Origin of the sequence: Brevundimonas sp. Leaf363 (assembly GCF_001424025.1) — a bacterium.
Lineage (GTDB): Bacteria > Pseudomonadota > Alphaproteobacteria > Caulobacterales > Caulobacteraceae > Brevundimonas.
The window spans coordinates 613,141-668,423 of the sequence record NZ_LMPZ01000002.1; the positions used below are offsets into that span (position 1 = coordinate 613,141).

The 55,283-nt window shown below is 68.7% G+C and carries 57 protein-coding genes (2 of these 57 only partly in view); 15 read left to right on the forward strand and 42 right to left on the reverse strand.

Features of this window, described 5'->3' with window-relative positions:
* Window positions 1–117 carry the 3' portion of a bifunctional riboflavin kinase/FAD synthetase gene (locus ASG17_RS05965; protein ID WP_056100503.1) on the forward strand. 828 nt of this gene lie to the left of the window's left edge, so only the last 117 of its 945 coding nucleotides appear in the window; its start codon lies beyond the left edge, outside the window; the stop codon is at window positions 115–117.
* Here the strand turns inward: ASG17_RS05965 and ASG17_RS05970 are convergent.
* Entirely contained in the window at window positions 110–637 is a 528-nt protein-coding gene (locus ASG17_RS05970) for a DUF3828 domain-containing protein (RefSeq protein ID WP_056100506.1), read from the reverse strand. The two genes, ASG17_RS05965 and ASG17_RS05970, sit on opposite strands and share 8 nt — an antisense overlap.
* A 26-nt stretch (window positions 638–663) precedes the next feature.
* Window positions 664–1,203: a gamma carbonic anhydrase family protein gene (locus ASG17_RS05975; RefSeq protein ID WP_056100509.1), complete on the reverse strand. Its 540-nt coding sequence runs from the start codon at window positions 1,201–1,203 to the stop codon at window positions 664–666.
* Between the two features lie 282 nt (window positions 1,204–1,485).
* On the opposite strand from ASG17_RS05975, the gene ASG17_RS05980 reads away from it, so the two are divergent.
* Window positions 1,486–2,274 (forward strand): PhoH family protein, encoded by a 789-nt coding sequence (locus ASG17_RS05980; protein WP_156367822.1) that lies wholly within the window; start codon window positions 1,486–1,488, stop codon window positions 2,272–2,274.
* A gap of 160 nt (window positions 2,275–2,434) precedes the next feature.
* Here the strand turns inward: ASG17_RS05980 and ASG17_RS05985 are convergent, their stop codons facing one another.
* Window positions 2,435–3,712, reverse strand: a complete 1,278-nt coding sequence (locus ASG17_RS05985; protein WP_056100514.1) for a cation:proton antiporter — start codon at window positions 3,710–3,712, stop codon at window positions 2,435–2,437.
* A gap of 165 nt (window positions 3,713–3,877) precedes the next feature.
* Window positions 3,878–5,152, reverse strand: coding sequence for an EAL domain-containing protein (locus ASG17_RS05990; RefSeq protein ID WP_056100517.1), 1,275 nt, complete (start codon window positions 5,150–5,152; stop codon window positions 3,878–3,880).
* A gap of 96 nt (window positions 5,153–5,248) precedes the next feature.
* Between ASG17_RS05990 and ASG17_RS05995 the strand changes: the two genes are divergently transcribed.
* Together ASG17_RS05995 and ASG17_RS06000 are read left to right on the forward strand one after the other, a co-directional pair.
* The gene (locus tag ASG17_RS05995; RefSeq protein ID WP_056100519.1) at window positions 5,249–6,019 is read left to right on the forward strand and encodes an SDR family NAD(P)-dependent oxidoreductase; all 771 of its coding nucleotides are present in this window, start codon (window positions 5,249–5,251) and stop codon (window positions 6,017–6,019) included.
* Window positions 6,009–6,935 carry a lysophospholipid acyltransferase family protein gene (locus tag ASG17_RS06000; protein WP_369796665.1) on the forward strand — a complete coding sequence of 309 codons (927 nt, stop codon included), beginning with the start codon at window positions 6,009–6,011 and terminating at the stop codon, window positions 6,933–6,935. The genes ASG17_RS05995 and ASG17_RS06000 overlap by 11 nt, the downstream gene beginning before the upstream one ends.
* On the opposite strand, the gene ASG17_RS06005 is transcribed toward ASG17_RS06000, so the two are convergent.
* The 4 genes from ASG17_RS06005 to xseA form a co-directional block, all read right to left on the reverse strand.
* Window positions 6,905–7,417, reverse strand: coding sequence for a response regulator (locus ASG17_RS06005; protein WP_056100522.1), 513 nt, complete (start codon window positions 7,415–7,417; stop codon window positions 6,905–6,907). The two genes, ASG17_RS06000 and ASG17_RS06005, sit on opposite strands and share 31 nt — an antisense overlap.
* 101 nt (window positions 7,418–7,518) lie before the next feature.
* The gene (locus ASG17_RS06010; RefSeq protein WP_082496138.1) at window positions 7,519–8,358 is read right to left on the reverse strand and encodes a M23 family metallopeptidase; all 840 of its coding nucleotides are present in this window, start codon (window positions 8,356–8,358) and stop codon (window positions 7,519–7,521) included.
* Entirely contained in the window at window positions 8,355–8,555 is a 201-nt protein-coding gene (locus ASG17_RS06015; protein WP_056100525.1) for a DUF2093 domain-containing protein, read from the reverse strand. The genes ASG17_RS06010 and ASG17_RS06015 overlap by 4 nt, the downstream gene beginning before the upstream one ends.
* A 228-nt stretch (window positions 8,556–8,783) precedes the next feature.
* The gene (xseA, locus tag ASG17_RS06020) at window positions 8,784–10,373 is read right to left on the reverse strand and encodes an exodeoxyribonuclease VII large subunit (protein ID WP_056103174.1); all 1,590 of its coding nucleotides are present in this window, start codon (window positions 10,371–10,373) and stop codon (window positions 8,784–8,786) included.
* A gap of 64 nt (window positions 10,374–10,437) precedes the next feature.
* On the opposite strand from xseA, the gene ASG17_RS15660 reads away from it, so the two are divergent.
* Entirely contained in the window at window positions 10,438–10,584 is a 147-nt protein-coding gene (locus ASG17_RS15660; protein WP_200935034.1) for a hypothetical protein, read from the forward strand.
* Window positions 10,585–10,635: 51 nt separating this feature from the next.
* Window positions 10,636–11,913 carry a phosphoribosylamine--glycine ligase gene (gene purD, locus ASG17_RS06025; protein WP_056100528.1) on the forward strand — a complete coding sequence of 426 codons (1,278 nt, stop codon included), beginning with the start codon at window positions 10,636–10,638 and terminating at the stop codon, window positions 11,911–11,913.
* Between the two features lie 489 nt (window positions 11,914–12,402).
* Here purD and ASG17_RS06035 read toward each other — a convergent pair whose 3' ends face one another.
* Window positions 12,403–13,095 (reverse strand): murein L,D-transpeptidase catalytic domain-containing protein, encoded by a 693-nt coding sequence (locus ASG17_RS06035; protein ID WP_056100535.1) that lies wholly within the window; start codon window positions 13,093–13,095, stop codon window positions 12,403–12,405.
* A gap of 125 nt (window positions 13,096–13,220) precedes the next feature.
* Here ASG17_RS06035 and ASG17_RS06040 point away from each other — a divergent pair, with 125 nt between their 5' ends.
* Window positions 13,221–14,537 (forward strand): amidohydrolase family protein, encoded by a 1,317-nt coding sequence (locus ASG17_RS06040; protein ID WP_056100537.1) that lies wholly within the window; start codon window positions 13,221–13,223, stop codon window positions 14,535–14,537.
* Between the two features lie 142 nt (window positions 14,538–14,679).
* Window positions 14,680–15,150, forward strand: coding sequence for a hypothetical protein (locus ASG17_RS15415; protein ID WP_156367742.1), 471 nt, complete (start codon window positions 14,680–14,682; stop codon window positions 15,148–15,150).
* Window positions 15,151–15,221: 71 nt separating this feature from the next.
* Here ASG17_RS15415 and ASG17_RS06045 read toward each other — a convergent pair whose 3' ends face one another.
* From ASG17_RS06045 to ASG17_RS06065, 5 genes are read right to left on the reverse strand one after another with little or no spacing between them, the layout of a single operon-like run.
* Window positions 15,222–15,563: a hypothetical protein gene (locus tag ASG17_RS06045; RefSeq protein ID WP_156367743.1), complete on the reverse strand. Its 342-nt coding sequence runs from the start codon at window positions 15,561–15,563 to the stop codon at window positions 15,222–15,224.
* 13 nt (window positions 15,564–15,576) lie between these two features.
* The gene (gene lpxK / locus ASG17_RS06050) at window positions 15,577–16,611 is read right to left on the reverse strand and encodes a tetraacyldisaccharide 4'-kinase (protein ID WP_056100544.1); all 1,035 of its coding nucleotides are present in this window, start codon (window positions 16,609–16,611) and stop codon (window positions 15,577–15,579) included.
* Window positions 16,608–17,891: a 3-deoxy-D-manno-octulosonic acid transferase gene (locus ASG17_RS06055; RefSeq protein WP_056100547.1), complete on the reverse strand. Its 1,284-nt coding sequence runs from the start codon at window positions 17,889–17,891 to the stop codon at window positions 16,608–16,610. The genes lpxK and ASG17_RS06055 overlap by 4 nt, the downstream gene beginning before the upstream one ends.
* Entirely contained in the window at window positions 17,888–18,574 is a 687-nt protein-coding gene (locus tag ASG17_RS06060; RefSeq protein ID WP_056100550.1) for a lysophospholipid acyltransferase family protein, read from the reverse strand. Before ASG17_RS06060 ends, ASG17_RS06055 begins: the two co-directional genes overlap by 4 nt.
* The gene (locus ASG17_RS06065; protein WP_056103177.1) at window positions 18,571–20,409 is read right to left on the reverse strand and encodes an ABC transporter ATP-binding protein; all 1,839 of its coding nucleotides are present in this window, start codon (window positions 20,407–20,409) and stop codon (window positions 18,571–18,573) included. Before ASG17_RS06065 ends, ASG17_RS06060 begins: the two co-directional genes overlap by 4 nt.
* A 574-nt stretch (window positions 20,410–20,983) precedes the next feature.
* Here ASG17_RS06065 and ASG17_RS06070 point away from each other — a divergent pair.
* Complete coding sequence (locus ASG17_RS06070) at window positions 20,984–21,649, forward strand: beta-lactamase hydrolase domain-containing protein (RefSeq protein ID WP_056100553.1); 666 nt, start codon at window positions 20,984–20,986, stop codon at window positions 21,647–21,649.
* A gap of 65 nt (window positions 21,650–21,714) precedes the next feature.
* Here ASG17_RS06070 and ASG17_RS06075 read toward each other — a convergent pair whose 3' ends face one another.
* The 15 genes from ASG17_RS06075 to ASG17_RS06140 all read right to left on the reverse strand — a co-directional run bounded on the left by ASG17_RS06075 (window position 21,715) and on the right by ASG17_RS06140 (window position 32,200).
* Complete coding sequence (locus ASG17_RS06075; protein WP_056100556.1) at window positions 21,715–21,927, reverse strand: hypothetical protein; 213 nt, start codon at window positions 21,925–21,927, stop codon at window positions 21,715–21,717.
* Window positions 21,924–22,076 (reverse strand): hypothetical protein, encoded by a 153-nt coding sequence (locus tag ASG17_RS15420; RefSeq protein ID WP_156367744.1) that lies wholly within the window; start codon window positions 22,074–22,076, stop codon window positions 21,924–21,926. Before ASG17_RS15420 ends, ASG17_RS06075 begins: the two co-directional genes overlap by 4 nt.
* A gap of 58 nt (window positions 22,077–22,134) precedes the next feature.
* On the reverse strand, window positions 22,135–22,374 hold the full coding sequence (locus ASG17_RS06080) for a DUF4170 domain-containing protein (protein ID WP_056100559.1): 240 nt from the start codon (window positions 22,372–22,374) through the stop codon (window positions 22,135–22,137).
* 76 nt (window positions 22,375–22,450) lie between these two features.
* Window positions 22,451–23,242 carry a 3'(2'),5'-bisphosphate nucleotidase CysQ gene (locus ASG17_RS06085; RefSeq protein ID WP_056100563.1) on the reverse strand — a complete coding sequence of 264 codons (792 nt, stop codon included), beginning with the start codon at window positions 23,240–23,242 and terminating at the stop codon, window positions 22,451–22,453.
* Complete coding sequence (locus tag ASG17_RS06090) at window positions 23,239–24,585, reverse strand: TldD/PmbA family protein (protein WP_156367745.1); 1,347 nt, start codon at window positions 24,583–24,585, stop codon at window positions 23,239–23,241. The genes ASG17_RS06085 and ASG17_RS06090 overlap by 4 nt, the downstream gene beginning before the upstream one ends.
* Before the next feature lie 43 nt (window positions 24,586–24,628).
* Entirely contained in the window at window positions 24,629–25,021 is a 393-nt protein-coding gene (locus ASG17_RS06095; RefSeq protein ID WP_056100566.1) for an MAPEG family protein, read from the reverse strand.
* Window positions 25,022–25,046: 25 nt separating this feature from the next.
* The gene (locus ASG17_RS06100; protein ID WP_056100568.1) at window positions 25,047–26,885 is read right to left on the reverse strand and encodes a M14 family metallopeptidase; all 1,839 of its coding nucleotides are present in this window, start codon (window positions 26,883–26,885) and stop codon (window positions 25,047–25,049) included.
* A gap of 41 nt (window positions 26,886–26,926) precedes the next feature.
* Window positions 26,927–27,556 carry a hypothetical protein gene (locus ASG17_RS06105; protein ID WP_056100571.1) on the reverse strand — a complete coding sequence of 210 codons (630 nt, stop codon included), beginning with the start codon at window positions 27,554–27,556 and terminating at the stop codon, window positions 26,927–26,929.
* 1 nt (window position 27,557) lies between these two features.
* Window positions 27,558–28,181: a hypothetical protein gene (locus tag ASG17_RS06110; RefSeq protein ID WP_056100574.1), complete on the reverse strand. Its 624-nt coding sequence runs from the start codon at window positions 28,179–28,181 to the stop codon at window positions 27,558–27,560.
* Between the two features lie 31 nt (window positions 28,182–28,212).
* On the reverse strand, window positions 28,213–29,742 hold the full coding sequence (locus ASG17_RS06115; RefSeq protein WP_056100577.1) for a UbiD family decarboxylase: 1,530 nt from the start codon (window positions 29,740–29,742) through the stop codon (window positions 28,213–28,215).
* A gap of 10 nt (window positions 29,743–29,752) precedes the next feature.
* A complete protein-coding gene (locus ASG17_RS06120) occupies window positions 29,753–30,400 on the reverse strand; it encodes a Pr6Pr family membrane protein (protein ID WP_056100580.1) in 648 nt (215 codons plus the stop codon).
* Complete coding sequence (locus ASG17_RS06125) at window positions 30,400–30,648, reverse strand: helix-turn-helix domain-containing protein (RefSeq protein ID WP_056100583.1); 249 nt, start codon at window positions 30,646–30,648, stop codon at window positions 30,400–30,402. Before ASG17_RS06125 ends, ASG17_RS06120 begins: the two co-directional genes overlap by 1 nt.
* 39 nt (window positions 30,649–30,687) lie before the next feature.
* On the reverse strand, window positions 30,688–31,527 hold the full coding sequence (locus ASG17_RS06130) for an aldo/keto reductase (RefSeq protein WP_056100585.1): 840 nt from the start codon (window positions 31,525–31,527) through the stop codon (window positions 30,688–30,690).
* Window positions 31,528–31,755: 228 nt separating this feature from the next.
* Window positions 31,756–31,965 carry a hypothetical protein gene (locus ASG17_RS06135; RefSeq protein ID WP_156367746.1) on the reverse strand — a complete coding sequence of 70 codons (210 nt, stop codon included), beginning with the start codon at window positions 31,963–31,965 and terminating at the stop codon, window positions 31,756–31,758.
* Between the two features lie 7 nt (window positions 31,966–31,972).
* Window positions 31,973–32,200 carry a hypothetical protein gene (locus tag ASG17_RS06140; RefSeq protein ID WP_056100590.1) on the reverse strand — a complete coding sequence of 76 codons (228 nt, stop codon included), beginning with the start codon at window positions 32,198–32,200 and terminating at the stop codon, window positions 31,973–31,975.
* A 76-nt stretch (window positions 32,201–32,276) separates the two neighbouring features.
* Here ASG17_RS06140 and ASG17_RS06145 point away from each other — a divergent pair, with 76 nt between their 5' ends.
* From ASG17_RS06145 to ASG17_RS06155, 3 genes are all read left to right on the forward strand, one after another.
* Window positions 32,277–33,272, forward strand: a complete 996-nt coding sequence (locus ASG17_RS06145; RefSeq protein WP_056100592.1) for a YafY family protein — start codon at window positions 32,277–32,279, stop codon at window positions 33,270–33,272.
* A gap of 69 nt (window positions 33,273–33,341) precedes the next feature.
* The gene (locus ASG17_RS06150; RefSeq protein ID WP_056100595.1) at window positions 33,342–34,778 is read left to right on the forward strand and encodes a hypothetical protein; all 1,437 of its coding nucleotides are present in this window, start codon (window positions 33,342–33,344) and stop codon (window positions 34,776–34,778) included.
* Window positions 34,779–34,833: 55 nt separating this feature from the next.
* Window positions 34,834–36,285 (forward strand): glycoside hydrolase family 125 protein, encoded by a 1,452-nt coding sequence (locus ASG17_RS06155; protein ID WP_056100600.1) that lies wholly within the window; start codon window positions 34,834–34,836, stop codon window positions 36,283–36,285.
* Between the two features lie 212 nt (window positions 36,286–36,497).
* On the opposite strand, the gene serA is transcribed toward ASG17_RS06155, so the two are convergent.
* Window positions 36,498–38,390, reverse strand: coding sequence for a phosphoglycerate dehydrogenase (gene serA / locus ASG17_RS15920; RefSeq protein WP_056100603.1), 1,893 nt, complete (start codon window positions 38,388–38,390; stop codon window positions 36,498–36,500).
* Window positions 38,391–38,469: 79 nt separating this feature from the next.
* On the reverse strand, window positions 38,470–39,945 hold the full coding sequence (locus ASG17_RS06165) for an SDR family oxidoreductase (RefSeq protein ID WP_056103183.1): 1,476 nt from the start codon (window positions 39,943–39,945) through the stop codon (window positions 38,470–38,472).
* 124 nt (window positions 39,946–40,069) lie between these two features.
* On the opposite strand from ASG17_RS06165, the gene ASG17_RS06170 reads away from it, so the two are divergent.
* The gene (locus tag ASG17_RS06170) at window positions 40,070–40,981 is read left to right on the forward strand and encodes an Hsp33 family molecular chaperone (protein WP_056100606.1); all 912 of its coding nucleotides are present in this window, start codon (window positions 40,070–40,072) and stop codon (window positions 40,979–40,981) included.
* 118 nt (window positions 40,982–41,099) lie between these two features.
* Window positions 41,100–41,969 carry a hypothetical protein gene (locus ASG17_RS06175; RefSeq protein WP_156367747.1) on the forward strand — a complete coding sequence of 290 codons (870 nt, stop codon included), beginning with the start codon at window positions 41,100–41,102 and terminating at the stop codon, window positions 41,967–41,969.
* Here ASG17_RS06175 and ASG17_RS06180 read toward each other — a convergent pair.
* The 7 genes from ASG17_RS06180 to ASG17_RS06210 form a co-directional block, all read right to left on the reverse strand.
* Window positions 41,966–42,700, reverse strand: a complete 735-nt coding sequence (locus tag ASG17_RS06180) for an SPFH domain-containing protein (protein ID WP_056100611.1) — start codon at window positions 42,698–42,700, stop codon at window positions 41,966–41,968. The two genes, ASG17_RS06175 and ASG17_RS06180, sit on opposite strands and share 4 nt — an antisense overlap.
* A 247-nt stretch (window positions 42,701–42,947) precedes the next feature.
* Complete coding sequence (phoB, locus tag ASG17_RS06185) at window positions 42,948–43,643, reverse strand: phosphate regulon transcriptional regulator PhoB (RefSeq protein WP_056100614.1); 696 nt, start codon at window positions 43,641–43,643, stop codon at window positions 42,948–42,950.
* Window positions 43,644–43,658: 15 nt separating this feature from the next.
* Window positions 43,659–44,372, reverse strand: a complete 714-nt coding sequence (gene phoU, locus ASG17_RS06190; RefSeq protein WP_056100616.1) for a phosphate signaling complex protein PhoU — start codon at window positions 44,370–44,372, stop codon at window positions 43,659–43,661.
* 11 nt (window positions 44,373–44,383) lie between these two features.
* The gene (gene pstB, locus ASG17_RS06195; RefSeq protein ID WP_056100619.1) at window positions 44,384–45,364 is read right to left on the reverse strand and encodes a phosphate ABC transporter ATP-binding protein PstB; all 981 of its coding nucleotides are present in this window, start codon (window positions 45,362–45,364) and stop codon (window positions 44,384–44,386) included.
* A gap of 4 nt (window positions 45,365–45,368) precedes the next feature.
* Window positions 45,369–46,670: a phosphate ABC transporter permease PstA gene (pstA, locus tag ASG17_RS06200; protein WP_056100621.1), complete on the reverse strand. Its 1,302-nt coding sequence runs from the start codon at window positions 46,668–46,670 to the stop codon at window positions 45,369–45,371.
* Window positions 46,663–48,093 (reverse strand): phosphate ABC transporter permease subunit PstC, encoded by a 1,431-nt coding sequence (gene pstC, locus ASG17_RS06205; RefSeq protein ID WP_056100624.1) that lies wholly within the window; start codon window positions 48,091–48,093, stop codon window positions 46,663–46,665. Before pstC ends, pstA begins: the two co-directional genes overlap by 8 nt.
* A gap of 101 nt (window positions 48,094–48,194) precedes the next feature.
* Complete coding sequence (locus tag ASG17_RS06210; RefSeq protein ID WP_056100627.1) at window positions 48,195–49,574, reverse strand: ATP-binding protein; 1,380 nt, start codon at window positions 49,572–49,574, stop codon at window positions 48,195–48,197.
* A 138-nt stretch (window positions 49,575–49,712) separates the two neighbouring features.
* Between ASG17_RS06210 and ASG17_RS06215 the strand changes: the two genes are divergently transcribed.
* A complete protein-coding gene (locus ASG17_RS06215) occupies window positions 49,713–51,986 on the forward strand; it encodes an ATP-binding protein (protein ID WP_156367749.1) in 2,274 nt (757 codons plus the stop codon).
* 25 nt (window positions 51,987–52,011) lie between these two features.
* On the opposite strand, the gene ASG17_RS06220 is transcribed toward ASG17_RS06215, so the two are convergent.
* The 4 genes from ASG17_RS06220 to ASG17_RS06235 form a co-directional block, all read right to left on the reverse strand.
* Window positions 52,012–53,412, reverse strand: coding sequence for an ABC transporter permease (locus ASG17_RS06220; protein WP_056100629.1), 1,401 nt, complete (start codon window positions 53,410–53,412; stop codon window positions 52,012–52,014).
* The gene (locus tag ASG17_RS06225; RefSeq protein WP_056100632.1) at window positions 53,409–54,359 is read right to left on the reverse strand and encodes an ABC transporter ATP-binding protein; all 951 of its coding nucleotides are present in this window, start codon (window positions 54,357–54,359) and stop codon (window positions 53,409–53,411) included. The genes ASG17_RS06220 and ASG17_RS06225 overlap by 4 nt, the downstream gene beginning before the upstream one ends.
* 78 nt (window positions 54,360–54,437) lie before the next feature.
* A complete protein-coding gene (locus tag ASG17_RS06230; RefSeq protein ID WP_056100636.1) occupies window positions 54,438–55,037 on the reverse strand; it encodes a M23 family metallopeptidase in 600 nt (199 codons plus the stop codon).
* Between the two features lie 216 nt (window positions 55,038–55,253).
* Window positions 55,254–55,283: the end of a hypothetical protein gene (locus ASG17_RS06235; RefSeq protein WP_056100639.1), read on the reverse strand. 240 nt of this gene lie beyond the right edge of the window; 30 of the gene's 270 nt are visible here — the last part of the coding sequence; the start codon falls outside the window, past its right edge; the stop codon is at window positions 55,254–55,256.

Consider the following 55,283-nt stretch of genomic DNA (forward strand, 5'->3'; position numbering starts at 1 on the left):
ATCGAGACCGAGTTGATCGCCTGGCTGCGCGGCGAAGAAACCTTCGACGGCCTCGGCGCCCTGAAGGCCCAAATCGACCGCGACGCCGCCGAGGCCAAACGGATCCTGGCTAGCTGATCGCCGCCAGCAACTGGTTCGTCAGCGGCTTCCGACCCGGCACGAGGATGTCGGCGATCTTCCAGAAGCGGCCGCCTTCCTTCTCCAGTTTCAGCGTCTGCGTCTTGGCCTCGCCTTCGACGGTGAAGGCGACCACCGCGTCGGCCGTACCTTCGCCGGTCGGGGTCAGGGTCACGGTCTGCAGCGCCAGCGTCCCGTCCTGGCAGTCGCAGATCGGATTGTAGTTCAGCGTCGGGACCTCGTTGCCCGCCTTGCGGAAGTAATCGCCGATCAGGGCGTTCAGGGTGCGGTCGTAGATCGGATCGCGTCCGGGCGGCGGCGGCGCGGTGTCGCCCGCTGCCGTCAGCTCATAGACCGCTCGCACGAAGGGCTCCGGCCCCTCGGTCTGGGCCTGATAGACGGCCGGACGTCCCGGCGGCAGGGCGGCGGCGGGTGGCTCGGTTGGCGCTTTCTCTTCCGGCGCCGGCTGCGAGCAGGCGGCCAGCACGGCGGCGAAGCCGAGGATCAGAATGGGACGCATGAGTTCCTCCTGTCGTTGGCGGGAGGCTAGGCCGGACCGTCCACCGGCTTCAACCCCGCAGCATAGCGCTTCCAGTTCTGGACGTAGTGCGCCGCTGAGGCCTTCAGAGCCTCGATCTGACCGGGCAGAAGCTCGCGCACCACCTTGCCCGGCTGGCCCATGACCAGCGAACCGTCGGGGATCACCTTGCCCTCGGTGATCAGGGCGTTGGCTCCGATCAGGCAGTTCTTCCCGATCACGGCCCGTCCCAGCACTACCGCTCCAATGCCGATCAGGCTGTTGTCGCCGATGGTGCAGCCGTGGAGCATGGCCAGGTGGCCGACGGTGACCCCTTCGCCGATGACCAGCGGCTCGCCGGGGTCGGTGTGCAGCACGCTGCCGTCCTGAATGTTGCTGTTTGGACCCACTGTGATGGGATCATTGTCGCCGCGCAGTACGGCGCCGAACCAGACACTGGCGCCGGATTTCAGAATCACATCTCCTGCCACCGCTGCATTAGGCGCGATCCAGTATTCGTCCGCGGGCGGAAGCTGCGGAGACTTGTCGCCCAATGCGTAAACACTCATCCGCACACCTCTCATCTTCTTGAAAACAGGGCTTTAAGACCCTGTAAACCACGTTAGGCTCATTGTGTTGATGCGATTCGAGACCTGCGGGTTTCGAGCCGCGAAACCGGATCATACCCGGTCCGGTCCCAGGCTGGAGTCTCGCGTGTCCCAGTTCTTGCGGCGGGTTCGCCCGCTCGAAGATGGACCTTCCGTCGATCCCGGCGGCGCGTGCGCACCGGCTGTTTCCTCCCCACACTTCGTCCAAGGCGGCGCCATTTCGGCTCCGCCTTTTTTCATGCCCTGGAGGCGTTGATGACCAAACGTGCGACCGCCAAGCGTCAGTCCCGTGAGTTCGGGGTTCTCGATTCGCATCAGTTCATCGAGGATTCGAAAGTCCGGCGCCTGCCCCAGCAGTCCGGTCAGGGCGGCTGGTCGCCCCATCCGTCCAACGACGACCGCGACCAGGGATACCTGAAGACGCTGAAGCCCAAGTCGGACGGCCAGGCCGAGCTGATGACGGCCATCGACGAGCACAACCTGGTCATGGCCCTGGGTCCAGCCGGGACCGGCAAGACCTATCTGGCGGTGGCCAAGGCGGTCGAGGCTCTGGAGGCGGGCCGCGTCGGCCGCATCGTCCTCAGCCGTCCGGCGGTCGAGGCGGGCGAATCCATCGGCTTCCTGCCCGGCGACATGGAGGACAAGCTGGCCCCCTATCTGCGGCCCCTCTACGACGCCCTGTCGGACCGTCTGTCGATGAAGCGGGTCAAGGCGCTGATGGCCGAGGGCCTGATCGAGATCGCCCCTATCGGCTATATGCGCGGCCGCACGCTGAACAACGCCTTCATCGTCGTCGATGAGGCCCAGAACTGCACCTATGTGCAGCTCAAGATGCTGCTGACCCGCCTGGGCTGGCACTCGACCATGGTAGTGACGGGCGACCCGCAGCAGTCCGACCTGCTGCCGGGCATCTCGGGCTTGTCCGATATCTCGGCGCGGCTGGAGGCGGTGCCGGACATCGCCGTCGTCCGCCTGGCCGAACAGGACATCGTCCGTCACCCGCTGGTGGCGAGCATGATCGGGGTGCTGTGACCGCTTTCCTCCCAATCGCTTTGATGGGGAGGGGGACCACGAAGTGGTGGAGGGGCGATTACACGCGCGGCGCTTGAACGACCCCTCCGTTACGCCGGCTTCGCCGCCGCGCCACCTCCCCATTCACCTCCGCGATCAGGAGGAGAAGGGGGGCGCGTGGCTAAACCCCGTCGATCTGCGCCTGGGTAGGGGTGGAGTTGGGGGTGGCCGTGCTGTCCGCCTGCCGTGCGGCTTCCGCCTTGGCGATGCGGCGCGGGTCGGGCGCGGCGCCCATCCGGTCGATCAGCTTGAACACGAACGGGTTCAGAGAGATCGAGAGCAGGGCCCCGGCCAGGATCAGGGCGTAGGTCTCCTGGGTCAGGGCGCCCATCTGCAGACCGATAGCCGCCAGGATGAACGAGAACTCGCCGATCTGAGCCAGGGAGGCCGCGACCGTCAGGCTGGTCTTGCGGTCCAGCTTAAACATCGTGGTGATGGCCAGTGCGGCGATCGACTTGCCCACGATGATGATGGCCAGGACGCCCAGCACCGACAGGGGCTCGCGCCACAGGATGGTCGGATCGAACAGCATGCCGACAGAGACGAAGAACAGCACGGCGAAGGCGTCGCGCAGGGGCAGGGACCGTTCGGCGGCGTTGTGGCCCAGCGGCGTGCCGTTCAGCACCAGACCGGCGACGAAGGCGCCCAGGGCGAACGAGGCGCCGAAGACCTCATAAGCGAGCCAGGCGATGCCGAGCGCGATGGCCAGCACACCCAGGGTGAACAACTCGCGCGATTTGGTGTGGGCGATCCTGACCAGCAGCCAGGGCAGGACTCGGCCGCCCACGACCAGCATCAGGCCGACGAAGACAGCGACCTTCAGCAAGGTCCAGCCTATGCCGGTGGCGAGCGCGGCGGCGTTGATTTCGGCGCCCGCAGGGACCAGCACCAGCGGCAGCAAAACAAGGGCGATGACGATCACCAGATCCTCGACGATCAGCCAGCCGACAGCGATCCGGCCGATGTCGCCCTTCGCCTGCCTGCGTTCCTCCAGCGCGCGGATCAGCACCACCGTCGATGCGACGGACAGGGCGAACCCCATCAGCAGGGCCTGGGCGTCGGTCATACCCAGCGCGAAACGGCCGAGAGCCCAGCCCAGCCCGGTGGCGACGCCGATCTGGACCAGGGCGCCCGGGATGGCGATCTTGCGCACCTTCATCAGGTCGGCGGGCGAGAAGTGCAGCCCGACTCCGAACATCAGCAGGATGACGCCGATCTCGGCCAGCTGCGGCGCCAAATGCGTGTCCGCTGTCCAGCCGGCGGTGTAGGGGCCGACGATGACACCGGCGACCAGATAGCCGACGAGAGGCGACAGCTTCAGCCGATTGGCGAGCATCCCGAAGATGAAGGCGAGGACGAAACCGCCGACCAGGGTGAGAATCAGGCTGTCGGCGTGCATCGGCGCTCCTCGCGTCGGCGGATAGGGTCCCTAAGGATGGAAGTCCTCAACCTAGGAACGCTCGCGGATACGGCAAGGCTTCCGGACGGTTTGTCGCAGGATGTCAGGATTGCATCGGACCGAAGTCGGCTGAGTTGGACTGCGTCCCCCTCGACCGGGTTCGGCCTAGGCAAAGCGGCGGCGCTGTTCGGCCGATCGCAGGGTCGAGCGCATGAAGTCCGCCGGCGGGTCGGTCTCGGCCAGCACCTGCTCCTTGATGGCGCGCGGCTCGCCGAACAGATGGCCCTGTCCGATGGCGACGTCGAGTTCGAGGATATCGACGATCTGGCGCTCGCTCTCGACCTTCTCGGCGATGACCTCGATGCCGTAACGGCGGGTCAGCTGGGCGAAATCGGCGGCCTGAATGTCTCGCAGCGACGGGATCGGCGCGCCGCCGTCCAGGTCCAGCAACTGCTCGATCAGCAGGTCCGCCGCCACCTTGACGAACCGCACGTCAGACCGCTGCAGGTCCGCGAAGTCCAGATCCAGCGTCTGGACCTTGTCGATCGAGAAGCGGAAGCCGAGGTCCGCCAGCTTGGCCATGTTGCGCGCCTCGGCCGCGCCGCGCGCGTCGAAGTTCGCCTGGCCCAGCTCGAAGATCAGCGCCTGGTTCAGGTCGCGGTTCTGGCCCAGGAAGTCGAGAAACTGCGGGAAGAAGGTCTCGTCGCCCAGGCTGGTCAGGGCGATGTTGCAGAACACGCCGACCTTGCGGTCCTGGCGCGCCAGCCGGCGCACGATCTGGGCGCAGCGGAACAGCAGCAGGTTGTCGATGGCGGGGGCCAGGCCCTCCGTCTCTGCGGTCGCCAGATATTCGGCCGGCATCATCACCCGGTCGCTGGCGTCGCGCAGGCGGGTGAAGCTTTCGTAGAAGATGGTCCGGCGCTGGGGCAGGGACACCACCGGCTGCAGGTAGAGATCGACCCGTCCTTCGGCCAGCGCTTCGTGGATGGTCTGAAGCAGGGCGTTGGACTGCTGGTGCCGTCGGCCCTCGAAGGTGTCGACCGGCGCGGGCGGCGCGGCGCGCAGGCGCTGGTCGATGCTCTCGCTCATCTGCTGGATCAAACCTTCCAGCATCCGCACTTCGGTGGTCAGGGTGTCAGTGCGGGTGATGGCGCCCGACTCGATCGCCTGCGCCAGTTCGGTTAGGGCCGACTGTGTCGTCTCCATCGCGTCGGCCAGCAAACGGTGCGCCTCGCGGACCTGGGCGATCTCCTTGCGCAGGGCGTCACGGCCCAGCGAACCCGAGACGATGGCGTGCAGTGCGGTGAACACGCCCAGCATGCCCGCGGTCGTCGCCGCGCCCGCCCCGATGCCGAGACCCGCGCGCCAAGCGAAGGCGCCCGCCGTCATGGACAGGAACAGATAGGCGAAGAACAGAAAACCAGCGGTGACGCTGCGCATGGACGATCGACCGCCCCCGGGTGGAATCGTTGGAGTATCGGGGTATCAGGGCGTCACGGCTAGAGCCGCAGTGAAGAAACCGGCAAGGAAGCGTCGATGCAGCTGTTTGACCTGACGGGCAAGGTCGCCGTCATCACGGGTTCGTCCAAGGGGATTGGACGCGCCATCGCCGAGCGGCTGGCCGAGCACGGCGCCAAGGTGGTGATCTCGTCGCGCAAGGCGGGGCCCTGCGACGAGGTGGCGGCCGCCATCAATGCGGCGTACGGCGAGGGATCGGCCATCGCGGTCCCGGCCAACATCGCGTCCAAGGAAGACCTGCAGCGACTGGTCGACGAGACCCGCGCCGCCTTCGGCCAGATCGACATCCTGGTCTGCAACGCCGCGACCAATCCCTACGCGGGGCCGATGTCCGGCATCGCCGACGACCAGTTCGAGAAGATCCTGCAGAACAACGTGATCTCCAACCACTGGCTGATCCAGATGGTCGCGCCCGAGATGACGGTGCGCCAGGACGGGGCGATCCTGGTGATCTCGTCGATCGGCGGGCTTCGCGGGAATGCGCTGATCGGCGCCTACAACATCTCCAAGGCGGCAGACATGCAACTGGTGCGCAATCTGGCGGTGGAGTTCGGACCGTCGAACGTGCGGGTCAACTGCATTGCGCCGGGCCTGGTTCAGACCGACTTCGCCAAATACCTCTGGGAGAACCCGGAGCTGCTGAAGACCGTCACCGACCCCGCGCCTCTGAAGCGGATCGGCCAGCCGGACGAGATCGCGGGCACGGCCGTCTATCTGTGCAGCCCAGCCAGCGCCTATGTGACGGGCCAGACGCTGGTCGTGGATGGTGGGCTGACGATTGCCTGGTGATTCCAAAGCCGGCATCCGCCAGGATTTGATCTGGCGGCTAGAGGCGGCGGCCTTTTCGGCGCTGTTCGCCTTCCTGCGCCTGCTCGGCGTCGAGGGGGCCTCGAACCTGGGCGGCTGGCTTCTGCGGACCCTGGGTCCGAAGACGGGCACGCATCGCACGGTCCTGAAGAACCTGCGCATCGCCTTCCCCGACATGGCAGAGGACCAACGCCAGCGTCTGGCCATCGACCAGTGGGACGGCACGGGCCGCACCTTCGCCGAGCTGGCGGTCATGGACAGGCTGACGCCCGAGGGCGGCCGGGTCGAGGTCGTGGGGATGGAGCGGCTGCACGCCCTGCGCGACGGCGGCAAGCCGGCGGTCCTGATCTCGGGCCACCTGGCCAATTTCGAAGTCATGGCTGCGGTGATCATGGCGGCCGGCGTGCCGTGCCAGGTGACATATCGCGCCGCCAACAACCCCTACGTCGACGCCCTGATCCGGCGCAGCCGCGAGCGTTACGGCATCCGCCTGTTCGCGCCCAAGGGCGACGGTACGCGTGAGCTGATGGAGGGCATGAAGCGCGGCGATTCCATCGCCCTGCTGGTCGATCAGAAATACAGCCAGGGCCCGGAGGTTCGGTTCTTCGACCAGCCCGTCAACGCCTCGCCCGGCGCCGCGCGACTGGCGCTGAGGTTCGGCACGGTGATGCAGCCGCTGTCCGTGGTGCGGCTGCCGAACGCCCGCTTCCGGGTGACGGCGCATGAGCCGATCGCGGTCCCGGACACAGGCGACAAGGCCGGCGACGTGCTGGCGGGGATCCAGGCGGCAAACCGCTTCGTGGAGGATCGGGTGCGCGAGCGCCCTGTCGACTGGTTCTGGGTCCACAAGCGGTGGCCCGACCGGGTCTATGCGGCGCTGGAATCCTCGCGCGCCTGATCCGACGCCCGGCGCCGCGGCCCGCGGTAGTTGGCGCTGTCGGTGCGGCGGCGGTCGGGGCCGAAATAGCTGTCGGTCTTCACGAAGGCGCGCGGGCGGAAGATCACCGCCTGCATACGCTCCAGAATGGCCTTGGCCGTGATCGGCTTGACGACGAACTCGGTGACGCCGGCGTCGCGCGCCTCGACCACTCGGTGCTTCTCGGAATGGCCGGTCATCATGATGATCGGCAGATACGGGTTGGCGCTGTCCGGGCTGTTGCGGACCAGACGCGTGAACTCCACGCCGTCCAGCGGAAACATGTTGAAGTCGACGATCACCAGATCGATCGGATGGTCGCGCAGGGCGTCCAGGGCGGCGGCGCCGTCCGACGCTTCACGCACCCTGCGGATTCCGGCCGACTGCAGGATAGCCGACGTGATCGAGCGCATGTGCTGGTTGTCGTCGACCAGCAAGATGTTCAACTGCGCAAAGGCGGACATGGGAAACCAAGGCAACGACGACCAAGACGGAGGTCGATTCGGGCAGGGTATGTTGCAAATCGTGAACGGTCCATTGACCCAAAGCCAAGTGACCGTTGGTTTTAAATGGTGATGGGCGACTGAACACCGATCAGCAGCGAGGGGTCCAGATTGCGGTCGCGCCACTTCAGGCGCCAGCACAGGTGCGGCCCCGTGGCGCGGCCTGTCATGCCGATGCGGCCAATGGCCTGGCCGCGATAGACCCGGTCGCCGACGCTGACGCTCTGGGCCGACTGGTGCAGGTAGCAACTGATCAGCCCCTGGCCGTGATCGATCAGGGTCAGGCCGCCCTCGAAATGCATGCCGGCGCGCGCCATGACGACCGTGCCGGATGCGGGCGCCTTGATGACGGTCCCCAGCGGCGCCGCCATGTCCAGTCCGTAGTGCGGACGAGCCGGCGTGCCGTTCAGCACCCGCTGGCTGCCCCAGGCGCTGGAGATCCGGTAGGCGTCCAGCGGCCAGGCGAAGCCGTCCTTGAAGTCCTCGGTGTCGATGCGACTGGCGAAGGCGTGCTGCTTCAGCGCCGACTGCTCCTGGATCAACGCCAGCAGCGCCGGGTCGCTCGGCTCCACGGTCGAGGGCGGCAGGCCGTTGACGACGGCGCGCGGGAACTGGTGAGGGGCGATGGTCAGCTGTCGCTGGGCGGTGCGCGAGCCCAGGCGCGTTTCGATCCGCGCGCTGGCGGGCGCGTCGCGGTCGAACCCGACCACGAACAGGCCGCTGGCGGATGCGGCGGTCAGGGCCTCGCCATCGACGAAGACCAGGGCGCGCGGCCAGGTCTTGCCCAGCGCGAAGCCGCCCTGACGCCAGGCGCCGTTCAGGCTGAGGCCATCCTGGGCGAAGACGGGCCCCGCGACGGCGGCGGCCCCGCCGGCCAGCAGCAGGGTGCGGCGGTCGATCACGCCGCGCCGCCCAGACGCGACAAGGCTTCCGATGCGCCGGCATAGGGCTCCTGCCGCGACGCGCTCCAGTACCGCAGGGCTTCCAGCGGAATGGACTTGCCGGTGACGGCGCAGGCCACGAAACGCCCCGGCTTCAGCACGGCGAACTCGCCGTCGCCGTAGTGCAAGGTCGCGGGGCCGGTGTCGGGGGAGGTCATGGGCGAGATCGTAGGTCGTGGTGCTGGAGCGCGCCACAGCAAAACAACTTCCCTCTCCCAGAGGGAGAGGGCTTGAACACCTGAGAGCCGAAGGCGATCAGCCTTGTGCGAAAGGGTGAGGGGTTTGGGGCTCACGGGACAAGGCGTAACCCCTCACCCTTTCGGCTTACCCGATCGCTGCGCTCTCGGAGCCTCAAGCCATCTCCCTCCGGGAGAGGGTAAGCCTGTTCAGAACAAATCGCCCTGCGACGTCGCGGCGGGCTTCGACGCTTTCGGCTTCACCGTCGCCGCGCCGTCGATCACCGCGTCCTTGCGGCCGTCGCCGAACACCAGTGCGACGGACTGCCCTGCGCTCAAATCCGTCGCCGACGTGACCCAGCCGCCCGCTGCGTCCTCCACCCGTGCGAAGCCTGGCTTGGGCCTTGCTGGGTCGAGGCTGGCGAGCGCACGACCCAAGGCGGCGAGCGTCTGCTCGGCGCGTTCGATCTGGCGGGGCGTCGTGGTCTGTAGCCGGGCTGCGAGGGCGTCGAGGCGGTTGCGGCGCTGATCCAGCCGACGGTGGAGGGGCTCGGGCGAGAGGCGGGCTCCCAATTGAACCAGCCGGTGCTGATGCCGGGCTGTGTTGGCTTGCAGGGCGGCGCCCAGGCGGCCGCCCGCGCTGTCCAGCCGGTCGCCGCCACGTTCGAGCCGCGCGCGCAGCAGGCCGGGGGCCAGGCGGCCGGCGGCGACGGCCAGATGACGCTCATGCAGGGCGACGTTGCGCTGCAGGCCGGATCCCAGGCGGCTGGCGGCGTTGTCCAGTCGCTGCTGCGCCAGGGCCAGCAAATCTTCCGGCCGCGCCGGCAGGCCGCGCGCGACGGCGCGCAGGCGCGTGCGCCGCTCCTCGATCAGCCGCCCACCGGCCTGCACCATCCGCCTGTCCAGATCGCTGACGGCGTAGCGCAGGTCCGCCAGCACCGGCGTGGCGATCTCGGCGGCGCCCGTCGGCGTCGGCGCGCGGCGATCGGAGACGAAGTCGATCAGGGTGGTGTCGGTCTCGTGCCCCACGGCCGAGATGATCGGAATGCGGGCGTCCGCGACCGTGCGGGCCAGGCTCTCCTCGTTGAAGCACCACAGGTCCTCGACTGACCCGCCGCCGCGCGCGACGATCAGCAGGTCGGGGCGTGGGACCGGCCCGCCGGGTTCCATCGCGTCGAAGCCCCGGATGGCGTTCGCCACCTGGCCGCAGGCGGCGTCGCCCTGGACGACCACCGGCCAAACGATCACGCGGCACGGCCAGCGCTCGGCGATGCGGTGCAGGATGTCGCGCACCACCGCGCCGGTGGGCGAGGTAATCACGCCGATGACGCGCGGATAGGCGGGCAGGGGCGTCTTGCGCGCCGGCTCGAACAGGCCTTCCTCGCGCAGGCGCAGTTTCAGCCGCTCGAGCTGGGCCAACAGAGCGCCGGCGCCGGCCGCCTCCATCGTCTCGATGACGATCTGGTACGACGACCGTGCCGGATAGCTGGTGATCTTGCCGGTGACGATGACCTCCAGCCCTGTCTCGGGCTGGACGCCCAGGCCGCGCGCCGAGCCCTTCCAGACCACGCCGTCGATGGCCGACTTGTCGTCCTTCAGCGTCAGATAGATGTGGCCGGAGGCGTGCCGGTTCACCTTGGATACCTCGCCCCGCAGCCGCACGTGGCCGAAGCGGTCCTCCAGCGTCCGCTTCAGGGCGAAGGACAGCTCGCTGATCGACAGCGGCGGGTTGTTGTCGCGCGCCGGCACCTCGGGTGCGACATCAGGGAGGCCGCCGAAACTGTAGGAGTCGTCGCTCATCTGGGTCACACTAGCGCGCGTCGGGCCGAACCGGAACGACGGCCTCGCAAGGGATCGGTGTTGTATGAGTGATCTGGATCCCCCGCCCAACGACCCAGACCGCGACCTGTCGCGGCGCAGCGGAAGCTCATCGACGGGGCCGGTCGCCATCGTCATGCTGATCGTGCTGGCCGGCGCCGCGATCTACGTCGCCCTGGCTCTGTGGGGTTAACGGCCTAGCGCGCGCTTGACCGGGGCTCGAACGCCCGTCATTTCGCGATCCATGAACATTCTGCTGGTCGGATCGGGCGGGCGTGAGCACGCCCTGGCGTGGAAGATCGCCCAGTCGCCCCTGGTGAAGACGCTGGTCTGTGCGCCTGGCAACCCCGGCATCGCCAAACACGCCGAGCTGAAGCCCGAGGTGAAGGCCGACGACGCCGACGCCATCGCCGCCCTAGCGCGCGAGATGAAGGCCGATCTGGTCGTCGTGGGGCCGGAGGTGGCGCTGGCCGCCGGTGTCGCGGATCGACTGGCGGCGGCGGGCATCCCCTGCTTCGGCCCCAGCCAGAAGGCGGCGCAGCTGGAAAGCTCCAAAGCCTTCTCCAAGGCCTTCCTGGAGCGGCAAGACATCCCGACAGCCGGCTATGGCGTCTATGAGAAGCCCGCCGAGGCCCGCGCGGCGCTGGATGTCTTCAAGCCGCCCTATGTGATCAAGGCCGACGGCCTGGCGTCCGGCAAGGGCGTGGCCATCAGCCCCGACAAGCGCGACGCCGAGGCCGAGATCGACCGCATGCTGGGCGGCCGCTTCGGCCAGGCCGGCGCCCGCATCGTCATCGAGGAGTTCATGGACGGCGAGGAGGGCTCGCTGTTCGCTCTCTGCGACGGCCAGCGGGCCCTGCTGCTCGGCGGGGCCCAGGACCACAAGCGCGCTTTCGACGGCGACATGGGCCCGAACACCGGCGGCATGGGCGCCTATTCCCCGGCGCCCGTCTTTACGCCCGAGCTCGTCGAGGCGGCGGACACGCGCGTGGTCCAGCCGACCATCGCCGCCATGGCCGCCGAGGGCGCGCCCTATCGCGGCGTCCTCTACGCCGGTCTGATGGCGACTCAGGACGGTCCCAAGGTGGTTGAGTTCAACGCCCGCTTCGGCGACCCGGAATGCCAGGTGCTGATGATGCGCTGGAACCAGGACATCGTGCCGTACCTGCTGGCCTGCGCACGCGGAGACGTCTCCGGCCTTCCGGCGCCCCAGTTCAAGCCGCAGACGGTGATCTGCGTGGTCATGGCGGCCAAGGGCTATCCCGACAGCCCCCTGGAGGGCTCGATCATCCGCGGCGCCGATCAGGACTTCGGCCCGCACGTCCAGGTCTTCCACGCCGGCACGCGGCGTCGCCCGGACGGTCTGCTGGCGGCGGCCGGCGGCCGGGTGTTGAACATCTGCGCCGAGGGCGACGACGTGGCCCAGGCCCGCGAGCGCGCCTACCTCGCCGTCCGCAAGATCGACTGGCCCGGCGGCTTCTGCCGCACCGACATCGGCTGGCGGGCGCTGGACCGGGGCTGACGCCCCTCAGCGCACCTCGGAGAGGCGGGGATCGTACCGCCTGACGTATTCCAGCGGGTAAGCCTCGATGACCTCAGCTTGGCCATCCGCGCTGAGATACAGAACCCAGAGTTCACCGGGCGGCGGAAGCGGCGTTTGACCGCATCCGGTGCTGCTCAGCGCGGCTCCGAACTCAAACGTCGCAGGGCCACCAGAGCGTTGAATGTCCGCCTGTTTCTCCGCCCAGACACGCCAGACGTTCCAGCCCTGCGACGGGAGCCGCTCAGCGCTGGTCACGCCAGCCAAGACTACGTCGTCGTAGTGGGCCAACGCTTCAGCGCGAGGGACTCTTTCACGACACGCCTGTGCGTTCGTCGTTGCGCCGAAAGCGGCGCTTGCCGCGACAACCACAGCAATGAAGGCTCGAAAGGCGCTCACGTCACGACCATATGGCGCGATAGAGCGGCTCACAACTCCGCGCTGAAAACGCGACGCTGAGGCCAGTCGAACTCAGGCGTATGCGAACAGCAGGCGGCCCGTGCCCATGCGCTCGCGCAGGCCCGGCAGGTCGACGTGGGCGACCGAGAAGCAGCCGTAGCTGCGGCCCAGCTTGCCTTCGCGCGCCAGGTAGTCGGGATCGGCGTAGTCGGCGCCGTGGATGATGATGGCCCGCTCGCGCGCTTTGTCGTTGGAGTATTCCAGCCCATCCAGCAAGACGTTCGGCCCCTGGGCCGCGCCCCAGCCGGCGCCGGCGGTGGCGAAGCTGCCCAGCGAGGACATGTGGCTGTCGGGCTGGTTGGAGAAGTCGCGCGCATAGCCGGTGTGCGTGGGGTCCGATCCCCGACCGTGACAGGTGCGCATCGCGGTGACGTGGCCGGCCACCAGGTCGACCTCATACAGGCGCTCGTCGCCCGAATATTTGGCGAAGTCGACCAGATACATCCGGTCGCGCAGCGGCAGTTCGCGATGATGAATGTCCAGCGCGGCCATGGCGCGGCTCATTAGCTCGGAACGGACGCGGCCTGAGGGATCCAGCGGCGGGGTAACCGTCACGCTCGGCACGGCCGGCGTGTAGGTCGCGGCCAGCTGCGAACCGGTCGGCACGGCGCCCGTCACTGGAACCGACGCCACGGTCGCGGCGGACGAACATCCGGCGGTCAGAGCCGCCGCGCCCAGGATCAGGCCACGTCTTGAAAGCTGCATGCGACGCCCTTCGCACGTTTACTGAGACAGACGATGTTTCCCATCGCGCCGCCCGTTTCAACCTGAGCCTTGGCGAAACGGTATGCGACACTATGCTGCAAGCCTTGGTCGAAGGAGCGATTCCGATGCGTTTAACGGCTCTGATCGCGGCTCTGCTGCTGGGAAGCGTGGCCGCCGCGCACGCCCAGGAAGCGCAGCAAATTCAACGGGCCGCGTCCGATGACGGACGGATCTACGTCCAGGCAGGGCGCGTTCTGCTCGACCCGTCGAACGGCGTTGTGCAGCGCGATAAAACTCTCGTGATCGAGGGGAACAAAGTGGTCGAGGTTCGCGACGGGTTCGTCGGCGAAGGCGATGTGGTCGATCTGCGGGACGCCTTCGTCCTCCCCGGGCTGATCGACAGCCACGTCCATCTGACCCACCAGCAGAGCCCGACCTCACGGCTCGAGAACGTCACTCGCTCGGCCTCGGAACAGGCCATGGTCGGCGCCGGATACGCCCGCAAGACGCTGATGGCCGGCTTCACCACCGTGGCCGACCTGGGCGCATCGAACGAGGCGATCTTCGCCCTGCGCGGCGCGGTCCAGCGCGGCGACGTGCCGGGTCCTCGCATTATCGCGGCGGGTTCGGCCGTGTCGATCCACGGCGGCCACGGCGACATCAACGGCTACCGCGACGACGTCATGCACCTGCTGTCGCCCGAAAGCATCTGCTCGGGGCCGGAGGACTGCATGCGCGCGGTGCGGCTGCAGGTCCGGGCCGGCGCCGACATCATCAAGATCACGGCCACCGGCGGCGTGCTGTCGAACACGGCTGCAGGCTTGGGCCAGCAGTTCTCGGACGAGGAGCTGGCCGCCATCGTCGGCGCCGCGCACCGCATGGGCCGACAGGTGACGGCGCACGCCCACGGCGTGGATGGCATCAACGCCTTCCTGCGCGCCGGCGGCGATTCCATCGAGCACGGCACCTATCTGGACGACGACAGCATCCGCCTGTTCCGGCGCGAGGGGACGTGGCTGGTGCCGACCCTGCTGGCGGGCGACTTCGTGGCGCGCATCGCCTCGGGACCGAACAACTTCTTCACCCCGGCCCAGACGGCCAAGGCGCTGCAGGCCGGGCCGCTGATGCTGGACATGGTGCGCCGCGCCCATGCGGGGGGTGTCCGCATCGCCTTCGGAACCGACACGGGCGTCTCGGCCCACGGCGACAACGCCCAGGAGTTCGCCCTGCTGGTCCGCGCCGGCCTGACCCCGCTGGAAGCCGTCCAGGCCGCCACCACCGGCGCCGCCTACCACCTGCGAATCGACGCCGAGGCCGGTCGCATCACCCCCGGCATGCCCGCCGACATCATCGCCGTCACTGGCGACCCACTGAGCGACGTCACGACCCTGGAGCACGTCCGGTTCGTGATGCGGCAGGGGGTGGTTTATCGGGCGGAGTAGCGTCACGCCGGGTCGGGTTTGCGCCGGTGTGCCAAACTCCGCTTCCGACCCATTGCGGACCCCCTGATGAGCGGCATCGTCGCCCATCCTCAGAGATTGGGGCCTCGTGCAAAACCGAAGATACCCGTCTCTATCGGACGAGTTGGCCGAGCAGATTGCAACGGTGGAGCCGACCGACGGCCTTTACCGACCCTGCTTGGTCAGGCTGCGTGACGGCAGTGGGCTCGACTGCGTCTATCTCGTCGAAGCGCAGCTTTGGTTCGACCGCTGGGGCGTCTGGCCGGAAGATGATCAGGGCAAGCGGTATCTCAACCTTGAGGACGTAGCGGCTATTGCAGACAGCCCGTCCCGATTACCGGCGACCATCGCCAACACCCTTTATGCCGGGGGCGAAACCGGTATGGGCTACACCATCTTCACTGTTCGCTTTCGGGACGGAAGCTACGTCGCGGTTGTCACCGGAAATGCCGTGGATTTCATCACCTATCCGCCGGGGCAATCCAAAGAAACAGTGGTGAATGCGCTTCCGCACATCGGGCGCGACGATCCTAAAAGAACGCAAGCGCCGCCATATTACTGGTGCCTTTACGAGCGTGCCGGCCCAGCAGATTAGCGTCTGGTTTTCGCCTTATGGCGTCTGCTTCCCGCCGATAGGCGACTGGCTGCTCACGACCCATCGCACACCTACGGCCTTAACCAGACCTCGAACTCTGTGTCGTCCGCCACCTGTAGTTCAGCGTAGTTCTCACGCGTCCAAGCGACGCTTTTCGACGCGACAACGCTGCGCTCCTCACCCGCGTCTTCGAGATCGTCGAGGTGAATGTAGAAACTGAACTCAGAACGGGGAATGCGCCCCTTCTCGCCGGTCGCCTCGACCGCTGACACCGGCAAGCTTTGTTCTTTTGCCATCACCAGCAGTGCGCTCATCTCCGAGAAAGAAAGGCGGCCTGATCCCTTCGCGGTGAGCGCAGATTTCAAAGCGGCATCAAGGCGCGGTGACATGGGCAATCCTTGCAGCTTCAACATCCGCTTTCCACCCTCAGGAGACCTTCGGGGCAGCCGCTTCAGCAAGAGTTCTCGCGGCCATCAGAAGCGCCAAGAAACCCGCCTCATCGTCAAACCGCGCCACCACCGGCCAGGCCGTCACCCGCTCGCGCCACTCCGGCGGCAGGCGCACCCAGTCCTTCTCCGTCGTCACCAGCCCCGCGCCGAACAGGGCCGCGCGGTCGGCGAGGAAGGTCAGGTCCTCCGGCCTAAAGGCGGCATGGTCGGGGTAGGGGACGAAGTCGGCCAGGTCGCAGCCGGCGGCCTTCAGCGCCGCCTCGACGCGCCAGGGTTTGGCGATGCCGGCGAAGCCGACCTGGGGGCCGGACGGCGGCGGGGCGGCGGGGGACAGGCGGGCGGTGACGACGGGCGTGTCGGCGAACACGGCGAGCAGCTCGGGATCGACGCCCGGCGCATCGGCCGGCAGCATCACCACCACCGCATCGGCCCGCGCCAGCCCGGCCTTCAGCGGCTCGCGCATTGGCCCGGCGGGGAAGACCGAGCCGTCGCCGAAGGGCCATTCGCCGTCGCGCGTCTCACCGTCGACGACGACGAGGCTGAGGGTCTTGGCCAGCGCCGGATTCTGGTGGCCGTCGTCCAGCACCAGCACCGTCGCGCCCGCTTTGGCGGCGGCCCGTGCGCCCGCTACCCGGTCACGCGCGATCCAGGCGGGCGCGTGCTGCGCGATCATCAGCGGTTCATCGCCGACGTCGGCGGCGGTCATGTCGGGCTGGACCCGCAGCGGCCCCTCCAGCCGCCCGCCATAGCCGCGCGACAGGGCGTGGGTCTCGACGCCCGCCTGCCGCAGCAGCCGCAGCGCCTCGCGCGCCACCGGCGTCTTGCCCGAGCCGCCCATGGTCAGATTGCCGACCGAGATCACCGCCGCATCGACCGTCATCGGCGTCGCCCGCGCGATCCTGCGCGCCGTCACCGCCGCCCAGATCCAGCCCAGCGGCGTCAGCGTCATGCGTGCGAACGGCGCGTGGCGACGCTCGCGCGAGTACCACCAGCGCGGCGTGGTCAGCTTCACGAGGCCCGCTCCGGCAACAAGGGCGCCAGCGCCTCCATCAGCCGGTCGACCTGCGCGCCCGCGTCGCGCGCCAGTCGCTGGGCGCTGGCGCCCATCGACTTGGCCACGGCCGGCTCGACCAGCAGCCGATAGACCGCCGCCCTCAGTTCGTCGCTGGAGCCGACCTGCGCCAGGCCGCCGGCCTCGACCAGAGCCGCCGTCACCGCCTGCCAGTTGCTGTCGTCCGGCCCGGCGACCATGGCGCGCGACAGCCGCGCCGGCTCCAGCGGATTATGCCCGCCCACGACCGGGCGTCCCAGCAGAGGCGCGAACGAGCCGCCCATCACCACGACGTCGGCCAGCCGCAGGAACAGCCCCATCTCGCCCAGGGTGTCGGCCAGATAGACGCCGTCGCCCAGTTCGGCGCCCGGCTCCGCGCCGGTCGAACGCACCGCGACCGCATGGCCGCCGGCGCGCAGGGCGCCGACGATCTCGGCGCTGCGCTCCGGATGGCGGGGGGCCACGATCAGCAGGGCGGGCAGGTCTTTCAGCCAGCGCGCCAGCGCGGCCTCCTCGCCCTCGTGCGTGCTGGCCGCAAGGATCACTGGCCGATCGCCGACCGCGGCGCTGAGACGGCGAAAGGCCTTGGCGTCGTGGGGCAGGGGATCGCCCGCCAGCTTCAGATTGATCAGCCCGTCGATGCGCGCGCCCAGCGCGCCCAGCCGCTCGGCCGACACCTCGTCCTGCGGCGTCACCAGGTCGAACAGGCCCAGCAGCCGGCCGGCCGCCTCGCGGAAGCGGGACCAGCCCTTGACCGTCTTCTCCGTCACCCGCGCGCTGACCAGGGCCAGCTTCACGCCGCGCTGACGGGCGAAGAACAGCTGGTTGGGCCACAGCTCGCTCTCGACGAACACCGCCAGCGACGGCCGCCAATGCTCCAGGAAGGCGTCGACCGCCTCGGGCGTATCGACCGGCGCGAACTGGTGAACGACGTCTTCGGGCAGGCGCCGCGCCATCATCTCGGCCGCCGTGCGTGTGCCGGTGGTGACCAGGACGCCCAGGTCCGGCCGTTCGGCTCCTAACCGATCGATCAGCGGCAGCAGCGACAGCGCCTCGCCCACGCTGACGCCATGCAACCAGACCAAGGGCCCGGCGGGCCGCGGCGTCGTCGTCTCGCCCAGCTTCTCGCGCCACCGCACCGGGTCTTCCTTGCCCTGTCGGACACGCATCTGCAGCAGGCGCGGGACCAGCGGTTCCAGAACCGACGTGACGACGCGATAAGCGCCCAGCATCACCGTCATGCGGGGGTCAGGCCCGTGATGGCGTCGGCGCGCGCCTCGACCGCGTTCAAGCGCGCGGTCCAGTCCGCGGCGACGGCGGACAGTTCGCCGCCCTCGGGGAAGTGGTCGATATCATAGGCGATGACGCCCCGGCCGAACGGCAGGGGCAGGACCGCGCGATCCCAGCTGCCCAGCCGGATGGCCGGATTGCAGCTCATGCCGATGAACAGCACCGGCGCCCCCGACAGCTTGGCCATCAGCGGCAGACCCTCGGCCATCTGCCGCGCCGGGCCGCGCGGGCCGTCGGGCGTGATGGCCAGGGCGCCGATCTTCAGCTGCTTCAGGCCGTCGCGCAGGGCCTGCGTGCCGCCCTTGGAAGCTGCCGCCTTGTCCTTGTTGGCGGACGATCCGCGCACGGCGGGAAAGCCTTGGCGCGCCACCGCCTTGGCGATGAACTGGCCGTCGGGGCTCAGCGAGATCAGCGCCTTGGCCGGTTGCGCCCGGTCCAGCGGCCAGCAGGCGGGGCTCAGGCCGATGCGCGAGTGCCAGAAGGCGCACAGCACCCCGCCGCCGTGGTCCCAGACGCCCTCGGCGACCGAACGGTTGTCATAGGTCCACCGGATGGTGGCGAAGCAGAACCGCATCCACGCGGCCAGCAGCCAGGCGAGGACAGTCTGGACGACCGGATTGCGCAGCGGTCTCATGCGACCGTTTCGACCGTCGCCGCCCCCAGCGCCTGCTGGCGCGCCAGCCGCGCGTACAGGCCGCCCTGCCTGGAGAGTTCGGCGTGCGTGCCCTGTTCGACGATGCGCCCGGCCTCCAGCACGTGAATGCGGTCGGCGTTCTGAACGGTCGACAGGCGGTGGGCGATCATCAGGGTGGCGCGGCCGGCCATCAGTCGCTCCAGAGCCGCCTGAACCAGGGCCTCGCTCTCGGTGTCCAGTGCGCTGGTGGCCTCGTCCAGCAGCAGGATGGGGGCGTTCTTCAGGAAGGCGCGGGCGATGGCGATGCGCTGGCGCTGGCCGCCGGACAGGCGCAGGCCGGCCTCGCCGGCGCGGGTCGCGTAGCCTTCGGGCAAGGCCGTGATGAAGTCGTGGGCGGCGGCGTCACTGGCGGCGGCCTCGATGTCGTCCTGCGTGGCGCCGGGGCGGCCATAGGCGATATTGGCGGCGATGGTGTCGTCGAACAGGAAGGGCTCCTGCGTCACCAGGGCGATGTGGTCGCGCAGGCTGGCCAACCTCAGTCCGCGGATGTCCTGCCCATTGATGGTCACCGCGCCCGAAGTCACGTCATAGAAGCGCGGCAGCAGGCTCAGCAGGGTGCTCTTCCCACCGCCGGACGGCCCGACCAGGGCGGCGGTCTCGCCCGGCCGCACGGTCAGCGATACATCGGCCAGCGTCGGCGCGCCGCCCTCGATGGCAGGCGCGTAGGCGAAGGAAACATGGTCGAAGGCGACGGTGGCCGGCCCCTCGGTCAGCGGCGTGGCATCGGCGGCCTCGCGGATCTCCGGTTCGATATCCAGCGCCGCGAACAGGCGGCGCGCGGCGGTCAGCCCCTCGGTCATCACCGTCTGCAGATTGGTCACCTGCCGCAGCGACTGGCCGGCCGCCATCAGCAGGCCGATGAAGGCGGCGAAGGCGCCCACGCTCATGTCGCCCGCCTGCGCCCGCCATCCGGCATAGGCCATGACGGCGGCGACCACGATCATGGCCACCAGATTGCTGAACGGCCCGGCGAAGGCGCGACTGTCGGCGCTCTTGATCACATGGCGCTGGCGGCGCTGAACCACCTCACCCACGCGCGCCTCCTCGGCCGCCTCGCGGTTCTCGATCTTGATCAGGCGGACACCGTCCAGGTTTTCCATCAGCGCGGTGGATAGGGTCTCGGTCTCCCTCATCGCGCCGGTCGTGGCCTTCTTGGTGCGCCTGGAGAAGCGCCGCATCACCAGGCTGATCAGCGGCACGCCCAGCAGCACGATCAGCGTCAGCCGCCAATCGATGAAGACCATGGACAGGATGACGAACAGCAGCGTCAGGCTGTGCTGGGTGTAGTTGACCACGCCGTTGGTGAAGGCCTCGCGCACCAGATTGGCGTCGAACAGGACGCTGGAGACGAAGGCGCCGGAATGCTGGCTGCGCAGTCGCGCCAGATCGGCCCGGATCATCGCCCCGAACAGCCGAACCTGGATATCGCCGACGATGCCATGCCCCAGCCGGTTGACCAGCGCCGCCTGACCAAGCGACGACAGGGTCCACACCACCGCCACCGCCACGATGGTCAGCGGAATGACGATCAGCGCCTGGCCCGGCGCGATGTCGATGAAGCCCCACAACTTCATGGGTGCGTTCTGCTGCAGGAACAGCCCGTTGATCGCAGGCTCCAGCAACTTCAGCGTCAGGGCCGACAGCCCGCCCGCCATCGCTGCGCACATCATCGACAGGAACAGCGCCCCGCGATGGTGCGACAGGTAATCGCGCCAAATCCGCGCCAGCAGCGGCCGGAGCGGCTGGTCCTCATTCGGATCGGTGGGCGCGGTCATTGCCAGCAGGTCGGACGGACGCGCTGCCAAGTCAAGGCGCGGTCGATGGATCGCTTGTTAGCGCCGTCTAGGATTGCCGCCCGCCCGGCATACCGGTTGGTAAAGCTCAGGACCTTGATACGCGAGCAAGGCGTCAGGCGTGGCGTCCGGGTTCGTTATGAAATCCCTCAGTCTAGAGATCATCTGAGGATCGCCGCCGGATCGCCAAATGGACATGGTGACAGCGGCCCCACAGGAGCAGAATGCGTCATCAGCAGTGTGCCCCCTGACCTTCGCCGCACAGTCCTGGCGAATGGCGAGGTCAACCTCTCGAAGCCGGGGAACCTGCTGATAGAGTGCTTCCGATTGCGTCCGCGCCTCATCGATGAACCCACGAGCTGCCTGAAGCGGTCGTGCCTCTGCTATGCTCGTAGTCAACGAGAGGCTCGCGACGACCAGCGAGAAGCGAAGAGCCGGGTTCATTGGCACTGCCGTCATTCCGAAACAGATCTGCTACCTTAAGTGGAGCGAAGGTATTGTCGATAGATTCCTTCTGCACGTGACGCAGACATCGACACCCCCTATCTGGCCACGCATGGCGCGTTACGACCTTTCCACCCCCGGCGGCCGGTTCAGGGCGCGGTGGGACTATGTGTGGAAGGATCATGCCTTCCTGCGGCGCTGGTTTTCGAACGCCCACTGGATCGGCGCGGACCTGGTTCGGACCAACCAGCCGTCGCCGCGTCAGCTGGCCGATTGGAAGGCGCGCGGGATCAAGACGGTCATCAACCTGCGCGGCGTGAGGGACGAAGCCTATTACGCGCTGGAGAAGGACGCCTGCGCGCGTCTGGGCCTGACCCTGATCGACGCGCCGCTCGACAGCCGCGACCCGCCGGGAAAGGATCGCGTCGCGCGCGCGAAAGCGCTGTTTCAGACCATCGAGTATCCGGCGCTGATACACTGCAAGTCGGGCGCGGACCGGGCCGGGATGATGGCGGTCTTCTACCGCCACTTTCATCTGGGCGAGCCGATCTCGGTCGCGATCCAGGAGCTGTCCAAGAAGCACCTGCACCACCGCGAGGGCCTGACGGGCGTGCTGGACCACACGCTGGAGCTCTACATCAAGGAGGTCGAGCCGACGGGCGTCAGCTTCATCGACTGGATTGAGAGCGACGCCTACGACCCCAAGGCCATCCGCGAGCATTTTCGCGCCAACTGGTGGGGCACGCTGCTGACAGAGAAGCTGCTGCGGCGGGAGTAAGGCTTGCCCCTGCCGACTGTCATCCTCAGATCAAGTCCGAGGATGATGTTCTGCCTCGGCGGCGCCTAGCCCCAAGGCCGACGGGGATCGGGCGGCCCATCGGGTGTCGGACCTACTTCGGGCTGCTCCTTCGCCTCGCGTTCGGCCAGCTTGCGCCGGATCCAGTCGGTCTGGCCGCGCTGGTTACGCAGCACCCCGAACCACAGCACCAGCGTCGCCAGCATGGCTACCAGGGAGGTGATCTCGGCGCCGCCGAGCGTGGTTCCGAACAGCGTCATGGACGGCTGTCCGGATCGACAGGGTCGTTCCAGGCGGTGTCCTGCTCGGACCGCTCCTCATAGGGCCGCGCGGGCTTGCGGCGGATGTACCAGACCAGACCGGCGATGACGGTGGCGGCCAGCACGATCAGGATGAGGGTCGGCGCCATCTGTGGCTCCTGGCGGAAATCTGGAATGAAAGCGTTCCAGCCCGCCGAACGGTTCCGCTTACTCGGTCGCGCGCGGATCGATCAGCTTGTGCGCGTGCAGGATGAAGTAGCGCATGTGGGCGTTGTCGACGGTGGCCTGGGCGCGGGCCTTCCACGCCTTCTGGGCCTCGGTATAACTGCCGAACGCACCCACGAACTCGACCTTCGACAGGTCGCGGAACACCGGCTCGCCCAGATGGCGCAGCTCGCCCCCAATGACGAGGTGGAGCAGTTGGGGATCGGCGGTGTTCAGGGCCATGGGTCGGGTCCGGCGGCAAAGGGGAGGTTGGCCTGCGCATAGGCGGGACCGGCCCTTTGTTCAACCTTGGGGCGGGCTATAGCCCCAGCGGGATGGTCGCGCAGCGCCGCAGGATCAGGGGCTGCAGGGCCGGAGCGGCGCAGACCAGGCTGGTCTGGCGTGGATCGGGCCGGTTGAAGCGCCAGGGTCTGCCGTGGTGATCGCTGACCTTGGCGCCCGCCTCCTGCGCGATCAGGGCGCCGGCGCAGACGTCCCAGTCCCATTTGGGCGTCAGGGCGATGGCGGCGTCGAACATGCCGGCCGCGACCAGCGCCATGCGGTAAGCCAGGGCGTTGCGCTTTTCGTACCGCATCTCGGGCCAGGGCTCCGGCCATTGCGGACCCTCCATCAGCCGGGCGTCGGCCAACACCGCCGCGTCCTCCAGATCGGTGGTGTCGGACGCCGTGATCGTCTCACCGTTCAGCCGCGCCCCGCCGCCCCGCGTCGCCTCGAAGGTCTCGCCCAGCATCGGTGCGTGGATGACGGCGGCGATCGGCTGGCCATCCTCGACCACGGCGATGGGCACGCACCACCACGGAGTCTTCTTCATGAAGGCGACCGTACCGTCGATCGGATCGACCACGAACTGTCGGCGGGTGGTGAGGCGGTCGGGCGTATCGGCGGTCTCCTCGGACAGCCAGCCGTAGTCGGGCCGGGCGCCCAGCAGGGTCTCGCGCAACTGCGCATCGACGGCCAGGTCGGCGCTGGTCACGGGTGACCCGCCGGATTTGGACCAGACCTTGAGCCCGGCCTCGCGTTCGGCGCGCGCCAGGGCGCCTGCGGCGACGGCCGCCTCGCGGATCAGGATCAGGTCGTCGTCCAGGCTCATTTGCCGGCGATGGCCACGCGGTCGAAACTGAGCGACGGCACGTTGAAACTGCCTCGGAACTCCAGGTCCGAGCCCGGCCGCATCCGCGCGTAGAGGTCGATCAAGCCGCCCGCGACGGTGATCTCGCTGACCGGATAGGCGATCTCGCCGCCCTCGAACCAGAAGCCCGACACCCCGGCCGACCAGTCGCCGGTGTTCCCGTTCAGCGACGGCCCGAACATGGAGGTGACGAGCAGCCCCGTCCCCGCCTCGGCCATCAGACTGGCAAGGTCCAGTTCGTGCGGCTCCAGATGCAGATTGTGGGTCGAGACGCCCGGCGGTCCCGCCAGCCCGCGCGAAGCATGGCCGGTCGAGGTCAGGCCCAGCTGCGCGGCGGAAGATGTGTTTAGCAGCCAGGTCGTGATGACGCCGTCGTCCACCAGCTTGCGCCGCTGGACCGCTACGCCCTCGTCGTCGAACGGGGCCGAGCCCAGGCCGCGCGGGCGTAATGGGTCGTCGATCAGATCGACGCCTTCCGGCAACACACGCTGGCCCAGCTTGTCCTTCAGGAACGACGTGCCCCGCGCGATCGACGGACCACCGATGGCCCCGACCAGCGGCGACAGCACCTGGCCGGCGATGCGATTCTCGAAGATGACGGTGGCGGTGGTCGAGGCGATCTTGCGCGGCCCGGTGCGGGCGATCGCGCGCTGGCCGGCGACCAGACCGACCTCGGCCGCGCCGGGCAGGTCGCTGAGGTGGCGGGTGGTGCGGCCCTCGCCGCCGCGCTCCATGGCGCCGTCCTTCTCGGCGATGACGCCGACGCCCAGCGAAAAGGCGCTTCCCCGGTGGACGCCGTCAAAGCCGTGCGAGGTGACGTGCCGCCAACGGCTGGTCGACCAGCTGGCCTGACCGCCTTCTGACCGCGCGACGCCAGGAACGGCCAGGGCCGCGGCCTCGCCCTCGGCGGCGGCGGCCTGAAGCTGGGCGGCGCTGCGTTCGGCAGGGTCGTATTGATCGAGATCCGGATGTGGGCCGCGCGCCAGCAGGGTTTCGTCCGCGAGCCCCGCGTAGGGATCTTCCGGCGCCAGTTTCGCCATCGCCACGGCGCGCTCCACCAGGCGGGCGCGGGTCGCATCGGACAGATCGGAGGCGGAGACGGTCGCCTGACGCCGCCCGACGAAGACGCGCAGGCCCAGGTCGCGGCTCTCCTCGCGCTCGACATCCTCCAGCACGCCGTTGCGCACGCCCACGGACAGGGACTGGCGCTGGGCCGAGACGGCCTCGGCGGCGTCGGCGCCGGCCTTCAGCGCGGCGGCGATCAGATCGGGGAGCAGGGTGTCGGGCAGGGCATCGGAACTCATGCCCCGATATGGCCGACCCACCGGCCCGCCGCAACGGCGCGTCTCAGCGGAAGGCCAGGATCACCAGCGTGGCGCCCGCCGCCAGCAGCGGCAGCCACGTCAGCATCATCCCCAAGGCGCGCGGCAGCCTCACGCCGCCGGTCGCCCTCATGCCGAAGGGATGGATGATCCGCCCCGTCAGCAGGGCCGCGCCAACCGCATGGATCGCCCACACCGGCGCGCCGCACAGCGCCATCAGGATCAGGGCCGCCCAACCCATCGGCATGTATTCGGCCGCATTGGCGAAGACCCGCACGCTGACGTTCAGATCCGCCACGCCGCCGTCGCCCAGCAGTACTTTATGCTTGCGACGGTCCAGGGTGACTCGGACGCCCAGCGCAGTGATCCAGATGATGAGCAGGCCGCTCCACAGAGCGGCGGCCTGAATGGCGGTCATGGCGTCATCCCCCCTCGACCCGCCGTCACTCCTCCCGAGCGATCGAATACAGGCGATAGCGGTCATCATAGAACGGCGTGCGCTGATAGAACCAGCGCAGACGCGCCTCGGGATCGGCGGAGAAGGCGGGTTCGGCGGCCAGCTTGGCCTCGAACTCGGCCTTCAGCGCCGGATCGGCGGCCATCATCGCCTCGGCCAGTGGGGCGATGGCGTAGCTCTCGATGTACTCGACCTGGGTCAGCACCTCGGGGACCATGCCCCAGGCGAAGAAGCTCTCGCTGGACAGCGGCTCCAGCAGCAGCACGACGACATCGCCCAGCGGCTGGTCTGTCGAAACGCGGACGGAGCCAGGCGCGAAGACCTGCGTACGGGTCTCCGGCGTCGCTTCCGAGACGCTGATCTGGACGTGGCCCTCGTTGGCGCGCGTAGCGATCTGGGGCTCGCCGAGGCGCAGGAAGGTGGCGGTCACCGGCGTCGGCTCGCCGAAGGTCTCCATCTGCACGCCATGCGCCTTCAGCCGTTCGATCAGGTCGGCGCGGTAGGCCGGGATTAAGTAGGCCCTGGGCCGCTGCAGCGTCAGCGTCGGGTGCGAGCCATAGAAGGGCATTTGCCACAGCTCAGGGTCCGGCTGGCCGAGGTAGCGAATCTCCGGCCGCCCGGTCGCGGGGCTGTCATAGGTCTCGTAGCGGATGCCCAGGAACGGTCGCACGCTCTTGGGCTCGCGGTCGGTCACGAAGTTGGCCGGGATCTCGGCGGGGCGCAGCGCCGCGTCCGATGCGCTGGCGGCGCGCAGCTCAGCGCCGTGTTCGGCCAGCAACCGCAGCGCCTCCTCCATGAAGACATAGGTGCCCAGCACCCGCTGCTCATGCGGCTTCAGGCTGTGGTTTTCGATCAGGATGGTCGGCAGGTGCGCCGCCGAGCCCCAGCCGTTCGAGAACCGCTCGCCCAGACCGCCGTCCGACAGGCCCGCGCGCGGGTTCTGATCGTCGATGCCGAACACCAGCTCGCCGGGGATGTGGCCCTGGGCGCTCAGCGCCGCGTTCATGGCCGGCTTCAGCACGTGGTTCAGCCAGGCCGATCCGGCCGGCGAGCGGGTGAAGGCCCCGTCCTCGCCGTTGAAGCCGTAGGTGACGTCATACTGGTAATCGAGGCCGTCGGTGACGTGGACATCGACGTACAAGTCCGGCTGGTACTTCAGGATCAGGCCGCGCACCGCCCGCATCTCAGGCTGGTCCAGCTTCATGTAGTCGCGATTCAGGTTCTGGTTCGTGCCGGTGTTGCGCCAGCCCTGGATGCGGGGGCCTCGCTGGTTGGGGCGCGAATAGGCGCTGGCCCGCTCATGCCCGTCCACCGACAGGATGGGGATCAGGATCAGGTTGACCCGGTCCAGCAGCCTGTCCTTGCCGTAGAAGGCGATGTCACGCAGCAGCATCATGCCCGCGTCCTTGCCGTCGATCTCGCCGGGGTGGATGCCGGCCTGGACCAGCAGCACGGGCTTGGCCGGATCGAACGCCGCGCCGTCCTTCGACGCGATCACCGCATAGATCGGCCGCCCCTCCGGCGAGACGCCGAACTGTTCGATGCGGATCAGGTCGCTGGCGGCGTCCAGGCGGTCGAACCAGGCGCGGGTGTCGACATAGTTGGGCGAAAAGTCGTGCTCGGGGTCGATCTCGAAGGCGCTGGCCCAGGGGTCCGACGCGTCGCGCAGCAGGCCGCGGCTGGCCCCGTCCCACTCCGGCGCTGGCGGCAGGAAGGCCTGATCCCAAGGCGCGGCGTTCGGAACGGAGGGCGGCGTCTGGGACATGGCGGGACTCGTGAACAACAGGGCGGTGAACAGGGCGGAAGTCAGGGCGGAAAGGCGCATGGCGTCGTCTTCAACTCCGCCTTCGTGATTGGCAAGGCGCGTCAGGCCGCAGGTCCAACCGCTGCAACGGCGCTTGGTTTCGCGGTCGGCGTCGGACCCTCAGGGGCGATCGCGCTCAAGCCGGCGAGCGCCAGGTAGATGGCCGTGTGGGCCCCGACCAGGGCCGCGAAGAGCCACCGACGGCGCGTGAAGGCCGATGGCACGATCAGGGCGAGGTACAGCAACAGATTAAGCCCCATGGTGATCATGGTGGTCACGCCGCCCGGCTTCGCCAGCCAGAAGGGGGAAGACACGGCGATCATGACGATGCTGGCCAGCGAGGTCAGCAGCAGGACCAGCTTCTTGTTGGCCCAGAAGTGGTCGTCCAGCGAAACGCCTTCCTCGACGTCGTAGGGGAACACCAGCGAGGCGGCCAGGAAGTAGATCAGGGCGATCGCGAGGCCCGCGATCAGCAGGCCGTAAGTGAAGGGCGCGTCGCGGAATGTGTTCCATGCGGCGTCCCAGAAGCTGGCGATGTCCAGCATGACGAAGACGGCCAGCAGTGGCGTCAGCCAGCCGATGCGCGCGCGCTTGCGGTTCTGGATGGCGATGGCCATGCCCGTGGCGATGGCGGCGACCGACAGGCCCAGAAGCAGCCCGTAGAAGCTGAAGAAGAACTCGAACGCGCTCATGTCAGGCTCCAGTCGCCGGCGACCAGCCGCCTGCCGCGACAAGGGCAATGGCGGCGCGGCCGACGTTGAACAGGCTGTAGGCGAACAGCACAAACAGCGCCCCCTTCACGGCCCATCGCCACGGCGAGAAGGCCGCCGTCGCCGTGCCGAAGAAGAAGACGCCGAAGCCGATCCACAGGCGCGGCGTGGACATGGCGGCGAAGCCGGCGTCCACGCTCATCAGCGCCATGAACATCACACCGACGATCAGGTTGGCCGCCAGGATGCAGCCGAACACCAGCCGACGGTGCGCCCAGAAGTGGTCGTCCAGATCGATACGTTGCTCGCTACCCTCGGCCGAGACGCGCGGGAATGTCACGCTGGCGGCGATGTAGAAGACCCCCGCGATCACCAGGCCGATGATCAGCAGCGCCTGGTTGAACGGCGCCCCGCGGAAGATGCCCCATGCCTGGTTCCAGAAGGTCGCCACATCTAGCGCCACGAACACCGCCAGCAGCGGCGTCAGCCACCCGAAGCGCACCCGCGCCTTCTCATGCAGCACGCGCGCGAACCCGCCCACGAGCTCGGCCACCGACAGGCCCAGCAGCAAGCCGTAGAAGCTAAAGAAGAACTCGAACGCGCTCATCCGCCCCCCGGCGCCGATTCAGGGGCTCAGCCTATTTCCAGATCGGCGTCTTGTCGCCCGGCAATCCGAGGCGGTCCCACATCTCGCTGACGCGCTCGACGACGGCGTCTTCCATGCGGATTTCCTCGCCCCATTCGCGTTTGGTCTCGGGCGACCACTTGTCGGTGGCGTCCAGGCCGATCTTGGAGCCCAGGCCGCTCTCGGGGCTGGCGAAGTCCAGGTAGTCGATCGGCGTCGACTCGATCACCGTGATGTCGCGCGCCGGGTCCATCTTGGTGGAGATGGCCCACATGACGTCCTTCCAGTCGCGGGCGTCGATGTCGTCGTCCACGACGATGACCCACTTGGTGTACATGAACTGGCGCAGGTAGCTCCAGACGCCCAGCATCACCCGCTTGGCGTGGCCCGGATAGGCCTTCTTCATAGACACCACGGCGATCCGATAGCTGCAGCCCTCGGGCGGCAGCCAGAAGTCGGTGATCTCCGGGAACTGGGCCTGCAGCAGGGGGATGAAGACCTCGTTCAGCGCCTCGCCCAACACGCTCGGCTCATCCGGCGGGCGGCCCGTGAAGGTGGTCAGATAGATGGGGTCCTTCCGCATGGTGATGGCCGTCACCTGGAATACCGGGAAGGTCTCGACCGAGTTGTAGTAGCCGGTGTGATCGCCATACGGCCCCTCCGGCGCGTGCTCGTCCAGCAGCACGTGACCCTCCAGCACGATCTCGGCGTTGGCTGGGACCATCAGCGGCACGGTCTTGCACGGGACAAGCTCGGCCTTGGCCCCCCGCAGCAGGCCCGCGAACTGATACTCGCTCAGGGTATCCGGCACGGGCGTCACGGCGGCCAGGATCGTGCCCGGATCGGCGCCCAGCACGACGGCGCAGGGCAGGGGCTCCTTTGATCCGGCCTTCTTGTGGCGGGCATAGTGTTGCGCCCCGCCGCGGTGGGCCAGCCAGCGCATGATGGCCCTGTCCTTGCCCAGCACCTGCATCCGGTAGATGCCCAGGTTGAAGTCGTCCTCGCGCGCATCCGACGGTCCCTTGGTGACCACCAGACCCCAGGTGATCAGAGGCGCCGGCTCGCCCGGCCAGCAGCCCTGGACCGGCAGGCTGGTCAGGTCGATCTGGTCGCCCTTCAGCACCACCTGCTGCACCGGCGCGGTCTTCACGACCTTGGGCCGCATCGACATGACCGTCTGCATCAACGGCAGCATCTCCATCGCGTCGCCCAGGCCGCGCGGCGGCGTCGGATTGCGCAGAAAGGCCAGAAGTTCGCCGACCTCGCGCAGCTCGGCCGCCGTGGTCCGCGTCTTCTTCTCCATCGTCACGCCCATGGCGACGCGCTTCACCGTGCCGAACAGATTGGCCAGGCAGGGGATGGGGCTGATCGATCCGTCGGGCATCACCGGCTTCTCGAAGATCACCGCCGGGCCGCCGTTCCTCAGCAGCCGGGTCTGGATCTCCGTCATCTCCAGATGGGTCGAGACCGGCTCGCTAACGCGCACCAGCTCGCCCTCGGCTTCCAGCATCTGGATGAAATCGCGCAGGGACTTGTAGGCCATGCCGGCAGGCTTAGGCGGGGTCGGGCGTCCTGTCACGGCCCAGCCGGCGATCCAGCGCCGTGACGATCAGGCCGACCGCCAGGAAGAACGCCAGCAGGCCCGCGTACCAGATCAGGGCGACGGTCCAGCCCAGCCGATCAACATTGACGAAGCCGTACGGCCACCAGTGCGTGAGCAGTCCATGCACGGCGGTCCAGCCGCCATAGACCAACGGAAACGCCAGCCATTTCACCGGATCGACCCAGCGCAGTCGGCCCTTCGCCGTGAACAGCATCCAGTCCAGCAGCATGGCCAGCGGCATCACGTAGTGCAGGGCGAAGTTGGCGACCCAGTCCCAGCCTTGCGGGCTCCAGCTCGAGGCCAGCAGGAAGTGGTAAACCAGCCCCACGACCGCGGCGTACAGGGTCGTCGCCGCCCGCACGCCCTCGCTGTCGGCCCAGCGCCACAGCGCTCCGCGCGGCGCGACAGCCGGGATCACGAAGGCCGCCGTGACCAGGATGTTGGTCAGGATGGTGAAAAAGCTGAAGAAGTTGACCGTCCGCGCGACCAGCGCATCGCCGTGCCCCGCGACCATCAGGACGTACTGCAGCACCAGAGCCGCCACGCCAACGCAGCCGAAGGCGACGCGCCACGGACGCTCGGCGCGCGTCAGTGTCATCAGTAGGCCGGCCGGTCGGACTGCAGCGCCCACAGCGGCAGGTGCAGCGCCCGCGTCGCCGCCTCGATGTGCAGGCTGGTCAGGTGGGCGCGTCCGGCCTCGGCCAACCGCTCGTTCTCGGGCGACAGGTCGAGGCGGGCCGCCAGCTCCTCGACGCTGAGGCCGCGCTGCTCGCGCCATCGTTTCAGGCGCGCGCCGATGGCAGCGTCCTGAGGATCGATGCCGGGAAAGCCGAGAACGGAGCCCATGACGCGTTTCCTGCCGCGCCGCTTGGCGGGCGCTTGCGCCTAGACTTTATCCCACTGGAAGTCCGCGTCCAGCCAGTCGCCCAGACGGCCGTCCGGGCGGGCGAGGGCGTGGATCCGGGCCATCTCGTCGGCGGTCAGCTCGAAGTCGAAGATGCCGAAATTCTCTTCGGCACGGCTTTCCTTGGTCGTGCGCGGAATGGCGATGACGCCCTGCTGGATCAGCCAGCGCAGGGTAACCTGACCCGCCGTCTTGCCATGCGCCTGCGCGATCGCACCGATGACCGCGTCGTCGGCGATTTGCCCCTGCGCCAACGGCGACCAGGCGGTGATCGAGGAGCCGAGCTCCTTGGCCGTGGCCAGCAGCGGCGCCAGGTTCAGATAGGGGTGGTACTCGACCTGGTTGGTGGTCAGCGGCGCCGACGAGATCGCCTGCGCCTGCTTGAACTCGGCCGAGGGGAAGTTGGACAGGCCGATGTGCTTGGTCAGGCCCTGGTCGCGCGCCGCGTTCAGCGCGCCCAGCGTCTCCTCGAACGTCGGCGTCTTCTTGGGCCAGTGCAGCAGCAGCAGGTCGGGCGTAAAGCCCAGGCTCTGCGCCGACTCCTTCGCCTGATCCAGCAGGGCGTCGTGCTCGAAATGGGCGACCCAGATCTTGGTTGTCAGGAAGATCTCGTCACGCGGCACGCCGGAATCGCGAATGCCCTGACCGACGGCGGCCTCGTTCTTGTAGATCCAGGCCGTGTCGATGTGGCGATAGCCGATCTTCAGCGCCGCCGAGACCATGCGCGTCGCATCTTCCGGCTCCAGTTGCCAGGTGCCGAAGCCCAGCAGAGGGATCTCGACGCCGTGGGCGGTGATCGTGGGCTGGTCGCCGTAAGCCATGGTGCGCTCCTGAAGTGGGATGCGTCACTTAGGCGGCCGTCTGGCGATCCGAAAGCCCTCCGCCCGTCATCCACCCACCTCTAGATCGCCATCCTCGGACTTGATCCGAGGGTCAGGCGCCGATCGTGCTGATCGCCGATGGCTTGGAGGACACCGCTTCGGCCTTCGCCGATGGCCCACCAGACAACCTGATCCTCGGATCAAGTCCGAGGATGACGGAGGTAGGGATTAAGTCTGGGCGCTTCTCAACGCGGCGCGCGCGGCGGAGGGTTGAACGATGAACCAGCCGATCCAGGCCAGGCCGCCGATCACCACGCCCGCAACGACGGCGACGACCTGAACGGCAAGAATGGCCAGCCCGAGCAACCGCAGGGCCAGGGTCAGGATCGCCGGCGCCAGGAACCCGACCGCAATGGCGAAGATCAGGGCGCCCGCCATGCCGGCCTCACGCCGCCATCGCATAGACAGGCTCGGCGGCCGGGGCGGCGTGGAACTCGTCCCACATCATGTCCTCGTCCGAGTAACGGGCGGCCGAGCGGGCGTCGATCACGTCGACCACCTGCTCTTCCAGACGGTCCCAGATAACGGCCAGATCCTGCGAACCCGGCGCCTCGCACGGCACGATCAGATAGCGGCTGGCGGCGACGGCGGCGTGGGGAGCGAAGCGGGCCATGAGGTTGTCTCCGGTCTGGGTGACTTGCTGTTGAGCCTAAGGTGATGCAGTGTTGCGTCAGAAACGGACGTATTGAATGCGACACGACAAGGCGGTGCTGGTGATCGAGCTGGCGCGGCGCATGGCCGCCAGCGCCGAGGGCATGACGCTGGATGAGATGGCGGCCGACAGCGGCGTCGGTCGTCGCACCGCGGAGCGGATGCGCGACGCCGTCCTGATGCTGTTTCCCCAGGTCGAGGAGGTGTCAGACCCGCCCAGCAAGCGCTGGCGCATCCGGGGCGGCCTGTCCGCCTTCGAACAGGCGCCGACCTCCACCGAGATGCTGGAGCTGACCAAGGCGGGGCAGGGGCTGCGCGCAGCGGGCGAACCGGCGCGGGCGGCGGCGTTGGAGGGGCTGGAGCGCAAGGTGAAGGCGGCGATGCGCTCGACCACTCTGAACCGCATGGCGCCCGATCTGGAAGCCTTGGTCCGGGCCGAGACCATCGCTGTCCAGGCCGGCCCGCGTCCCAGCGCCGACGAGGCCATGCTGACCGCTATCCGGGGCGCTGTCCTCGCGCAATGGCCGCTGGGCTTTACCTACTCCCGCCCCGGCGCCGAGCCGCGCCGACGCAGCGTCGCGCCGTGCGGCGTCATGTTCGGCCGCGCCAACTATCTGGTCGCCGCCGACCGCGAGAGCGGCCGCATCCAGACCTTCCGCCTGGACCGGATGAGCAGCGTCGCGGCGCAGGAGGGCCACGCGCCGGCGCCCGCAGATTTCGACCTGGCCGCCTATGCCAGCCAGTCCTTCGGCATCTACCAGGACGAGATCGAGGACGTGGTCATCCGCATCGCGCCTGACCAGGCGAGCGAGGCCAGGAGCTGGCGCTGGCACCCGACCCAGGCGTTCGAAGATCAGGCGGACGGCTCGGTCATCGTGCGGTTCCAGGCGTCCGGCATGCGCGAACTGGCCTGGCATCTGTTCACCTGGGGCGAGGCCGCGACCATCGTCGCGCCGCCGCGCCTGAAGGCGGTGATGGCCGGGGAACTGGCCGCCGCCCGCCGCGCTCTTGACGCCGCGACCGCCGCTTCATGACCAAGGCTTAAGGTGACGCCTGGGTCGGACGCCGCTAACGCAACGCTGCTGATCCGGAGCCGAACCTCGATGCGCCTCGCCGCTGCCTTCGCCGTCCTGTCGCTTGTCGCCACGAGCGCCTGCGCCGCCGCCCCGATGGCGCCGCCCGCCCAGATCGCGGGCAAGCCCCGTGTCGAGACGGTGGTGACGCGCGACGGCGATCTCTGGACGGTGGACTATGCGTTCGACCGCGACGTCCCGGCATGGGCCTTCTTCCAGTCGGCCCTGCTGCGCGAGACACGCCAGCCGTGGCGCCCCGCCTGGTGGTCGGTCCAGACGCCGGGCGTAGTGCTGGATCGCCAGGGCGACCGCGACGTGCTGCACACCCTGGACGGCTCGCCTGTCCCCCGCACCGTCCGCATCGTCATGCGGCCCCAGCCCGGTGATCTTGAGGCCGAGTACGATCCGGCCCTGATATTCACCGACGGCGCCGTGGCTCTGTACTCCGGCCAGTTCGACGTCATTCCCATGCCGTCCGTCGCCGCCGCCCGTGCGCTTCCCGTCGACCTGAACGGCGTCGACGTCCCGGGCGGGCCGTCCGTCGTCACCTGGCGCGACCGCGCCGGCCCGGTGCTGTTCAAGGGTCAGCGCGTCGCCGCGCCCACGGCCGAAGACGCCAAGACCTATGTCCTGTTCGGCGAAGCGGCGGTGAAGGGGGGGCGGGGCGTCACCACCGTCATCGACCCTGGCCTGCCGCACTGGCTGGGCGACGAGCTGGCGCAGTTCACCCCGCGCGTCATGGATTTCTACGCCCAGCGGGTCGGCCCGCACGGCGGCGACCAGCCGACCCTGATGGTCAGCTGGACCGGCCCCACCCAGCACCTGTCCAGCATGGGCGGCAGCGTCCTGCCGGGGCTGATTTCGATGAACTTCGAAGGCGAGGGCGTGCTCGGCCCCGACAAGGCCGCCCTGGACCGCGCCCACTGGTTCATCGGCCATGAGTCGGCGCACTTCTGGATGGGCTCCAACGGGCTGGAATACGAGTTCGCCCGCGACGCCTGGATCACGGAGGGCGGGGCCGACCTGATGGCCGTGCGCGCCATCGCCGCGATCGACCCGACGTATGACGCCCGCGCCGAGCTGCAGACCGAGGTGGACGACTGCGTCCGTTTGGCCGCCGGCCAGCCCGTCGCCACCGCCTATCAGCGCGGCGACCACCGCGCCTACTACGCCTGCGGCGCCGTTTGGGGGCTGGTGATCGAGGCGGCGCAGAGAGCGCGCATGGGCGGCGATTATTTCGACGTGGTCCGCGGCTTCAAGGACGGGCCGGTCGGCGCCGACGGCAAGCTGACGCGCGACGAATGGCTGACCCAGCTGACCCGCCTGTCTGGCGATCCGACTCTGGCCATCGACATCGCGCGCATGCTGGACGACGGCGTGGCCAATCCGTCCGCCGTTCTGGCTCGCCTGTTCGAGCGCAGTGGCGTGGCCTATCGCCTTGACGCCGGACGCGTCGTCCTGAACTGACTCGACCGGAGCTCACCTGCGGCCCATCCTCTTGATCCACGAGAGGAACCGCTTGATGCCGATTGATCGCCGCCAGCTTCTGGGCGCGGCCGTGCTGGCCTCAACCGCGACTTCGACCCGCGCTCAGGAAGCCCTCAGCGGGGAGCCCTCTGCCGTCAATCCGCTGGCGAACGGCCGCCCCGGCCCGGCGGCACGCCACTTTCGCAGCCCGGCGGTGGACCAGACCATCGCCCAGGTCGAGCGGCGTCTCGGCAGGCGCGGCGATCGCGGCAAGCTGGCCCGGATGTTCGCCAACTGCTTCCCCAACACGCTGGACACCACGGTCGAACTGGGCGAGCGCGAGGGGCGGCCGGACGCCTTTGTCATCACCGGCGACATCCCCGCCATGTGGCTGCGGGACTCATCGGCGCAGGTGCAGCCCTATGTCTCCTTGGCCCCGCAGGACGCCACGCTGCGCCGCCTGCTGGCCGGGGTGATCCACCGTCAGAGCGCCTCCATCGTGCTCGACCCCTACGCCAACGCCTTCAACAAGGGGCCGACCGGCTCGCCCTTCGCCTCAGACGAAACCGAGATGAAGCTCGGTGTCTGGGAGCGGAAGTGGGAGATCGACAGCCTCTGCTACCCGGTCCGCCTGGCCCACGCCTACTGGAAGGCCACAGGCGACGTCACGCCCTTCGACGCCGTCTGGCGCGAGGCGGCGAAGGCGACCCTGCGCACCTTCCGTGAGCAGCAGCGCAAGGACGGGCGCGGCCCCTATTCCAACAAGCGCACCACCGGCTGGAGCCCCGACATGGTGCCCGGCCAGGGCTGGGGTCATCCGATCCGGCCGGTCGGCCTGATCTGTTCGCTGTTCCGCCCGTCGGACGATGCGGCGACCTTCCTCTTCCTGGTCCCGTCCAACATGTTCGCCGTCGTCTCGCTGCGCCAGATGGCCGAGATGCACGAAGCCATCGCGGGCGATGCCGCCTTCGCCGCCGAATGCCGCGCCCTGGCCGACGAGGTGGATGCGGCGCTGAAGGCCCACGCCATCGTCGATCACCCCGTCCACGGCGCGGTATGGGCCTATGAAGTTGATGGCTATGGCGGGCGCGTGATGATGGACGACGCCAATGCGCCCAACCTGATCTCGGCGCCCTATTTCGGCTACGGCTCGACCAGCGACCCGGTCTATCGCCGCACACGAGCCATGCTGCTCAGCGACGACAATCCGTGGTTCCACAAGGGGACGGCAGGGGAGGGCATCGGCAGTCCCCACACCCCCGGCCGCCGCGTCTGGCCCATCGCCGTCACCATGCGCGCCCTGACCAGCACGGACGACGCCGAAATCCTGACCTGCCTGCGCACCCTGATCGCCACCGACGCCGGCACAGGCTTCATGCACGAGGCCTTCGACATCGACGACCCGACGCAGTTCAGCCGCCCGTGGTTCGCCTGGGCCAACACCCTGTTCGGCGAGCTGGTGCTGACGCTGTTCCGCACGAAGCCGGGGCTGCTGGAGCAGGTGTGACGGCGTTCGGCTGGCCACGCATCCCTCTCCCAGAGGGAGAGGGCTTGAGGCTCCAAGAGCCGGAGGCGATTGGCCAAGCCGAAAGGGTGAGGGGACTGCGCTATCCGGAGAAGGTCCACCCCTCACCCTTTCGCGCAAAGACTGATCGCTACGCTCTCAGGCGCTCAAGCCCTCTCCCTCCGGGAGAGGGAAAATTGCGGCGAGCCTACCCCCTACTGGATCGTCCTGAACCGCAACGTCCCCGGCACCGTCTTCAGCCCCTTCAGCGCGTCCGGATCATACCCCTTGTCCACATCCGTAATGACGTAGCCCGTCCGTTCGTCCGTCTTCAGGTGCTGGCCGACGATGTTCAGGCCGGCGGCGGTCAGTTCGCGGTTCAACTCGGCCATCACGCCGGGCTGGTTGCGGTGGATGTGCAGCAGGCGGTGCGCGCCCGAAACTTCGGCCAGCTGCACGTTCGGCAGGTTGACGGCGAAGGTGGTGTCGCCCCGGTTGAGATAGCCCAGCAGCCGCTCGGCCGCGAACTCGGCGATGGCCTCCTGCGCTTCCTCGGTCGAGCCGCCGATGTGCGGCGTCAGGATCATGTTCTTCAGGCCGCGCAGAGCGCTGTCGAACGGGTCCTGATTGGTGCGCGGCTCCTCGGGGAACACATCCACGGCGGCGCCGGCGACGCGGCCCGAGCCCATGGCTTGGCTCAGGGCGCCGATGTCAACGACATGTCCGCGTGACAGGTTCAGGAACAGCACGCCCGGCTTCATCTTCGAGAACTCGGCCGCGCCGAAGATGTTGGTGTTCTCGCGCCGCCCGTCCACGTGCAGGCTGATGACATCGCTCTCGGCCAGCAGGTCGTCCAGCGACCGCATGCGCCGCGCATTGCCCAGCGCCAGCCGCTCGGCCAGGTCATGGAAGACGACCCGCATCCCCATCGCCTCGGCCAGCACCGAGAGCTGGCTGCCGATGGCGCCGTAGCCGACGATGCCCAGCGTCTTGCCGCGCAGCTCGCGCGATCCATCGGCGGACTTGTTCCACTGGCCCTCGTGCATGGCGGCCGACTTGTCGACCACGTCGCGCATCAGGGTGATGGTCAGGCCGATGGCCAGTTCGACGACCGAGCGGGTGTTGGAATAGGGGGCGTTGAACACGGGCACGCCGTGGTCCGCCGCCGCCGTCAGGTCGATCTGGTTGGTGCCGATGCAGAAGGCGGCGATTGCCATCAGGCGGTCGGCGTGCTCCAGCACCCGCGCCGTGACATTGGTCTTGGACCGGATGCCCAGCACGTGGACACCCTTGATCTTCTCGATCAGGTCGTCCTCGTCCAGCGCGCCCTTGACCGTCTCGACCGAGTAGCCGGCCTCTTTCAGCCGCTCGACGCCGACGGGGTGGGTGTTCTCCAGCAGCAGGATGCGGATGCGGCTACGCGGAAAGGACCAGCGGCCGCTCAGGCCCTCGGCATACAAAATCTCGTCCAGCGAGGCGGCTTCGGCGTCGGCCACATCGACGACACGCTCGCGTCGGACGACTTCGGTGAAGGCGTAGAAGCGCTCGGCCGCGCCGGCCAGCTTGACCTCGGCGTCGTTCCAGCCGTCGCCGACCATCACTACCGGATCGGTCAGGCCCAGCGCCGCGATCGCCTTGGGCTTGCCGTTCTCGCGCGACAGCGGATTGGCGTCGTCCAGGCCGATCACGCGGCCCTCGTCGTCGTAGCGGAAGTCGTTGGCCAGCACGCGTTCCGGCGCGATACCCAGATAGCGGGCGACCGGCGCGATCACCTCGCGGAAGCCGCCGGATATGATGAAGATGCGATCGGCGTGCGTCTCGAAGAACTCGACATTGCGCTTCACCGAGGGCGTCAGGGCCGACACGGCGCGGTCGGCCAGCGCCTCGATGTGCTCGCGCTGCAGCGGCAGCAGCGCCAGCCGCCGACGCAGGGCGTCGCCGAACTCGATCTCGCCTGCCATGGCCTGATCGGTCAGCTCGGCGATCTGCGCGCGCAGGGCCGTCGAACTAGGGTCGCCCCCCAGTACCATGTCTGCCAGGGCGTCCAGCGTCTCGAACTGGACCAGCGTGGAATCGAAATCGAAGATCAGGATGGGGGAGCCGCTCATGCGCCCCCTATCCTCCAGCTAAGCCGATGCGGCAACGCCCGGCAGGGCCGGGCGCGCCGATATCTTCTGTTGGCGGCTGTTAGAGGCGCGTGATGCGCCGCACCTTGCTGTTCGGCTGCTGGCTTTCCAGCACCGCCGCGCCGATGGCCGCCGCGATGGTGACGATGGCCAGCAGCGCTCCGCCCTCACGCGCATGGTCGCGCGCGTAGTCGCCGGCGTCGCTGGCGTAGCGGCGGGCCGAGCGGCCGCCTCGCGACAGGCGGTCGCGCGAATAGTCCCGCGCGCCGTCGAACAGGCCGTGCGCCCGTTTGCCGGCCTTGCCGCCGAAATCGCCGGCGCGTTCGGTCAGTTCCTCGAACAGGCCCTGGGCGCGCTTGCCGGTCTTGCCGCCGATCTCGCCGGCCCGGCCGCTAAGGTCCTCGGCGCCGTGCCGCACGGTCTCGGCGAAGTCGTCGAAGCGATCCCTCAAGGCATCCGTGTCGATCCAGCCGCGGGGGTCGATGCGGCGGCGCAGGGTTTCGTAACGGGTCGGGCCGGTGCGCTGGGTCAGCAGCACCGCGCCGATGACGCCCAGCGCCACGGCGGCGAGCACGCCGCCGGTCACGCCGGGGTGCTTGCGGACTTCGGCCAAGGCGGAGAACTGTCGAACCATGGGATAATGAACCTCTTCGTCGAGGCCGTCGTCCGTCGGGTCATAGAGCCCGTCGTCGTACGGCCGATAGGCGGAATGCCGATCGCGCATGAGGCTAGGAGCGAACCGGGCCAGCAACGGTTCCGCCAGTCCCGGCAAAGCTGAGTAAAATGACGCGATCAGCCGCCCCCCGCCGCCCACGCTGATCTCCCGGATCGGATGCCTGGCGCAGTACAGGATGGTGTCGGCCACGACGTGGGTCGCATAGACGGGCTGAGGGTTCTGGACCGCCTGTCCGGTCAGGTTGCGGGCGTGGCGGTTGTAGGGGGTGTCCACCGCCGCCGGCTTGACCAGACTGACCGTGACCGGCGCCTTCTCTCGCATCAGCTCCATGCGCAGGGCGTTGGTGAAGCCCTTCATCGCGTGCTTCGACGCCGAATAGACGCCCTGCACGGGCATCGGCGCGTCCGACAGGATCGATCCGACGTTGATGATCGCCCCGCCGCCGGGCCGCAGACGCAGGCGCTCGGCCGCCAGCAGCGAGCCGTTGACTACGCCCCAATAGTTGGTCTCGAACAGCCGGCGCTGGTCCTCGATCAGCGTCTCGCGGATGGGGCCGAAGATCGACACGCCGGCGTTATTCACCCAGGTGTCGAACCCGCCGAACAGCCGCTCGCACTTGTCCGCAGCAAAGGTCAGGGCCTCAGCGTCGGCGACATCCGCGACCGCCCAGGCTACGCGCGCGCCCAATCCCTGCAGCTCCTCGCACAGCGCCCGCAGGTCGCTCTCGCCGCGCGCGATCAGGAAGACCTTGGCCCCGCGCCGCGCCGCCCGCCGGGCGGTGGCCAGGCCGATCCCGGACGTCGCGCCGGTGATGACGATCGTCTGGCGATCAATCGGCTTCAAATCAGCTTTTGAGGTCATGGTCGGGCCCTGCACGTCGTGACGGAACGGCCCCCCGGCGGGGCCGGTTCCTCTTCGCCTCTTACCATGCGCCGTCCCGGCGCCTATCTTTTCGCACTTCCCGTCATCCCCTTGAGGACCTGCCGTGCCCGACCTCGCGCCCGCGCCCATCGACGATCTCGCCGCCGCCTTCCAGATCGAGGGCTGGCCCGTGCGCGGCCGCCTGGTCCGCCTGGGCGCCGCCATCGATCGCGTTCTCAGCGCCCACGCCTATCCAGAGCCGGTCGCCGCCCTGCTGGGCGAGGCGTGCGCCCTGGCGGCGCTGGTCGGCTCCAGCCTGAAGTTCGAGGGCCGCCTGATCGTCCAGGCCCAGGGCGACGGCCCGGTCCGCTACGTCGTGGCCGACTACGACACCTCCGGCGCCATTCGCGGCTATTGCCGCTTCGACGAAGCCGAGGTGGCCGCCGCCTCGACCGGCTTCGCGCGCCCGGGCGCCCAGACGCTGCTGGGCAAGGGGGTCTTCATCATGACCTTGGATCGCGGCCCCGACTTCGAACGCACCCAGGGCATCACGCCCATCGAGGGCGAGAGCCTGTCGCTGTGCGCCGAACACTATTTCGAACAGTCCGAGCAATTGCCGACCAAGGTGCGGCTGGCCGTCGGCTCGGTCCAGACCGACGACGGCGCCCAGTGGCGCGCCGGCGGGGCCATGATCCAGGTCGTGGCGTCGGACGATTCGCGCGGCTCGACCGAGGAGGTCTGGGACCGCTCGCGCGCCCTGTTCGCCACGCTCGGCGATGACGAACTGGTCGACCCCACGATTTCGCCCGAGACCCTGCTGTTCCGTCTCTTCCACGAAGACGGCGTCAGGCTGGAGGACGCGCGTCCCCTGGCCGCGGTCTGCCGCTGCTCGCGGGATCGCATCTCGGCCGTGCTCGCCTCCTTCGATCCGGCCGAACGCGCCGACATGGTCGAGGACGACGGCAAGATCCGCGTCACCTGCGAATATTGCGCCTCGGTCTATGACATCGACCCGGCGGACGTCCGGGCCGCCTGATCGGCGGCGCTCGTCATCGCGTTGAAATCATGATACTTCCACGCTGACCGCCGTTCGGGTTATGAGGGACCGGCCGCCGGCCTCGAACGTCGGCATCAAGCGCGCGTCGGGGGACGATATGACCGAAGAGACCCTTTCACCCGCATGGGCGGATGTCGTGTTCGCCGGCGCGCCGGACGCGATCCCGGATGACCGCGTGGTGTGCATTCGGATCGGCGTGCTGGACTTCGCCTGCCGGCTGAAGCTGGGCGCTCCGGGCGACCGGCTGATGGTCCACCTGCTCGGCGCCATCCCCGCCGGAACCGAGGCGCCGACTCTGAAGGAGACGGTCTTCCCCGACGGCTTCCACGTGCTCACGATTTCGGACCCGTCGCTGCTGCTGGACCTGGCGCTGCGCCGCGGCGTCTTCCTGGGCCCCCGCCTTCAGGATCCGCACGAAGGCGTCAGCGACATCGTCAGCGCGGTCGCCCGGCAACTGGGCCGCACGCCGGAGGAGACGCTGTTCTACGGCGCCTCAGGCAGCGGCATCGCCGGCTGCATGGCCGCGATCCGGCTGGGCGCCCGTTGCGTGGCGGTGAACGCCCAACTGGACCTCTATGCCGCCCGCAAGACGCCGCACGCGCTCATCATGCAGAAGATGTTCGATCCGGAATATCATTACGCCAAGATCCGGCGGGCCTATCCGCACCGTCTCCAGGTCGCGTCCGCCTATACCCAGGCTGTCGCCGAGGGTCGGTCGCCCCGCCTCATGATCTATCAGAACCGGCGTGATCTCATTCACTACGAAGGCTTCTACCGGCCGTTCTGCAAGCTCATGAAACTGGACCCGCTGGACGGCGTCACCGAGGACGGACGCGTGCGCGTCACGGTTCTCAAATATCCCGGCGGCCACAAGCTGCGACCCGACAAGGCGCTGGCTCTGATCGCACGCTCGCTCGCCTTCCTCTATCCAGGCGAAGGCGAAGGCGAGGCCCGCGAGGCGGCCTAGGTCTCCACGCCCGGACTGAGCGCCGCTTCGCCCAGCACCAGTGTCGCGCCCTTGCCTGATCCGATTGACTGCAGCAACCGCAGCTTCATCAGCTCGGGATTGTCCTTCAGCATCCGGGCTGCATTAGCCAGCGAACGCAGCGCCGCCTGTTCGCCGCGCGCTCGTTCCAGCTGCGCCAGTCCCTCCAGCCGAGCGCGCTCTACCTCGGTGGTCATGCGGCGAAGCTCTGGCGGGAGTACGATGGACCCGAGCGCGACGCGCTCGATCGTCAGAGCAGCGTTCGTTGTTCCGACCAGGGCCTTGAGCGCTTCGTCGATAGCCTCGTCCCGTCCCTGCAACGCCTCCAAATCACGGGTAGACGCAAGCTTCAGCAGTGCCTGGGACACGGCGAGTTGGAGTAGGGACGGAATGGTGACGCCCAGAGACGCTTCGGGATCGCTGATCGTATAGACCGCCGTCGCGCTCAGGCGGATCGGCAGGCCGTCCTGGGTGACCACGTCGATCGGTCCGACAGGCCAATAGTTCAACCCGGCCAGGATGCGCACGACCTGCTGATTGTTGTGGCGAAGCAGTGTGTACCTGCCCGGCGGCAGCATCCGCACGAACCCGCCGTCACGATATAGAGCGCCGACTTCCCAGCGGCTGATGCGTACAGCTTTGAACACGGAGCAGGTCGCCAGGGCCGCCACCACGAGGGCGACGAGACACGCGATCCATACCGAAGCCGACATCCCGCTCTCCAGACAATGATCCCGGCGCCGCGAGAGCGAGGCGGGGGCGCGAAGCCCGCAGAGCCTGACCCTGGCTTATCCCGAAGGACAGGCGCCGGGATGCCGTTGTGCACCCTATGGAGATGCGCCCCGCTTTCAGGCTGGCCGCGTCTTGGGAACGTCGCGCCTCGGTTCGCATCAATGGGGAGTCGAACCCCGTCGCAACCTTAGGCGGAACCGCCGTCGGCGCAAGCGCTCAAGCCTCTGCCTACGCTTCCAGGTCCAGCGAGTATCCCGCCGAGCGCACGGTGCGGATCGGGTTGGGGCCGTCGCCGATGCTGAGGGCCTTGCGAAGGCGGCCGACGTGCACATCGACCGTGCGGGCCTCGACATAGACATCCGAGCCCCAGACGGCGTCCAGCAGCTGTTCGCGGCTGAACACGCGGCGCGGATGCTGCATCAGATGGTCCAGCAGGCGGAACTCGGTCGGTCCCAGGTGGACTTCCGAGCCGCCGCGACGCACGCGGTGTGCCACCCGGTCCATGACGATGTCGCCGTGGGTGATGGCGTCGTCGGCCAGACCCGGCCGGATGCGGCGCAGCACCGCGCGAATGCGGGCGGCCAGCTCGACCGTCGAGAACGGCTTGGTCAGATAGTCGTCCGCGCCCATATCCAGGCCGCGCACGCGGTCGCTCTCCTCACCGCGCGCCGTCAGCATGATGATCGGCAGGTTGCGGGTGTCGGGACGGTTGCGCAGACGTCGGCAGATCTCGATGCCCGAGACCTTGGGCAGCATCCAGTCCAGCACCAGCAGGTCCGGCATGCGCTCGTCGACCTTCAGCAGGCCTTCCTCGCCATCGGAGGCGACGGCGACGTCATAGCCTTCCTTCTCGAGATTGTACTGCAGCAGGGTGGCCAGGGCGTCTTCGTCCTCGACCACCAGGATATGGGCTTGCACGGCCATGGCCTATCGCGCCTCTCAGTGGGTCTGCAAGTCGTCCGGGCCGGCCGGGGCGGCGGCGCGCGGACGCTCTCCGGCGATCTCGTCGCCGGTGATTTCATAGTGGACGGTCTCGGCGATGTTGGTCGCGTGATCGCCGATGCGTTCCAGGTTCTTGGCCATGAAAAGCAGGTGCGTGCAGGCCGTGATCGTGCGCGGATCGCCCATCATGTAGGTGAGCAATTCGCGGAACAGGGCGTTGTAGTGCTCGTCCACCTCGTCGTCGGTGTTCCAGACCGCCAGCGCGCCATCCAGTTCGCCGGCGGTGAAGGCGTTCAGCACCTCGTGCAGGCGGGTGGCGACCAGGCGGCCCATGCGTTCGATCGAGCGGGTCAGCGGCTGGATCGGCTCGCCTTCGGCCAGGATCAGCGCCCGCTTGGCGATGCCCTTGGCCAGGTCGCCGGTGCGCTCCAGATCGGTGGCCAGCTTCATGGCCGACAAGGCACGGCGCAGGTCGCTGGCGACCGGCTGGCGCAGCGCGATCATGCGCGTCGCCTTGCGCTCGATGTCGCGCTGCAGCTGGTCCAGGCGCGTGTCGCGCTCGATGACCGATCGAGCCAGTGCGACGTCGCGGCGGGCGACGCTGTCGATGGCGTCATTGACCTGGGACTCGGCCAGACCCCCCATGCGGGCGATCTCGGCGGCCAGTTGGCTCAGTTCGTCGCCATAGGCCTTGACGGTGTGCTGGTTCATCTTGATCCGCCTCAGCCGAACCGGCCCGTGATGTAGTCGAGGGTGCGCTGTTCACGAGGATTCTGGAAGATTTCCTCCGTGTCCCCCACTTCGACCAGGCGGCCCATGTGGAAGAAGGCCGTCCGCTGGCTGACGCGCGCCGCCTGGGCCATCGAGTGGGTGACGATGACGATGCAGTAGTTCTCGCGCAGTTCGTCGATCAGTTCCTCGATCTTGGCCGTGGCGATGGGGTCCAGCGCCGAGCAGGGCTCGTCCATCAGGATCACCTCGGGGTTCACGGCGATGGCGCGGGCGATGACCAGGCGCTGCTGCTGGCCGCCCGACAGGCCGGTGGCCGAGCTGTGCAGGCGGTCCGACACCTCGTCCCACAGGCCGGCGCGGCGCAGGGCCTGATGCACGACCTGCTCCATCTCGTCCTTGTTCGACACCAGGCCGTGGATGCGCGGGCCGTAGGCGACGTTCTCGAAGATGGTCTTGGGGAAGGGGTTCGGCTTCTGGAACACCATGCCGACGCGGGCGCGCAGCAGCACCGGATCGACGCTGCGGGCGTTGACGTCCGCTCCGTCGATCTCGATCCGACCCGTCACCTTGGCCGACGGGATGGTGTCGTTCATCCGGTTGATGCAGCGCAGGAAGGTCGACTTGCCGCAGCCCGACGGGCCGATGAAGGCGGTGACGGTCTTGTCGCGGATGTCCAGGCTGACGTCGTGCAGGGCCTGTTTGCCCTCATAGAAAACCGAGACGTCGCGCGCGGCGACCTTGATCTCCTGGTGCGCGCCGGCGCCGGTTCCGGTTGGGCGCGGTGTCGGCGGCGCGACCGGCGTGGGCTGGTCGGCCGAGCCGCCGGTCCCGTCGCTGGGGCCGGTCAGGGTCTCTCCGCCGGCGGAACGGGCCGCGCCCGGCAGGACGGCGCCGCCCATGCGCGGAGCTTCGGTCGGGTCGCCGGACGCGCCGGGGCCGTCGGGCGCATTGCGGAAGATGTTGAACTTCATCTGCTTACCACCGGCGCTCGAAGCGCCGCCTCAGGAAGATCGCGGCGGCGTTCATCACCACCATGAAGGCCAGCAGCACCAGGATGGCCGCGGCGGTGCGTTCGTGGAAGGCGCGCTCGGACGCGTTCTCCCAGATGTAGATCAGCGAGGGCAGGGCGCCGACGGGCTGGTCGATCGCCGCGGGCACGCCGGGAATGAAGCTGACCATGCCGATCAGCAGCAGCGGCGCGGTCTCGCCCAGAGCATGCGCCATGGAAATGATGGCGCCCGTCATGACGCCGGGCATCGCCAGCGGCAGGACGTGATGGAAGACGGTCTGGGTCTTGGACGCGCCCATGGCCAGGGCGGCCTCGCGGATCGAAGGCGGCACGGCCCGCAGCGACGACCGGGTGGCGATGATCAGCGTCGGCAGGGCCATCAGCGCCAGGACCAGCCCGCCCACGATCGGGCTGGCGCGGGGCAGGTGCATCCAGTTGATGAACAGCGCCAGGCCCAGCAGGCCGTAGACGATGGACGGCACGGCGGCCAGGTTGTTGATGTTGACCTCGACGATGTCGGTCAGCCGGCCCTTGGGCGCGAACTCCTCCAGCCAGACCGCCGCGCCGACCCCGACCGGAATTGCGATCCCGGCGGTGACCAGCAGCATCAGGGCCGACCCGATCACGGCGCCCAAGACGCCGGCGATCTCCGGCTGGGTCGAATCGCCGTTGGTGAACAGGGCGGTGTTCAGGCCCGACTTGACCGCGCCGTCGGCCTGCAGCCGGTCCAGCGCGTCGAGCTGGGCGTCGTTCAGGCGGCGCTGGTCCGACGGTGTCGAGCGCTGGATTTCGTGCTTCAGATACAGGTCCGCGTCGTCCGACACGGGCGCGGTGACCTGCACCGTCTGGCCGATCAGCGCCGGGTTCTTCGTGACCATCCCGGCCGCGATGAACTTCAGCTCCGACGACAGCAGGCTCTTCATCTCGACCGCGCGTGTGTCCTCGGCGTCGTCCTGCACGCCCCAACGCTTCAGGATCTGCTGCGAGACCATCAGCTCGTAGTTGGCGCCGGCCGGATAGCTGCGGTCGATCCGCGCCGGATCCATGTAGACGGGCAGGGTGACCGAATGGGTCCAGAAGGCGGTGTGCCCCTGCTGGACGATCCGCCCCAGCAGGATGACCAGGAAGGCGATGGCGATGCCGATGGCCAGCCGACCATAGAATTTGAACCGCGCCTCGCGGGCGTGGCGGCGACGCAGGCTGGCCTCCAGCCGCGCGGGATCGCGCGGGCGGACGGCGCCGGCGATGGGGGCGGCGGCGTCAGTCATATTGCTCTCGGTACGCCTTGACGATGCGCTGGGCGACGATGTTCAGCACCAGGGTCGCCGCGAACAGGGTCAAGCCCAGGCCGAAGGCGGACAGGGTCTTGGCGCTGTCGAACTCCTGGTCGCCGGTCAGCAGGGTGACGATCTGGACGGTGACCGTGGTGACGGTGTCCAGCGGGTTCAGCGTCAGGTTGGCCGCCAGGCCCGCGGCCATGGTCACGATCATGGTCTCGCCGATGGCCCGCGACACAGCCAGCAGCAGGGCGCCGGCGACGCCGGGCAGGGCGGCGGGCATCAGCACCCGGGCGATGGTCTCCGACTGGGTCGCGCCCATCGCATAGGAGCCGTCGCGCAGCGACTGCGGCACCGCGTTCAGGATGTCGTCTGACAGCGAGCTGACGAAGGGGATCAGCATGATGCCCATGACGCCGCCGGCCGTCAGGGCCATCTGGTTCTGGACCAGCATCAGATACTGGCCGATCCCGTCCAGCGGCCCGCCGGCCAGCAGGGCGCCCAGGTCATTGAAGGCGACGCGCAGGGTCGGCCCGACGGTCAGAGCGGCGAAGAAGCCGTAGACCACGGTCGGCACGCCGGCCAAAACCTCCAGCACCGGCTTGACCACCGCGCGCGTCAGCGATCCGGCGTACTCCGACAGGTAGATGGCGCTCATCAGACCGATCGGCGCCGCGACGGCCATGGCGATCAGCATGATCAGGAAGGTGCCGGCGAACAGCGGCACGGCTCCGAACGCGCCCGACGACCCGACCTGATCGGCGCGAATGGCGATCTGGGGGCTCCACTGCGTCCCGAACAGGAACTCGGCGATCGGCACGGCCTGGAAGAAGCGGAAACTGTCCCACGCCAGCGAGGCGATGATGCCGATGGTGGTGATGATCGCCACGGCGGCGCAGGCGAACAGCAGGCCGAAAATCCAGCCCTCGACCCGGTTGCGCGCGCGCAGGTTCGGCCGCAGCCGCGACAGGGCGATCAGCCCGCCCAGCAGGCCCAGCAGCACGACCGCCAGGACGCCCGCGCCCGAGATCGTGCTCTCGATCCTGTGCGCCCGCGCGCCCTCGGAGCGCAGGGCGGGGGCCAGCTCGCCCTCCCAGATCTGCAGCGGCTCGGCCCCGGCGGCGACGCGCTCGGCGTCGGCCAGGAAGGCTTCGCGTTCAAAGGGCTCAAGCGCGCTGACGGCGGCCGGCGAACCGGACTCCATCATGGTGTTCTTCACCGGACCGCCGAAGACGAGCAGCACGATGACGACCAGCAGGGCCGGGGCCAGCGCCCAGATCATGGCGTAAGCGCCGTGGTACCCGGGGCGGGAGTGGGCGCTCTGGCCCACGGCGCGCCGCGTCGCCAGCCGGCGACCGGCGACGAAGGCGATCGCGCCCAGAATGGCGCTCAGAAGCAGCAGCAACCAGATCATGGAACTCTATCGGGGAGGGACCGACTCGTGATCGGCGCTCGCCGATGGCGCTCTTTGCCCGCGATTGGTCAGCGCTCTGCGACGCTTTGGTGACAGTTCTGTTACAGCGCAGGCGGGTCCTTCGCGCGCTCGTCCGCCATCGGTAACCAGGCGGTGAACACCGTGCCGCCGCCCGGCTTGCTCTCGACCGCCAGACCGCCGCGGTGGCGGTTCAGGATGTGCTTGACGATGGCCAGGCCCAGCCCGGTGCCCGAGCGTTCGCCGCTCTTCTGGCCCTCGACGCGGAAGAACCGCTCGGTCAGTCGCGGCAAGCTTTCGCGGGCCATGCCGGGCCCCCGGTCGCGGATGGTGACGGCGGCGTAGCGCACGCCGGCCTCGCGGTCGGGCGTCAGCAGCGGCAGGCGGTTGCCCTCGATCGCGGCCGGCGCCGTCTCGTCCGGGCCCAGGCCGCCGCGCACCGACACTTCGACCACGCCGGGCGCGGGCGAATATTTGATGGCGTTGTCGACCAGGTTCTGGACGACCTGAATGATCTCGTCCCGATCCCCCAGCACCGTCACGCGCGCCGGCGCATCCAGTCTGATTTCGACGCCCTTGGCGCCGGAGAGCGGACTGACCGCATCGATCACGTCCGCCGCGGCGCGATCCAGGGCGGTGCGGCCCGACGGCGGGATGTGTTCGTTCAGCTCGATGCGGCTCAGCGACAGCAGGTCCGCGACCAGCCGCGCCATCCGGTCAGCCTGGGTCGCCATGATGTCCAGGAACCGGTCGCGCGCGATCGGATCGTCCTTGGCGTGACCGCGCAGCGTCTCGATGAAGCCTGACAGCGACGCCAGCGGCGTACGCAGTTCGTGGCTGGCGTTGGCCAGGAAGTCGACGCGCATCTGCTCCATTCGCCGCGCTTCGGTCTCGTCACGCAGCACCAGCAGGGCCCGCGATCCCTGCGCGTCCGGCAGCGGCCGCGTGCGCGCGCGCCAGCGGCGGTCCTGCACCCCGCCCGGCGCGAACTCGACGACCCGCTCCAGCCCGCCGAAAAGCGCCTCGTCGACGGCCTCCAGCACGTCGGGGTCGCGCACGGCCGTCAGCAGCAGGGCGCCTTCCTTGGGTATCCGCATCAACTCGCGCGCGGCCCGGTTCGCGAACAGGATGCGTCGCCGCGTCAGATAGTCGGGATCCTCGCCGGCGACGATCAGCACCGGGTCGTCCATGACCTCCAGCGCCTCCTCCAGCACCGTCGGGGCGTCCACGACGGCTTCGACGGCCGTCGCCGACGCCGCTTCCGCCAGGGGTCGCATCCGCATGCGCGCGACGCCGCCCAGCGCCAGGACCGTCACCGCCGCGGCGATGAACCACGACGCGCGCTCCGGCCAGACCAGGGCCAGGACGCCCAGCACCAGGGCCACGATGACCTCGACGCCCCACGCGCGCCACAGCGGTGAGAGGGAGGACGGCGCAACGGGGGAGGGGGCGGTTTCGGACATATATCTCTGGCTGCGCGGCGATTCTCGTGTCGCGCGATTCGTCTCTGATACCGCCTGCTTGCGGCGTTTAGACGACACAACAGACGTTTTCTTCATGTTCCTCCCTTAACGGTCGGCCCGCCTGCCAAGGGGGTTTGCTTGGGCGATCTGATCTACTGTCTTAGCGCTGAACACGACCTGCGGCTGGTCCTGGCCGCTGCTGTCGTGTGCCTGGGCGGCCTGGCTCTGGCCTACGAACGGCTGGGCGAAGCGATGCGCAGCCCCGCCGGTCCCCGTCGGCGGCGCGGCCTGGCGTTCGGCGCCGCACTAGCCGCCCTGGCGGTCTGGTGCACCCACTTCCTGGCCATGGTCGGATATCGGCCGGACCTGAACCTGAACTACGACGCGGCTCTGACCGTCGCCTCCTTTGTCATCATCGTCGGCGGCGCCTTGCTGGGCGTCGCCGTCGCTCGCGCCGGTTCCGGCTGGCCGTGGCGGGTGCTGGGCGCCCTGACCTTCATGGGCGGCGTCTGCGCCATGCATTTCGTCGGCATGTACGCCGTCGCCACCGACCGCCCCCTCAGCTGGCATTTCCACGACGTCGGCGTGGCCGTCTGGGGCGGCATGGCCCTGGCCGCCGCCGCCGCCTGCGCCTCCCGGCTTGAGCGCTGGCGCGCGCCGACCGTGGTCGGCCTGGCCGTTCTGGCGATCTGCGTCCTCCACTTCGTGGCCATGAGCGGCCTCAACACCCCGGTGGTGACGGACGCCGGGCAGGGCGTCTCCAACACGGTCCTCCTGACCGGCGTCGCCGGCGGCCTGGCCCTGATCATCGTCTTCGGCGCGGCGGGCACGGCCGTCAGCGCCTGGATGCGTCTCAGCGCCATGGGCCAACTGCATCAGGCCATCGCGGCCATGCCCGACGGTCTGGGCTTCTATGACAAGAACGACCGGCTGATGATCTGGAACGACCGCTACGCCGAGGTGAACCCCGAGGTGGCGCCTCACCTGCGTCGCGGCATTCGTTTCGAGGATTTGGTCCGCGTCGGCATGGGGCAGGATCTCTACGGCGAGGCTCTTGGTCGCGAAGAGGAATGGCTGGCGCGACGTCTGGCCCTGCGCGCGAGCGGCGACAGCGATTTCGAACAGCAACTGTCCGACGGCCGCTGGCTGCGGGTCAAGGATCGCCGTTCCAGCCGGGGCGGCACGGTGACGGTCTCCACCGACATCACCCCTATGAAGCGCGACGCCATCGCCCTGGCCGAGGCGCGCGACGCGGCCGAGGCGGCCAACCACGCCAAGAGCCTGTTCCTGGCCAATATGAGCCATGAGATCCGCACGCCCCTGAACGGCGTGATCGGCCTGTCCCAGGCGCTGGCCCGCACCGACCTGGACGTGAACCAACGCCAGATGCTTGATCTGATCCAGTCCTCCAGCCACACCCTGAAGGCGTTGCTCAGCGACATTCTCGACCTGGCCCGTGTCGAGTCCGGTCGGCTGGACATCGCCGACGAAGCCTTCGACCTGGGCGAGGCGGTCGAGGAGGCGGCGCACCTGTACGCCGCCACGGCGCGCGAAAAGGGTCTGCAGTTCTTTGTCCAGATCGCGCCGGACGCCCGCGGCTGGATTCGCGGCGACATCGTCCGGGTCAAGCAGGTGCTGACCAACCTGATCTCCAACGCGGTCAAGTTCACCAGCCACGGCCTGGTCAGCCTGACGGTCGAGCGGATCGAGGCGGCCGAGGGCGCCACGCTGCGTTTCGCCGTCCAGGACACCGGCATCGGCTTCACAGAAGACCAGAAGTCGCGCCTCTTCGGCCGCTTCGAGCAGGCCGACGGCGCCATCACGCGCCAGTACGGCGGGTCGGGCCTGGGCCTGGCCATCTGCCAGCAGCTCAGCCTGATGATGGGCGGCGCACTGGATTGCGAAAGCCAGCTGGGCGGCGGATCGACCTTCTTCCTGACCTTGCCGTTCCGCGCCGCCGAGGCGCCCGCGCCCGTCGTCCACGCCGAAGCGATGGAGGCCTCGCAGGGCACGACGCGCGTCCTGCTCGCCGACGACCACCCGACCAACCGCCGCGTGGTTGAACTGATCCTCCAGCCCTTCGACCTGGATCTGACCATCGTCGAGAACGGTGCCGAGGCGGTCGCGGCCTTCCGTCAGCAGCCGTTCGATCTGGTCCTGATGGACATGCAGATGCCGGTCATGGACGGCCTGACGGCGACGCAGGAAATCCGCCGGCACGAGGACGTGCTCGGCCTGGCCCGCACGCCTCTGGTGATGCTGACCGCCAACGCCCTGCCCGAACACGTCGCGGCGGGCCATGCCGCCGGCGCCGACGGCCATCTGTCCAAGCCGTTCTCGGCCGAAGACCTGATCGCGCTGGTCGCCGACCCCATGAGCGCCCTGCGCGCCGCGCAGCCGTTGGCGGCGTAAGGCCTCTCTCGCGAAAGCGGCAGGCCTACCGCCCGCCGCCCTTCACCGCCGCGCCGAAGCTCTTCCAGCTCAGCTTCACGTCCGACAACGCGCCGGCCCGGAACGCCCGGCCGGCGATCCACACCATGAACAGGGCGAACGCGAACATGCCCGCCATGGCGCCGATCACCTCGATCGTCGGCGGGTCCGACGGCATGCGCGCGATCATCAGGAACGGCGTGAACAGCGGAATCCAGGACAGGATCTTGATGACCGGCGCATCGGGCGTCTGAAGCGCCATCTGCATGGTGATCATCGGCACCACCAGGATCATCATGATCGGGCCCATCAGGGTCTGTGCGTCGCGCGGCGTCTCGCAGAAGCTGCCGATGGCGGCGAACAGCACCGCGTACATCATGTAGCCGCCGACCATGAAGGCCACGAACCAGGCCAGCATGCCGCCGCCCCACAGGATGTCGCCCACCATGGCCGCCTGCGTCGGGGCGAAGTTCGCCAGCGCCAAGGCGCCGATCAGGCCCCATCCGCCCAGCATGGTCAGGGTGACCAGCGCCACGCCGACCACCTTGCCCGTCAGGATTTCGGTCGCCGAGGCCGAGGACAGCAGCACTTCCAGGATCTTGTTCGACTTCTCTTCCATCACGCTGTTCAGCAGGATGGAGGCGCCGGTGATGATCAGCGACCACAGCAGGAAGCCGGAGGCCAGACCGATGATCGACGGCAGCTTGTCGCGGAACGACACTTGGCCGCCGCCCGCCGACTGCGGCGAGAACGCCTGCACGGTGGGGCGGAAATCCTCGGTCGCCTCGACCACCTGGGCGTCGATGCCGGCGGCCTCGAACACGGCCTTGCGGTTGTTGGCGGCCAGGGCGTCACGCACGAAGTCTTCCACCGTGTCGTCCGTCGCGCGGTCGGTCCAGACGCGGGCGGACGGCTTGCCCGCGGCGTCGCGGGTCAAAAAGACGACCGCGTTCAGCGGCTGCGGCGCGTCGTCGCCCAGATGGCGGCGCACGGCGGCGTCCTGATCCGGCCCGGGCGCGGACGTGGCGATGTCGGCGGGCGCCGCGACCAGGCGCATCTTGGGCTTGGACAGGGATGACAGGGCGCCTTGCGCCGCGCCGGCCCCCGCCGCCGGATTGGTCCCGGCGGGCGTGGCTTCGGCGGCCCTTTCGGCGGCCTCGCGCGCCCGTTCCTGACGGCGCTCCGCCTCGTTGGCCAGCGCGTCGCGCACGGCCTGCGCCAGACCTGTCGCCTGCGGGCCTTCCTCGACGATGGCCACCGCGCGCACCGGCTCTGACGATCGGATCAGCAGCGGCACCGCCCCGCCGATGACGGCGAAGGCGGGGAAAGCCAGCAGCGACAGCCAGAAGCCAACGGTGCGGGCGTAGGCCATGTATTCACGGCGCGCGATCAGCAGGGTGCGGTTCATTGCGCGACCTCCGGCGTGGCCAACACTTCGGAAGGCGGCGTGCCCGTCAGGCTGATGAAAGCGTCGTGCAGCGTCGGCTCCTTCAGGGCGAAGCGGCGCACGTCCAGCCCGCCCAGGAAAGCCGCCTTCAGCGCCTCCTGGCCCGAGCCGGTCGGCGTCATCGCGGCCTTCAGCACGCGCACATTGTCGTGGTCCGACAGCACCTCGACATCCGCCACGCCCGGCAGGCGGGCGACGGCGGCGGCCAGGATGGCGCCCTCCAGCTCCAGCCAGCGGGGCGCGGTCGCGCGGGCCTGATCGACCGTGCCCTCGAACGCCTTCTGGCCGCGCGCCAGCAGCACGACCTTGTCGCACAGACGCTCGGCGTGCTGCATGACGTGGGTGGAGAACAGGACCGTGGCGCCGTCGGCGGCGAGGCCCCGGATCATCGCCTCCAGCCCCTGCTGGTTCACCGGATCAAGGCCCGAGAAGGGTTCGTCGAGGATCACGAACTCCGGCTTGTGCACCACAGAGGCGATCAACTGGACCTTCTGGGCCATGCCCTTGGACAGGTCCTTCATCTTCTTTTTCTGCGAGGGGCCCAGGCCCTGTTCTTCCAGCATCAGCTTGGCGCGGCGGCGGCCCTCGGCGGACGGCAGGCCCTTCAGCGAGCCGAAGAAGGCGATGGCGTCCACCGGCGTCATCTTGCGGTAGAGGCCGCGCTCCTCGGGCAGGAAACCGATGCGGTTGCGCACCTTGCGGCCGTCGTCGGCGCCCAGGATGGTCACGCGGCCGCTCGTGGCCGGCTGCAGGCCCAGGATCATGCGGATGGTGGAGGTCTTGCCCGCCCCGTTCGGCCCCAGGAAGCCGCAAATGGAGCCCTTCTCCACCTCGAAGCTGAGATCACGAACCGCCTGGAACTCGCCGTAACGCTTGCTCAGGCCATCCAGCGTCAACGCTGCCGGCATGTCGCCTCCCCCTATTCTTGGAGCCAGCCTAGCAAGGGGCCGGTCTGCGCCGCCAGTCGAAACGGCGCCGGTGAGGCGTCAGGCCGCGCGAACCGAGAAGGTGCGCCCCAGCACGCGCGTCGGATTGATCTGCACGCCCTTGCGCCGCACTTCGAAATGCAGGTGCGGGCCCGTGGAATAGCCGGTGGAGCCGACCAGGCCGATGCGCTGGTCCGCCACGATCTCCATGCCGGAGCCGACGTCCACGCGGCTCAGATGGCCGTAAAGGGTCGTCATGCCGTTGGGGTGACGAACCTCGATGAAGTTGCCGTATCCGCCCGCGTCATAGCCGGCGCGCAGCACCACGCCCTCGGCGGCGGCGAAGACGCCGGTGCCGGTCGGGGCGGCGATGTCCACACCCTTGTGCATCCGCACGCGGCCTTCGCCGGCCAGTTCGCGCGCACCGAAGTTGGAGTTGATCGCGTGCTGGCGCACCGGCGCATCGAAGACGATCTGGCGCAGCACCGGCCCGGCAGGCGCAGCCACGGCCTGGATCGGCGCGTCGACGGGCGCGACGCTGGCCTCCGCCGGCAGCGTCACGGGTGAGGCGGCCATGGCCAGCAGGGCGGCGGTCACCAGCGCGACGCTCTGGCCGGTGTGGATCAGGATCGAACGAGGGGTCGGCGCAACGCGTCGCATTCGGCGGCGTCTCCGTCTTGAGCGCTAAGGGGATGGAAGCGCGACAGACCGGGGCCGCCAGCGCGATGACCGGCGTTCTAAGGATCGGTGGGGCGACTTTGGGGCAGGTGCGGGTGGCGGAAGGTCGCACCAGGGGAACCCTGGCGCGAAGGACGGCGAGGCGGACGATGGGCGAGGCGCGGTTGCAGGGGCGTCCGCGCCTCGACCCGGCCGCCCTCAGCCGAAGGGATCGATGTCAGCCACAAT

Coding starts and splice junctions, on each gene's coding strand:
- pstA (WP_056100621.1), bottom strand. CDS start 46,670: ATGACTGACGCCGCCGCCCCCATCGCCGGCGCCGTCCGCCCGCGCGAT.
- ASG17_RS06145 (WP_056100592.1), top strand. CDS start 32,277: ATGCGACACGACAAGGCGGTGCTGGTGATCGAGCTGGCGCGGCGCATG.
- ASG17_RS15660 (WP_200935034.1), top strand. CDS start 10,438: ATGAGTGATCTGGATCCCCCGCCCAACGACCCAGACCGCGACCTGTCG.
- ASG17_RS05975 (WP_056100509.1), bottom strand. CDS start 1,203: ATGAGTGTTTACGCATTGGGCGACAAGTCTCCGCAGCTTCCGCCCGCG.
- ASG17_RS05970 (WP_056100506.1), bottom strand. CDS start 637: ATGCGTCCCATTCTGATCCTCGGCTTCGCCGCCGTGCTGGCCGCCTGC.
- ASG17_RS06225 (WP_056100632.1), bottom strand. CDS start 54,359: ATGCCGGCAGCGTTGACGCTGGATGGCCTGAGCAAGCGTTACGGCGAG.
- ASG17_RS06130 (WP_056100585.1), bottom strand. CDS start 31,527: ATGGCTTACGGCGACCAGCCCACGATCACCGCCCACGGCGTCGAGATC.
- ASG17_RS06090 (WP_156367745.1), bottom strand. CDS start 24,585: ATGAGTTCCGATGCCCTGCCCGACACCCTGCTCCCCGATCTGATCGCC.
- ASG17_RS05985 (WP_056100514.1), bottom strand. CDS start 3,712: ATGCACGCCGACAGCCTGATTCTCACCCTGGTCGGCGGTTTCGTCCTC.
- ASG17_RS06045 (WP_156367743.1), bottom strand. CDS start 15,563: ATGTTGAAGCTGCAAGGATTGCCCATGTCACCGCGCCTTGATGCCGCT.
- ASG17_RS06180 (WP_056100611.1), bottom strand. CDS start 42,700: ATGTCGGCTTCGGTATGGATCGCGTGTCTCGTCGCCCTCGTGGTGGCG.
- phoB (WP_056100614.1), bottom strand. CDS start 43,643: ATGGCCGTGCAAGCCCATATCCTGGTGGTCGAGGACGAAGACGCCCTG.
- ASG17_RS06105 (WP_056100571.1), bottom strand. CDS start 27,556: ATGAGCGCGTTCGAGTTCTTCTTCAGCTTCTACGGGCTGCTTCTGGGC.
- ASG17_RS06095 (WP_056100566.1), bottom strand. CDS start 25,021: ATGACCGCCATTCAGGCCGCCGCTCTGTGGAGCGGCCTGCTCATCATC.
- ASG17_RS06120 (WP_056100580.1), bottom strand. CDS start 30,400: ATGACACTGACGCGCGCCGAGCGTCCGTGGCGCGTCGCCTTCGGCTGC.
- xseA (WP_056103174.1), bottom strand. CDS start 10,373: ATGAGCGACGACTCCTACAGTTTCGGCGGCCTCCCTGATGTCGCACCC.
- ASG17_RS06055 (WP_056100547.1), bottom strand. CDS start 17,891: ATGACGGTGATGCTGGGCGCTTATCGCGTCGTCACGTCGGTTCTGGAA.
- ASG17_RS06100 (WP_056100568.1), bottom strand. CDS start 26,885: ATGCGCCTTTCCGCCCTGACTTCCGCCCTGTTCACCGCCCTGTTGTTC.
- ASG17_RS06135 (WP_156367746.1), bottom strand. CDS start 31,965: ATGGCGGGCGCCCTGATCTTCGCCATTGCGGTCGGGTTCCTGGCGCCG.
- ASG17_RS06115 (WP_056100577.1), bottom strand. CDS start 29,742: ATGGCCTACAAGTCCCTGCGCGATTTCATCCAGATGCTGGAAGCCGAG.
- ASG17_RS06085 (WP_056100563.1), bottom strand. CDS start 23,242: ATGAGCCTGGACGACGACCTGATCCTGATCCGCGAGGCGGCCGTCGCC.
- ASG17_RS06140 (WP_056100590.1), bottom strand. CDS start 32,200: ATGGCCCGCTTCGCTCCCCACGCCGCCGTCGCCGCCAGCCGCTATCTG.
- ASG17_RS06110 (WP_056100574.1), bottom strand. CDS start 28,181: ATGAGCGCGTTCGAGTTCTTCTTTAGCTTCTACGGCTTGCTGCTGGGC.
- ASG17_RS06125 (WP_056100583.1), bottom strand. CDS start 30,648: ATGGGCTCCGTTCTCGGCTTTCCCGGCATCGATCCTCAGGACGCTGCC.
- ASG17_RS06150 (WP_056100595.1), top strand. CDS start 33,342: ATGCGCCTCGCCGCTGCCTTCGCCGTCCTGTCGCTTGTCGCCACGAGC.
- ASG17_RS06165 (WP_056103183.1), bottom strand. CDS start 39,945: ATGACCTCAAAAGCTGATTTGAAGCCGATTGATCGCCAGACGATCGTC.
- ASG17_RS06220 (WP_056100629.1), bottom strand. CDS start 53,412: ATGAACCGCACCCTGCTGATCGCGCGCCGTGAATACATGGCCTACGCC.
- ASG17_RS05995 (WP_056100519.1), top strand. CDS start 5,249: ATGCAGCTGTTTGACCTGACGGGCAAGGTCGCCGTCATCACGGGTTCG.
- ASG17_RS06210 (WP_056100627.1), bottom strand. CDS start 49,574: ATGTCCGAAACCGCCCCCTCCCCCGTTGCGCCGTCCTCCCTCTCACCG.
- ASG17_RS06070 (WP_056100553.1), top strand. CDS start 20,984: ATGGCGCGTTACGACCTTTCCACCCCCGGCGGCCGGTTCAGGGCGCGG.
- ASG17_RS05990 (WP_056100517.1), bottom strand. CDS start 5,152: ATGCGCAGCGTCACCGCTGGTTTTCTGTTCTTCGCCTATCTGTTCCTG.
- ASG17_RS06065 (WP_056103177.1), bottom strand. CDS start 20,409: ATGACCGCGCCCACCGATCCGAATGAGGACCAGCCGCTCCGGCCGCTG.
- ASG17_RS06155 (WP_056100600.1), top strand. CDS start 34,834: ATGCCGATTGATCGCCGCCAGCTTCTGGGCGCGGCCGTGCTGGCCTCA.
- ASG17_RS06060 (WP_056100550.1), bottom strand. CDS start 18,574: ATGAGACCGCTGCGCAATCCGGTCGTCCAGACTGTCCTCGCCTGGCTG.
- ASG17_RS06005 (WP_056100522.1), bottom strand. CDS start 7,417: ATGTCCGCCTTTGCGCAGTTGAACATCTTGCTGGTCGACGACAACCAG.
- ASG17_RS06075 (WP_056100556.1), bottom strand. CDS start 21,927: ATGACGCTGTTCGGAACCACGCTCGGCGGCGCCGAGATCACCTCCCTG.
- ASG17_RS06230 (WP_056100636.1), bottom strand. CDS start 55,037: ATGCGACGCGTTGCGCCGACCCCTCGTTCGATCCTGATCCACACCGGC.
- pstC (WP_056100624.1), bottom strand. CDS start 48,093: ATGATCTGGTTGCTGCTGCTTCTGAGCGCCATTCTGGGCGCGATCGCC.
- ASG17_RS06035 (WP_056100535.1), bottom strand. CDS start 13,095: ATGCAGCTTTCAAGACGTGGCCTGATCCTGGGCGCGGCGGCTCTGACC.
- pstB (WP_056100619.1), bottom strand. CDS start 45,364: ATGAAGTTCAACATCTTCCGCAATGCGCCCGACGGCCCCGGCGCGTCC.
- ASG17_RS06175 (WP_156367747.1), top strand. CDS start 41,100: ATGACCGAAGAGACCCTTTCACCCGCATGGGCGGATGTCGTGTTCGCC.
- phoU (WP_056100616.1), bottom strand. CDS start 44,372: ATGAACCAGCACACCGTCAAGGCCTATGGCGACGAACTGAGCCAACTG.
- serA (WP_056100603.1), bottom strand. CDS start 38,390: ATGAGCGGCTCCCCCATCCTGATCTTCGATTTCGATTCCACGCTGGTC.
- ASG17_RS06080 (WP_056100559.1), bottom strand. CDS start 22,374: ATGGCCCTGAACACCGCCGATCCCCAACTGCTCCACCTCGTCATTGGG.
- ASG17_RS06015 (WP_056100525.1), bottom strand. CDS start 8,555: ATGACCTCCCCCGACACCGGCCCCGCGACCTTGCACTACGGCGACGGC.
- ASG17_RS06040 (WP_056100537.1), top strand. CDS start 13,221: ATGCGTTTAACGGCTCTGATCGCGGCTCTGCTGCTGGGAAGCGTGGCC.
- purD (WP_056100528.1), top strand. CDS start 10,636: ATGAACATTCTGCTGGTCGGATCGGGCGGGCGTGAGCACGCCCTGGCG.
- ASG17_RS15420 (WP_156367744.1), bottom strand. CDS start 22,076: ATGGCGCCGACCCTCATCCTGATCGTGCTGGCCGCCACCGTCATCGCC.